The 48,362-nt window shown below is 63.6% G+C and carries 51 protein-coding genes, 1 tRNA gene and 1 pseudogene (1 of these 53 cut by a window edge); 15 read left to right on the forward strand and 38 right to left on the reverse strand.

Going from position 1 to position 48,362, the window contains the following annotated elements; translation table 11 throughout:
• The 13 genes and pseudogenes from N5D91_RS10630 to N5D91_RS10690 all read right to left on the reverse strand — a co-directional run.
• On the reverse strand, window positions 1–510 hold the 5' portion of the coding sequence (locus tag N5D91_RS10630) for a hypothetical protein (RefSeq protein ID WP_180854966.1). The gene continues 297 nt to the left of window position 1, outside the view; 510 of the gene's 807 nt are visible here — the first part of the coding sequence; the start codon lies at window positions 508–510; its stop codon lies beyond the left edge, outside the window.
• Window positions 511–559: 49 nt separating this feature from the next.
• The gene (locus tag N5D91_RS10635) at window positions 560–841 is read right to left on the reverse strand and encodes a hypothetical protein (RefSeq protein ID WP_180854965.1); all 282 of its coding nucleotides are present in this window, start codon (window positions 839–841) and stop codon (window positions 560–562) included.
• Window positions 842–902: 61 nt separating this feature from the next.
• Window positions 903–3,287, reverse strand: coding sequence for a DEAD/DEAH box helicase family protein (locus N5D91_RS10640; protein WP_180854964.1), 2,385 nt, complete (start codon window positions 3,285–3,287; stop codon window positions 903–905).
• The gene (locus N5D91_RS10645; RefSeq protein ID WP_180854963.1) at window positions 3,277–5,208 is read right to left on the reverse strand and encodes a site-specific DNA-methyltransferase; all 1,932 of its coding nucleotides are present in this window, start codon (window positions 5,206–5,208) and stop codon (window positions 3,277–3,279) included. The genes N5D91_RS10640 and N5D91_RS10645 overlap by 11 nt, the downstream gene beginning before the upstream one ends.
• Before the next feature lie 323 nt (window positions 5,209–5,531).
• Window positions 5,532–7,727: a fimbria/pilus outer membrane usher protein gene (locus N5D91_RS10650; protein WP_180854962.1), complete on the reverse strand. Its 2,196-nt coding sequence runs from the start codon at window positions 7,725–7,727 to the stop codon at window positions 5,532–5,534.
• A 3-nt stretch (window positions 7,728–7,730) separates the two neighbouring features.
• Window positions 7,731–8,390 carry a fimbria/pilus periplasmic chaperone gene (locus N5D91_RS10655; protein WP_088475685.1) on the reverse strand — a complete coding sequence of 220 codons (660 nt, stop codon included), beginning with the start codon at window positions 8,388–8,390 and terminating at the stop codon, window positions 7,731–7,733.
• A 138-nt stretch (window positions 8,391–8,528) separates the two neighbouring features.
• Window positions 8,529–9,029, reverse strand: coding sequence for a spore coat protein U domain-containing protein (locus N5D91_RS10660; RefSeq protein ID WP_164124387.1), 501 nt, complete (start codon window positions 9,027–9,029; stop codon window positions 8,529–8,531).
• A 116-nt stretch (window positions 9,030–9,145) separates the two neighbouring features.
• Entirely contained in the window at window positions 9,146–9,679 is a 534-nt protein-coding gene (locus N5D91_RS10665; protein ID WP_032971186.1) for a hypothetical protein, read from the reverse strand.
• Entirely contained in the window at window positions 9,628–9,966 is a 339-nt protein-coding gene (locus tag N5D91_RS10670) for a hypothetical protein (protein ID WP_141651028.1), read from the reverse strand. The genes N5D91_RS10665 and N5D91_RS10670 overlap by 52 nt, the downstream gene beginning before the upstream one ends.
• A 259-nt stretch (window positions 9,967–10,225) precedes the next feature.
• The gene (gene radC, locus N5D91_RS10675) at window positions 10,226–10,705 is read right to left on the reverse strand and encodes a DNA repair protein RadC (protein ID WP_006375809.1); all 480 of its coding nucleotides are present in this window, start codon (window positions 10,703–10,705) and stop codon (window positions 10,226–10,228) included.
• Between the two features lie 216 nt (window positions 10,706–10,921).
• Window positions 10,922–12,124: an ankyrin repeat domain-containing protein gene (locus N5D91_RS10680; RefSeq protein WP_075677511.1), complete on the reverse strand. Its 1,203-nt coding sequence runs from the start codon at window positions 12,122–12,124 to the stop codon at window positions 10,922–10,924.
• A 66-nt stretch (window positions 12,125–12,190) separates the two neighbouring features.
• Complete coding sequence (locus N5D91_RS10685; RefSeq protein WP_125892011.1) at window positions 12,191–12,622, reverse strand: hypothetical protein; 432 nt, start codon at window positions 12,620–12,622, stop codon at window positions 12,191–12,193.
• Window positions 12,623–12,850: 228 nt separating this feature from the next.
• Window positions 12,851–13,042: pseudogene (locus N5D91_RS10690) on the reverse strand (transposase); the annotation flags it as partial.
• A gap of 114 nt (window positions 13,043–13,156) precedes the next feature.
• On the opposite strand from N5D91_RS10690, the gene N5D91_RS10695 reads away from it, so the two are divergent.
• Window positions 13,157–14,131 carry a hypothetical protein gene (locus N5D91_RS10695; RefSeq protein WP_006375894.1) on the forward strand — a complete coding sequence of 325 codons (975 nt, stop codon included), beginning with the start codon at window positions 13,157–13,159 and terminating at the stop codon, window positions 14,129–14,131.
• Window positions 14,132–14,341: 210 nt separating this feature from the next.
• Here the strand turns inward: N5D91_RS10695 and N5D91_RS10700 are convergent, their stop codons facing one another.
• The 4 genes from N5D91_RS10700 to N5D91_RS10715 all read right to left on the reverse strand — a co-directional run bounded on the left by N5D91_RS10700 (window position 14,342) and on the right by N5D91_RS10715 (window position 16,584).
• Window positions 14,342–14,698, reverse strand: a complete 357-nt coding sequence (locus tag N5D91_RS10700; protein WP_006375896.1) for a hypothetical protein — start codon at window positions 14,696–14,698, stop codon at window positions 14,342–14,344.
• A gap of 119 nt (window positions 14,699–14,817) precedes the next feature.
• Window positions 14,818–15,297, reverse strand: coding sequence for a hypothetical protein (locus tag N5D91_RS10705; protein WP_049459047.1), 480 nt, complete (start codon window positions 15,295–15,297; stop codon window positions 14,818–14,820).
• On the reverse strand, window positions 15,294–15,632 hold the full coding sequence (locus tag N5D91_RS10710; protein WP_032971199.1) for a hypothetical protein: 339 nt from the start codon (window positions 15,630–15,632) through the stop codon (window positions 15,294–15,296). Before N5D91_RS10710 ends, N5D91_RS10705 begins: the two co-directional genes overlap by 4 nt.
• Before the next feature lie 379 nt (window positions 15,633–16,011).
• Window positions 16,012–16,584 (reverse strand): glycine zipper 2TM domain-containing protein, encoded by a 573-nt coding sequence (locus N5D91_RS10715; RefSeq protein WP_006375897.1) that lies wholly within the window; start codon window positions 16,582–16,584, stop codon window positions 16,012–16,014.
• Between the two features lie 203 nt (window positions 16,585–16,787).
• Between N5D91_RS10715 and N5D91_RS10720 the strand changes: the two genes are divergently transcribed.
• Together N5D91_RS10720 and N5D91_RS10725 are read left to right on the forward strand one after the other, a co-directional pair.
• Window positions 16,788–17,066, forward strand: coding sequence for a hypothetical protein (locus N5D91_RS10720; protein WP_006375898.1), 279 nt, complete (start codon window positions 16,788–16,790; stop codon window positions 17,064–17,066).
• Between the two features lie 419 nt (window positions 17,067–17,485).
• The gene (locus N5D91_RS10725) at window positions 17,486–18,205 is read left to right on the forward strand and encodes a hypothetical protein (protein WP_024956731.1); all 720 of its coding nucleotides are present in this window, start codon (window positions 17,486–17,488) and stop codon (window positions 18,203–18,205) included.
• A 77-nt stretch (window positions 18,206–18,282) separates the two neighbouring features.
• On the opposite strand, the gene N5D91_RS10730 is transcribed toward N5D91_RS10725, so the two are convergent.
• The 11 genes from N5D91_RS10730 to N5D91_RS10780 all read right to left on the reverse strand — a co-directional run bounded on the left by N5D91_RS10730 (window position 18,283) and on the right by N5D91_RS10780 (window position 26,552).
• Window positions 18,283–19,308: a zincin-like metallopeptidase domain-containing protein gene (locus N5D91_RS10730; protein WP_180854961.1), complete on the reverse strand. Its 1,026-nt coding sequence runs from the start codon at window positions 19,306–19,308 to the stop codon at window positions 18,283–18,285.
• A gap of 68 nt (window positions 19,309–19,376) precedes the next feature.
• Window positions 19,377–19,592, reverse strand: a complete 216-nt coding sequence (locus N5D91_RS10735) for a hypothetical protein (RefSeq protein ID WP_024956732.1) — start codon at window positions 19,590–19,592, stop codon at window positions 19,377–19,379.
• A gap of 118 nt (window positions 19,593–19,710) precedes the next feature.
• Complete coding sequence (locus N5D91_RS10740) at window positions 19,711–21,642, reverse strand: DUF5906 domain-containing protein (RefSeq protein ID WP_006375901.1); 1,932 nt, start codon at window positions 21,640–21,642, stop codon at window positions 19,711–19,713.
• A 69-nt stretch (window positions 21,643–21,711) separates the two neighbouring features.
• Complete coding sequence (locus tag N5D91_RS10745) at window positions 21,712–21,894, reverse strand: ribbon-helix-helix protein, CopG family (protein WP_141098938.1); 183 nt, start codon at window positions 21,892–21,894, stop codon at window positions 21,712–21,714.
• A gap of 490 nt (window positions 21,895–22,384) precedes the next feature.
• On the reverse strand, window positions 22,385–22,648 hold the full coding sequence (locus N5D91_RS10750; protein WP_006375902.1) for a hypothetical protein: 264 nt from the start codon (window positions 22,646–22,648) through the stop codon (window positions 22,385–22,387).
• Window positions 22,649–22,657: 9 nt separating this feature from the next.
• The gene (locus tag N5D91_RS10755; RefSeq protein WP_006375905.1) at window positions 22,658–22,909 is read right to left on the reverse strand and encodes a hypothetical protein; all 252 of its coding nucleotides are present in this window, start codon (window positions 22,907–22,909) and stop codon (window positions 22,658–22,660) included.
• The gene (locus N5D91_RS10760; protein ID WP_049400621.1) at window positions 22,902–23,558 is read right to left on the reverse strand and encodes a DNA N-6-adenine-methyltransferase; all 657 of its coding nucleotides are present in this window, start codon (window positions 23,556–23,558) and stop codon (window positions 22,902–22,904) included. Before N5D91_RS10760 ends, N5D91_RS10755 begins: the two co-directional genes overlap by 8 nt.
• A gap of 107 nt (window positions 23,559–23,665) precedes the next feature.
• Entirely contained in the window at window positions 23,666–24,019 is a 354-nt protein-coding gene (locus tag N5D91_RS10765; protein ID WP_012480712.1) for a hypothetical protein, read from the reverse strand.
• 105 nt (window positions 24,020–24,124) lie between these two features.
• Window positions 24,125–24,856, reverse strand: a complete 732-nt coding sequence (locus N5D91_RS10770) for a hypothetical protein (RefSeq protein WP_006375976.1) — start codon at window positions 24,854–24,856, stop codon at window positions 24,125–24,127.
• Window positions 24,856–26,379 carry a site-specific integrase gene (locus tag N5D91_RS10775; RefSeq protein WP_032971218.1) on the reverse strand — a complete coding sequence of 508 codons (1,524 nt, stop codon included), beginning with the start codon at window positions 26,377–26,379 and terminating at the stop codon, window positions 24,856–24,858. The genes N5D91_RS10770 and N5D91_RS10775 overlap by 1 nt, the downstream gene beginning before the upstream one ends.
• 83 nt (window positions 26,380–26,462) lie before the next feature.
• Window positions 26,463–26,552: transfer RNA gene (locus N5D91_RS10780), tRNA-Ser, on the reverse strand.
• 124 nt (window positions 26,553–26,676) lie between these two features.
• On the opposite strand from N5D91_RS10780, the gene N5D91_RS10785 reads away from it, so the two are divergent.
• Window positions 26,677–27,750 carry a DUF4241 domain-containing protein gene (locus N5D91_RS10785; protein ID WP_180855560.1) on the forward strand — a complete coding sequence of 358 codons (1,074 nt, stop codon included), beginning with the start codon at window positions 26,677–26,679 and terminating at the stop codon, window positions 27,748–27,750.
• Window positions 27,751–27,805: 55 nt separating this feature from the next.
• On the opposite strand, the gene N5D91_RS10790 is transcribed toward N5D91_RS10785, so the two are convergent.
• Complete coding sequence (locus N5D91_RS10790; RefSeq protein ID WP_005410175.1) at window positions 27,806–28,798, reverse strand: LysR family transcriptional regulator; 993 nt, start codon at window positions 28,796–28,798, stop codon at window positions 27,806–27,808.
• 127 nt (window positions 28,799–28,925) lie between these two features.
• On the opposite strand from N5D91_RS10790, the gene N5D91_RS10795 reads away from it, so the two are divergent.
• Window positions 28,926–29,513, forward strand: coding sequence for an NAD(P)H-dependent oxidoreductase (locus N5D91_RS10795; protein WP_014037684.1), 588 nt, complete (start codon window positions 28,926–28,928; stop codon window positions 29,511–29,513).
• A 136-nt stretch (window positions 29,514–29,649) separates the two neighbouring features.
• Window positions 29,650–30,000, forward strand: coding sequence for a ligand-binding protein SH3 (locus N5D91_RS10800; RefSeq protein ID WP_110712764.1), 351 nt, complete (start codon window positions 29,650–29,652; stop codon window positions 29,998–30,000).
• Window positions 30,001–30,141: 141 nt separating this feature from the next.
• On the opposite strand, the gene serS is transcribed toward N5D91_RS10800, so the two are convergent.
• Window positions 30,142–31,422: a serine--tRNA ligase gene (gene serS / locus N5D91_RS10805; RefSeq protein WP_032129791.1), complete on the reverse strand. Its 1,281-nt coding sequence runs from the start codon at window positions 31,420–31,422 to the stop codon at window positions 30,142–30,144.
• A 113-nt stretch (window positions 31,423–31,535) separates the two neighbouring features.
• Between serS and N5D91_RS10810 the strand changes: the two genes are divergently transcribed.
• The gene (locus N5D91_RS10810; RefSeq protein ID WP_180847862.1) at window positions 31,536–32,174 is read left to right on the forward strand and encodes an energy transducer TonB; all 639 of its coding nucleotides are present in this window, start codon (window positions 31,536–31,538) and stop codon (window positions 32,172–32,174) included.
• 119 nt (window positions 32,175–32,293) lie between these two features.
• On the forward strand, window positions 32,294–32,866 hold the full coding sequence (locus tag N5D91_RS10815) for an energy transducer TonB (RefSeq protein WP_153856023.1): 573 nt from the start codon (window positions 32,294–32,296) through the stop codon (window positions 32,864–32,866).
• Window positions 32,867–33,062: 196 nt separating this feature from the next.
• Here N5D91_RS10815 and aroA read toward each other — a convergent pair whose 3' ends face one another.
• From aroA to N5D91_RS10835, 4 genes are all read right to left on the reverse strand, one after another.
• On the reverse strand, window positions 33,063–34,370 hold the full coding sequence (aroA, locus tag N5D91_RS10820; RefSeq protein ID WP_180855559.1) for a 3-phosphoshikimate 1-carboxyvinyltransferase: 1,308 nt from the start codon (window positions 34,368–34,370) through the stop codon (window positions 33,063–33,065).
• A 76-nt stretch (window positions 34,371–34,446) separates the two neighbouring features.
• Window positions 34,447–35,646 (reverse strand): prephenate dehydratase, encoded by a 1,200-nt coding sequence (gene pheA, locus N5D91_RS10825; protein WP_180855558.1) that lies wholly within the window; start codon window positions 35,644–35,646, stop codon window positions 34,447–34,449.
• 51 nt (window positions 35,647–35,697) lie between these two features.
• Complete coding sequence (gene serC / locus N5D91_RS10830; RefSeq protein WP_110712768.1) at window positions 35,698–36,783, reverse strand: 3-phosphoserine/phosphohydroxythreonine transaminase; 1,086 nt, start codon at window positions 36,781–36,783, stop codon at window positions 35,698–35,700.
• Window positions 36,784–37,121: 338 nt separating this feature from the next.
• Window positions 37,122–37,928, reverse strand: coding sequence for an FHA domain-containing protein (locus N5D91_RS10835; RefSeq protein ID WP_132810424.1), 807 nt, complete (start codon window positions 37,926–37,928; stop codon window positions 37,122–37,124).
• Window positions 37,929–38,054: 126 nt separating this feature from the next.
• On the opposite strand from N5D91_RS10835, the gene N5D91_RS10840 reads away from it, so the two are divergent.
• From N5D91_RS10840 to N5D91_RS10850, 3 genes are all read left to right on the forward strand, one after another.
• Window positions 38,055–38,330: a polyhydroxyalkanoic acid system family protein gene (locus N5D91_RS10840; RefSeq protein WP_005417302.1), complete on the forward strand. Its 276-nt coding sequence runs from the start codon at window positions 38,055–38,057 to the stop codon at window positions 38,328–38,330.
• An 80-nt stretch (window positions 38,331–38,410) separates the two neighbouring features.
• Window positions 38,411–38,902: a phasin family protein gene (locus N5D91_RS10845; RefSeq protein WP_110712770.1), complete on the forward strand. Its 492-nt coding sequence runs from the start codon at window positions 38,411–38,413 to the stop codon at window positions 38,900–38,902.
• Between the two features lie 236 nt (window positions 38,903–39,138).
• Entirely contained in the window at window positions 39,139–40,146 is a 1,008-nt protein-coding gene (locus N5D91_RS10850; RefSeq protein WP_180855557.1) for a restriction endonuclease, read from the forward strand.
• Window positions 40,147–40,265: 119 nt separating this feature from the next.
• Here N5D91_RS10850 and N5D91_RS10855 read toward each other — a convergent pair whose 3' ends face one another.
• The 4 genes from N5D91_RS10855 to N5D91_RS10870 all read right to left on the reverse strand — a co-directional run bounded on the left by N5D91_RS10855 (window position 40,266) and on the right by N5D91_RS10870 (window position 43,052).
• Window positions 40,266–40,658, reverse strand: a complete 393-nt coding sequence (locus N5D91_RS10855; RefSeq protein WP_134951390.1) for a type II toxin-antitoxin system HicB family antitoxin — start codon at window positions 40,656–40,658, stop codon at window positions 40,266–40,268.
• A 13-nt stretch (window positions 40,659–40,671) separates the two neighbouring features.
• Window positions 40,672–40,851, reverse strand: coding sequence for a type II toxin-antitoxin system HicA family toxin (locus N5D91_RS10860; protein ID WP_258011666.1), 180 nt, complete (start codon window positions 40,849–40,851; stop codon window positions 40,672–40,674).
• Window positions 40,852–40,924: 73 nt separating this feature from the next.
• Window positions 40,925–41,653: a histidine utilization repressor gene (hutC, locus tag N5D91_RS10865; RefSeq protein ID WP_180855556.1), complete on the reverse strand. Its 729-nt coding sequence runs from the start codon at window positions 41,651–41,653 to the stop codon at window positions 40,925–40,927.
• A 28-nt stretch (window positions 41,654–41,681) separates the two neighbouring features.
• On the reverse strand, window positions 41,682–43,052 hold the full coding sequence (locus tag N5D91_RS10870) for a formimidoylglutamate deiminase (protein ID WP_180855555.1): 1,371 nt from the start codon (window positions 43,050–43,052) through the stop codon (window positions 41,682–41,684).
• Window positions 43,053–43,119: 67 nt separating this feature from the next.
• On the opposite strand from N5D91_RS10870, the gene hutI reads away from it, so the two are divergent.
• The 4 genes from hutI to hutU all read left to right on the forward strand — a co-directional run.
• On the forward strand, window positions 43,120–44,343 hold the full coding sequence (gene hutI, locus N5D91_RS10875) for an imidazolonepropionase (RefSeq protein WP_180855554.1): 1,224 nt from the start codon (window positions 43,120–43,122) through the stop codon (window positions 44,341–44,343).
• Complete coding sequence (gene hutH, locus N5D91_RS10880) at window positions 44,340–45,881, forward strand: histidine ammonia-lyase (protein ID WP_180855553.1); 1,542 nt, start codon at window positions 44,340–44,342, stop codon at window positions 45,879–45,881. The genes hutI and hutH overlap by 4 nt, the downstream gene beginning before the upstream one ends.
• Window positions 45,878–46,732: an N-formylglutamate deformylase gene (gene hutG / locus N5D91_RS10885; protein WP_153856019.1), complete on the forward strand. Its 855-nt coding sequence runs from the start codon at window positions 45,878–45,880 to the stop codon at window positions 46,730–46,732. The genes hutH and hutG overlap by 4 nt, the downstream gene beginning before the upstream one ends.
• The coding region (hutU, locus tag N5D91_RS10890) for a urocanate hydratase (RefSeq protein WP_279922681.1) at window positions 46,729–48,362 on the forward strand (1,634 nt) is incomplete at its 3' end. The genes hutG and hutU, both read left to right, overlap by 4 nt.

Consider the following 48,362-nt stretch of genomic DNA (forward strand, 5'->3'; position numbering starts at 1 on the left):
CCGCTCCGAGGACCGGGTCATCAGCAGGGCTTGATAGAACGCAGACAGCGCTGTTTCCAGATCTCCTGCCGATAGCTGCCGTTTGGGGGCCAAGAATGCCCAGAACGGCGCCCGATGCTCAGCACGAACAAAATTGGCGATGGCGCCCCCATGGCATGCGGCCACCACCGTGATGAGGTTCAAGCGCGTGGCCACGTTGAGGTTTACGAACGCCGGCTTCATGTCATCCCACGTCAACCAAGACCCGTCAGCGAACTCCAGCCCGCCCTCTCCACCGTGGCACTCGATGTGAAGCAACGGCACGTAGGGCTCCCTGGATGCTTGCTGAGCAAGCTGGGCCAACAGATCGAGAAAAGCCCCGCTGGAAGGAACACGAACGCTGGCGATGTGAGGAACGTCGCCGATCACCCGCGCCCAGTCTTGGGCATCCGCGAACAGGCGGGCTGCGGTGTTGAGTTGGCCTTCCGGGAGGGAATCCACGATGAGAATTTGGTTGAATTTGGCTGCCATCTTCATCTTTCAGATCGCCGGAGCAGGAAACAACGGCCGCATGCAGGGTCTACATTTTCCGACGAGGCTTCTTTTTTGGATTCGCTGCGGCACCGCCGATCACCTCCAAGATGCGCCGGCGCTGTCGTTCGGCAATGATCGGGCGCAGGAGCTTAAGAACGTATGCCCACTCCGTGTCAGACATGTCCGGGTCCCAGAGCTTGGCAATGGCCCACTCCCGCTCATTGGGGCACTTTAGCCACGGACGTTCCTTCTTTTGCTTACCCATGAGGTCACGCAGTTCGCACCTCACCCACTCGACGCTTTCGCATACGAGATCCGCTTCACTCATCCAGCATTCTCCAATGTGAGACAGCATTCCCTAGCCACGGGAGATGTCTAGAGTCAGTCTGTCAAGCCTTCAAACATTCCTTCACGGCTTGATCGAGATTAGACACATGGATCGGAGTGGGCGACCCGTTCTTCATCTTCCATACGGTGTAGCCATCCTTTGTTGCCTTGCCACCGATCGCGGTTTGCTTGCCCTCGGAAATAAAGCGGGTCAACAGTTTGGTCGCCCCCTCATCTTGGATATCGAACAGCTTGCGAGCCACGGCATCGGTGAGCAGGTGCGAGCCCTTGGTGTCCAGGCAGAACACATACTTGCCCTTCCAGACTAGGAAGTCCGGTGAGAAGGAGGCACTGTCCCCCTCCGACAACAGCGGAATACGGAAGCCCCCATTGCTCGGGTTCCGGTGCCATGTGTGTCCGGCCTTGTCCAAGGCGGCGGCGAACGGGGCTTCAAACTTGTTGAGGCCTGCGTATCGCGGATAGAGGCCGTTCTCGAAGGCCTGCGCCTTCTTCGGCACGCGCATGGTCGAGAACGTGAACTCCAGCTCAGATTCATACACCAGCGAGGTCAGCTGGTAGTAGGTGGACACGATCTCCCTAGCCAGGGTGTCAGCTGCAGCTGCGGCGTTGCTACCGGCTTCCACCCTCACGTCAAACTTGGAAGCCTTTAGGTCTACCACGGCCAATGCGGCCCTAGAGCGCCCACGGATGGCGTTGCTCACCAGCCAACGCAGGCGCACCCGGTTCGCGTGCCCACTGGCCGTCCAGTCGTGGCCGATCTCCTTGGCCAAGTCAGAGATGTCCACCGTCTCGGTCTTGCTGTGTGCGTCGCCCTGAGTATCGATCTCTCCTTCCTTAAAGGTGGGGAACTGCGCTACCAACTGGGCAATGGCACCCACTGCGTCGTCGGCGTCCGCATGGACCTGATGAAGGAGCACTGAAACCCCCTCTTTGGGGCCGAGATCTTCTGAACCGCCCTCCCCACCGCCATAGGTATGAACGATCTCAATGGCTGCTCCAGATTCTTGGAGCTTGGCCCGCACGGCCTCGATCGATTCGGTGAACACGTTCTTCTTGTCCACACGCAAGAAGAAATGGGCGCTGTTGAGCAACGGTGAATCGTAATGCTTGGCGTCGAATTGGCGCAGAACGCGGCCAATGATCTGCTCAACCTTGATCTGAGAACCCATCGACTTATCGATGTAGCCAAGGTAGCAAGCAGGATCGTCCCAACCTTCCTGCAAACCTTGGTTGAAAATGATGTGCTGAAAGTCGCCGGCCTGAAATTCGTCAAAATCGCTCTCGCCCTTCGAGAACAAATTCACTGCGTCGGGCTTGTTGCCATCGGCGAATTTCAGGTCGGCGTAAATGGCCACCTTGGCCGGGTCCACCTTCTTCTGCTCAACCAGATAGCGCCAGATGCGGATCGGCGGAGCATTGCGGTGTTCAAAGGGCTTGGTGTGATCGTCCTTATCACCGTCGTCGGTGATGTTGGTCTTGCACACATAGATGGCCTTCGGTGTGAACCCCAGCGCCCGACCCTGAATTTCCTGCTCAATCAGTTGGAGCCGATCATGGAGATCGTCCAAGCAACGTTCCATCGGCGCGGTGGTGCCGTCGAACTGAATGGAAGTCTTGATCAGCTCAGCCTTGATGACCGCGTTGCTGTCCACCGCGGTGATGGCAAATGCAGTGGCGTCGGCAGCGCCCTTCCCGTCAACCGCTGCCAACAGCGCAAAACGCTCAAGACTGGCTTCATCCTCGCCCGCCTCATCGACCCAGCTTTCCTGGGGAGCCAGCACGGTTTTAGCAAAGTTCAAGGGCAGCTTGAGCGTCGCGCTGGCCAAGAGGTAGGCCTCCGGCTCCAGTTCGGCCAAGATCTGGGTCTGCTGTTCGGACAGATTGTGACCTTCATCGTAGACGATGATCAACGGCCGCCGAACCCCACCGGCATCACGGGCGATCAATCGCTCCCAGGGCGATTGGTCACCGAACAGGTCTTGATCCTTCTTGTAGATGTTCAGCGCGCCATCGGCCTGCTCTTTGTTGTTGAACAGCCCGGTCGTGGCCATCACGATGAGGGGAGAACTCCCATCCGAGATCAGGTTGGGTTCCAGCTGTGCCGCCCGGATGACACGGAAATCGTCAACGATCTCGGCATACTTTCCGCCACCGGAAAAATTTGTATAGGTCTGCTGGACAACCGACTTGGCTTTGCTCATCCAGAACACGATGGGCTCAACGCCCATGTGCATGCGCATCAACGTGACGGCCTCGGCCAGCACCGGTGTCTTACCGGCGCCCGTGATGGCGGACAGCGCCTGATAAAACGGACGCGGGAGCTTGCCCTTGTAGGTCGGCCTGTAGGGGTGTCCAGCAAAAAAAGCGTATCGCCCAGCGATCTGCTGGGCTGCACGCACCTGGAAGGGTTTGAGCTCAATCTGCATCCATGCCACCATCGTTGTTGTAAGCGTCTGCACGGGCGTTGAAGCCAATGTGCTCCAACACCTTGTCCGGAATTTGATAGAACTCAATGTCGCTGCCGGTGTAAGGCGCCAGTGCAGCGTAGACGTGATAACGCCCCGCCAAGCCAGCTCCCTTTGCTTCCTGCGCGATTTCCTTGAATACGGCCCGCGTCAGCGCCGAAGGTTGGTCAGGAGCGCTCCACACCAAGAAGAAGCCCTCGTTGCGGCTGTTCACAGCAAACAGGTGCTTATGATCCCCGGCAGCCAATCTCCGAAGATAGGACTTGGCCTTGTCATTGCGATCCCAGTAGCTGACCAACAGCAGGTCCATCATCTCTTCGCGAGCGAGAGCATTCACTGCGTTGGCATCCACTTTCTCTCGTTTGAGAGAGAAGTATCGAAAGCCTCCGCCCAAGCCCTCCCGCTCACCTGACTTCCACTTCCCCGTGATGGCGCGCTTAATGCGGTCAGCCGTCAAGGTCTTGGCGTAGTGATCCCCTTTCTCGTCGTTCCCCTGCTCAATCATGATGAAGCGACGAGTGGCAGCCACCTCTTTATTCAGCTCCAAAACCGCGTGCCCCGTTGTCCCGGACCCAGCGAACGGATCCAATACGATTCCATCCTTTCGACACCAGATTTGAATAATTTTTTTGAACAGTTTGAGCGGCTTTACGGTCGTGAATCCGTGATCTTTCCCAACGACAGCACCGAGCTCCTTCAGCCCGCTCTGGCTATGCCCGCTCTGCTCATGGTCCCAAGACGTGCTACCCAGATCATCGATGGCGTCGAATGACTCATCTGCCCAGTAGGTCATTGGCACAACGCCCTTCTTGACCTCATTGAGGTAGACCTTCGCACGGAAATGGCCCTTTCCTTGGTCGCGCCAATATCCGCGGGGCCAGTTCCCAGCCTTGAGCACTTTTTCAGCGGCTTTCTTTGCTGCGCTCAAAGACCCCTTGATGACCAGAGCTGGAGCTCGGCCATCGTGTTGGTCCTCGTTCCGGTATTCACAACCCCATTGCTCAAGCAGCGCCTTAAGCTTCGACCTTTCGAGCGCCCAGCACCGCCCCTCCGATGGAGACATCAATTCGCCTGTAAAAGGCGATTGAACTGCATACACCTGCCCCCAGTGAGTGTCCGCTCCACGCCCCGTCAGGTCACCAGGTGTCCACAACTCGGGGTCCCCGTCGGGGGAACCATAGCGCGAGTTCATTGATTCGCTGCGCTCCATCAAGGTGGTCTTGGCGCGATCAATATCCTTGGCATACACCAACACATACTCTGTGGAAGTGGACACATGGGACTTCTTGCCAACATTATTCTTTGGAGAGTAGCTCTTCTGCCAATTGATGATGCCAATGCGATTCTCCTCGTGGAAAATCTCATCCATCAGCATCCCCAGCCTGTAGAGTTCTCGATGATCGATACAGATGGCGATGACGCCACCAGGCTTGAGCATTTCTCGCATCATCCAAAGACGAGGCGTCATGAATCGCAGCCACTTGCTGTGGCGCGAACCATCGTCTTTGGCCACCAAATCGCCCATATCCGGGTCGTTGGGATCTTTGTCCCACTTGTCGTTGTAACGGAAGTCCTCGCCGGTGTTGTATGGCGGGTCCGTCAGCACCAGATCTACTTGGCCACGATACTTGTAAAGCGTGACCATGGTGGCGAGATTCTCGCCATCCCAGAGTTCGTTAACGCACTCCTCCTCAGCGCTGCCCACGGAAGCGCGCTTGTTGAAGTCAAACATCCGAGGCTTGACCTGACGAACGATCTGCCAAGGAGCTGTGCGCCCACTGTAGTTCAAGACGATGCCATCTCTCCCTGCTTCAGCGCGTTCGGCATCGTGCTCTTGCAGCAGCTTGATGAGCGCTGCCCTGGACAGCTCTTCGTATTTCATCTGATTACCTTGTGTTCTTCGATCGCGGACCAGCCGCAAAAATGGCCTTAGGGCCATGGGAAGCCTATGCGCTGAAAAAGCCCTAGGACGACGCTTCGGAACATACCCGAACTCCGTCTCATGGGCTGCGCCGCCGCACAGCCGTTGCGCCTCCGAAAGGTCGCAACTCATCCCCTTCGCCATTTTCGCCTCGACCAATACAATCAGCAAGTTAGCCCCTCCGCGCATGGATGTAGGACCCGCAAACCGTTGAGCTGCAACGAAGGCGCTAGGGGACCATCTGTGCCATCCAACTCGCACTGCGCAGACAGCGCTTTTCCCACTCACCGGCAAGCCACCTCAGCCACCGTTTGCGCAGCCCCAAGGTCCGCAGGCAGCTGGGCCTTGCAGACCCCTTCCACCTCCACCGTCAGGCCGGAGCGCGGCTGCTCCAGGTAGAGCACGCCGTCGTAGCCCACCTGGGTGGTCTCGTTCGCTGTCTTGGCCACCGTGCCCGCTTCGATGGCCGAGCCCGTGAGGCGGAAGGTTCGTGCGGTCTCGGTCAGGACTGGGAAGGTGAGGTGCATGCCAGCTTGGCGGCCCGCGGTGGCGGTTTGCTCGATCTCGGCCAACTGGGTGCCCAGCGGCAAGGCCCGATCGTCCACTCGGACTTCGGTGGGGACCATCGGGGTCACCTCGCCCACCACCAGGCGGCCCTGGGCGTTGGTCTTCCCCACCAAGCGGCCACCCACCCTCACCGGCACCCCGGCTTGGCCGGGCACGTCCACCACGGCGAAGGATTCGGCCGGACCCAGGAACGTCACGCCCTGGCGATCCAGGTGGACGGCACCGGCCATCGAACCGGAAGTCCAAGTGCTGCTGGGCCCGTGCTCGGCGTTGATCTGAGCCCACCCTGCCCGGGTGGTCCAGTTGGCGTTGGCCCGGGCCGTCTGGCCAGCCGCTCCCTCGTCTACCGACAAGGACAAGCCCACCGGGGTTCCAAAGACCGTGGGGCGGGCGCGTCCTTGGACGGCCCAGGCCGTGGCATCCGGGGCTTGCCGGGCCCTAACGCTCACGCCCTTGCCCCGGCCGAAATCGTAGCTGTAGCCCACCTCCACCCGGGTTTCCTTGCGCTCCAGATCCCGCAAGGCGGAGACGGCCACGGTGTGCCCGTTGCCACGCCAGGTCAGTCCGGCGTCGGCGTAAGCGGTGCGAAAGCGCGGCGTGCGCACGTCCGAATAGCTGGCCCGAAGGGACCACTGGGGCGTGGGCCGCCAGAACACCGAACCCCGGGTGCGCTGCTCCACCTCCACCGCACCGGGGGCGCGCAGGCGCCAATAGTCCTGCTGGCGCTCGTGCTCCAGGCGCACGCCAAACCTCGGGCCGCGGTAGTCGTAGGCCACGGCCTGCCGTTGGCCGCCTCGCGTGGAAGTGCCCAATTCCAGATCCAACGTGCCGTAGGTGCCAAGCACCGTCGTGGCCCCCACCGCCACGTTGGCCTTCCCGTCCGATGAGGTTTGGGCGTTGCCGCGCAGGGTCCACCGGTCGTTGAGGCCCCAAGCCACCGACCCGGTCGCGCCCAACGTCCCGTAATCGCTCTCTCCTTGGCGCACCCGGCCTGCCGCGACCTCCCAGGTGGTGAGCCCTTTGCGGAGCAACGTGGGGGCGACGTAGAAGCGCTGATCGCTCACCACCGTTTCGCGGCCGTAAGGGTCTCGCACGACCACTTGGGTTTGCTGTGCTCCGGTGCCCAAGGCGCCGCCATCGGCGGTGAACGGCCCTTTCCCCACCCGGCCTTGCAGCACGCGGGCGCGGTTGGCCAGGACTTCGACCGTCGCCGGATCGAGCGCCACGCCGCCGAGCACCGGGACCGGATACGTGGGCGTCAACGGGTCCAACGCCCGCGGGTCCTTGGCCACGCGCACCCCGCCCAAGTTGACCAGCGAGGACGACGGACCAGCGAACACATCGCCTGCCTGGTAAGTCACCAAGCGGTTGGGATCATCTTTCTGCCAGCGCGTCACGCCGCGAACGTAGCCGGTGCCGGCCGTGTCGGTGTTGACCTGCCCGCTGGTGCTGATCACGCCCCAACGCCCCGCCTTGCGGACCTCGTGGCCCAGCGAGAGCGCCTGCTGTTGCTCGGACACCATGCCTGCCACGCTGTAGTTCACCAGCACCCCGGGAGCGGGCGGCGCGATGGGCCCGCGCTCGGTGCGATCACGGGCCACGCGTTGGGCCTTGAGCCGATCGGCCGGCAGATCCAGGGCGACCGTCGCGGTGGCCTCGTCCACAACAAAGCCCACACCCAACGCTTGGGCACTCATCGGCTCCGTTTGACCCGCGGGAAGTTGGAGCCCGACCTCACGCCACGTGGCCGGGTCGGCGAACCATTGGCCGTCTCGCTGCCAGAACGTGAGCGGATCCGCCTTGGCCTTGCCGCCGATGACCGGCACCAGGAACGCGGGCGCCACGCCGTCGGGCACCGCTGCGCTGGCCGACGATGCAGCCAGCAACACCAAGGCCAGGGCCCGGCCACGCATGGATCACCGCCCCACAGGGACGGTGACGGGCTGGCCGTTGACGGTGATTGAAAGGTTTTCAGCGCGCTGGCCGGGTTGGGTCTCGTAGGTCATCGAAGCCCCCGGCAGCGTCCAGCCCAATGCACCCTCGCGCCACGGCTTGCCACCGGCCGGGCCGATGGACGAAACGCGGGCGGCGGTCTGGCCGTGATTCGTCAAGCGGTATCCATTGGGCACCGCTTGGACGGTCACCTTGGGGACGGGCGCGTTGGCGGCTTCAAAGGCCACGGGCAAGTCCTGGTTGACCAGCAACTGGACGCCCTGGGCGTTGGGGTCTTTGAGCTGCATCAGCAGCACGCGGTAGTAGCGCCGCTCGCCCAGCGCGCCCACCCGCATCAACCGAACGGTGCGCTTGGATTGGGGCGGGACGTTCACAAAGGTGGGCGCCCCCACGATCTCCGTGGTGGGTGAAAACACGTTCTGCCCTGTGGCCTGATCCCACCCCACGGCTTTCACCTGGTAACGCACCGACGCGTCGCCGCTGTTGTGCAGCGTCACGGCGACGTGCTTGGCCGAGGTATCGGCCATCAGGGTGGTGGGGCCCACGGAGATGGAACCGGCGGACACCGAAAAGGACAGCAAGGACGCAGCGACCGCGGCCAGGGAGCGTTGGGAATGGGTCATGGGATCTCCTTTGGGGGTCTCCTTTCAAGCTAGATCAGAATGCTATTACGTCAACCCATACCTACTCATCTTTTCGACAACAAAAAGCCCCCAGCGCGAACCGGGGGCTTCGGGACAACCGATGGGGATCAGTTGTAATCAGTTGTAAGTGGCGGTAACGGTGACCGTATCGGTGTAGTTGCCACCCACGGCCTGCTTGAGGGCGAAGAACTTCAACGCGAATTCGTGGGTTTGCACAGCACCGTTACCCGTGCCCGCGAACGCATCGGCATCATCGCCCCATGCCTGGGTGCCGGGAATGTCCTTGAACAACCCATACGGAATGAAGGCACCCGAACCGTTGCTCACGGCGCGGTAGGTCTCGTAACCCGCCAACGCTCCGAAGTTCTGTCCCTGTCCTGGGGAAATGGAGTAAGTGGTTCCCTGGTTGCACACGATGCTCAACGCAGAGGTTCGGGTGGAGTTGTCAGAAGTGCCCGACCAATCCATGTCCGTGACCGGAGAAACGGACAGGTTGCAGGTGTTGGTCAGGGTGCCCTGAATCGTCAGGTCTGCGGTGGTGTCGGCGGCGAAGGCGGGCACCGCCAGCGAGGCCAGGGCGATGGGCAGCAGGGCGCGAAGGAAGGTCTTGCGTGTCATGGGTATCGTCTCCTTGAGAGGGATTGAATGGGGATGAGTAGCCCTTAATGGGCCATCCCCTTACCGATACCTCGAATCTGAAAACGCGCAAGGGGGGGGGGGCATTGAGCCAGCCGTCAGAGCCTGGGACGTTTGCCACCTGCGGTGGCTGACTGTTCCCATACCCGATCCAGCTCACGCGCCCGGTGCTGAGCCATTGCCTCCTGAATCATGCGCTGAAGGACGAACGCAAAAGCGCCAGTAACAAAAACGCCCACGCCGATCCCGCAATCATCCGGCAGGCTCGAAATCTCTCTTATCGATGGCTGGTAAATGACCTCGTCGAGCTCAGGGGGCAACGGATCAACGCACGTCTCAATATACGCGTTCACCTCGATTTCGGCTGCCTTGCAGAGCTCGGCGTCAGCGAGCAGCGCCCGCAAGTCGGCAAGCGTGGGAAGCCACACCGTATTGAACAGCGGGCCACCCACCGAGGGACTGATGAAATGGATGCCATGAAGCACGGTCGCCCTCTCACTCTTTCCGAGCTCTCCGTCTCCCCAATGTCCGTTCATCCGGAGGGACCCATTACCCATCCCGGTGGCCGCGTCCCCGCCAATCACTCTAAATATCCCAACGAGCGATATTTTTCCGCCCTTGCTGCTCTCCATTGAGCAATTTCGTTTCGCCTCCGCTGCTCTTCTTGCCAGCACTTGAGCAAATGCTTGTAACTAGGCTTGGCTCGCGTGACTTGGAAGGATCGGCCATTGACGTGGATCTTCCCGCCGTTGTGCAGCTTCACGGCATGAACTGCGCTCCACGTGGTCGCCCATCCGAGGCTGCCTTCTTCTTCAAAGCTCACGGGCTCCAGTGAAACCTCTGCATAGTCTTCCAACAAATCTGGGTTCATCCCTAGTTGGATCATCGTGAATTCGTTGGATGCGACGGTCGTGCTCATGTGACACCTCTTGTTTTGGTCGGCGGCATTGCCTACCCATGACTTCAAGGTAGATCGACATATGATTTTGTCCACTGGTGGCGTGGACAAATCTTTGACTAAAAGCAAAAAGTGCGAAGCGAAGGCCGCAATTTTTCACCTCACCCCTTTGCGCGCCAAAGGCGATTTTGCTTTCCATCCACGCTCCTGCTCTTTTGGATGCCGGCGCGCAGCGGTCGGCGGCGGCTTCCGCCGCAGGTCTTTGCTTTAAAGGGGGTGGTCACACCCACCCTCGTGAAGCCATCGACACGTGCGAGGTGCCCGCGATCACAAGGTGATCCAGCACTCGAATGTCGAAAAGGGCAAGGGCCTGCTTGAGGCGGTCGGTGATGGCGCGGTCGGCAACGCTGGGCTCGGGGTTTCCGCTGGGGTGGTTGTGAAAGAAGATGACCGCGGCGGCGTTGTGGTCCAACGCCTTCTTGGCGACGATGCGGGGATGGACTTCGCACCCATCGATGGTGCCTTGAAAGAGGTGCTCGGTGGCAAGGATGCGGTGGCGGGCGTCCAGGAACACCGTGCCAAACACTTCGTGATCCAGGTGCGCGCAGCGGGCAGTGAGGTAGTTGCTGGCACTGGAGGGGTCGGTGATGGCCTCGTGGCGCTGCAGGCGACGCTCCAAGATGTGCGAGGCGGCCAAGAGGATGCCCTCATCGTCCATGGCCAGCTGGTATTGGGCCCGAATGTCGTTGGCTCGCTTCACTTGCTTTCTCCACCGGCGCGGGATTAGCCACGGGCGGGCGTGGTGTCTGCGGCGGAGGCGGTCAGTGGGAGCAGGCCGACAAGGGCCAGAGAAAGAACCAAGACGCGCATGAGGCCTCCTTTCATGAATGGGTTGCACTACCCATAACAAAAGGTTTGGTTTGCGCAACGGGATCTAGAAAAGAAAAAGGCGGCTTTCGCCGCCTTTCCCTTGGGCTTAGAAGCGCGCTCGCAAGCGAGGGGCTTCCTGGGTTTGGCTGTCCTGCCCGTGGGCCTTCATGGCCGCACCAACCTGGCGTTTGGCATCGGCCCCAAACCCGCCTTCCGGTGGCTTCCAAGCGTTGGCGGGCGGGAGCAGGCTGACCAGGAGCTTGGCCCTCTCTTGAGCCCGCAAGTCGTTGAAAAATGGCTTGCCGCTGTTGATCGGCGCTTCGCCCTTTTGGTTTTGGATGTGGGGATCTGCGCCCGCCTCAATCAGCGCACTCCAGACAGTGGCATCGCGGCCCGCATGAAGAGAGGTATTCCCGTTGTTGTCTTGGGCGTTCATATCCGCCCCTGCCTTGGCGAGCGCTTCAATCGTCTCTGGAAAAATCGCACGGTGGATCGGCGCCTGGCCGTCCATTCGCCGTGCAATGACGTCTGCGCCTGCACGGGTGAGCAAGGCCACCGCCTCGGGGTCCCTGGCTATATGCAGCGGTTGATTCCCCTGGTCATCGCTCGCCGCGGGATCAAGGCCTGCTTTCAGAAGTTCCTTAAGCGCGCCCGTGTTCGCCTCGAAGAGAGGGGTTCGCCCTCGGTTATCCCGGGCTAGGATGTCTGCCCCGGCCGCAATCAAGGCGCGGGCCTCCGTCTGCCCGGTTGCTCGGAAGAGAGGGGTTTGCCCTTCATTATTCCTCGCGCTGACATCCGCTCCCGCCTTCAGCAACGCTTTGAGACTGTCGTTGTGTGCGCCAAACAACGGGGTGTTCCCTTGGGTGTCGCGAGCGTTGATGTCAGCGCCAGCCTTCACGAGCTCCCTTAAAGCCCCTTCGCTCGCTCCGAAAAGGGGCGTTTTCCCTCGGTTATCGCGCGCATGAATGTCTGCCCCGGCCGCAATCAACGCCCTGGCATCCCCTTGCCCTCTCGCGTTAAAAAGCGGTGTTTCCCCTTGGTTATTCTGCGCATTGATGTCTGCCCCGGCCTTGATCAGTTCAATCACGGCTCCCTCGCTTGTCACAGAATGAAGCGGCGTATTTCCAAGGCCATCCCTCGCTTCGATGTCAGCCCCAGCATCCAACAGCCTCCGAACTTCGCGCGGGTGATGCGCATCATGAAGTGGCGTTTGATCCAGCCAATCTTCATCCCTTGCGTTCACATCAGCGGGGATTTTGGTAAGCCCGATTTGCTTCAGAAGAACGTCTTTGAGATTCGAAATATTCAACCCACACCTCCACAATAGTATTTTGACCTCCCACCATTAGCAGAAAATCAGAACCTCGCAAGGGAATTAAATAGAAGAAGACGGCTCTTGCCGCCTTTCTTTTTCCATGTCAAAACCGTTGTCGGATTCGAGGCTTCTGGCTTCCCTTTCCTCACCCTGGGCTTTCATGGCCGCACCGACTTGACGTTTGGCGTCGGCCCCAAATCCGCCTTCCGGTGGCTTCCAAGCATTGGCAGCGGGAAGGAGCTCGTCAAAAAGCTTGGATCGGTTGTGGGCACGAATGACCTGATCGGATTGATCATTACCTGGCCGCCCCAGAAGATCCGTGGGCGTTGTTCCTTCTAAATCGGGATCCTGAGGCGTGCGTCCAGCCTTGAGCAGGTCACCGGCCCATTCTGCATCGCCGCATGCAACAGCGAAGTGGAGCGGATACTCGGTCGCGGCCGTCAGGAAGGCCTCGTAGTCTTGCCGCTGTCGATGCGGGCGTCCTCCTTCCACTCATCTTAATTTGTCTCGTCGTCCCAATGCTCGTCAAAAGCGGCCTGGCGGAGCTCGTCGGGTAATCCCCCCATTTTTAGCAGCGGCCAAAAGTAGAAATAGGGATGGTCTGATCAATTCACACTGAGTCGTGGGTTTTCAGCGCCGGAGTCATCCTGGGCCTTCAGACGCGGCGGACTGCCATGTTTTCCGCTCTCGAAGTGCCCTTGCGGGCACCTCAAGACGGAGTTACCCCTGTGCCGCCAACAGCTTCCGGCGCACCATCCACAGGTTGGACAGCGCGAACAGGGTGAGCACCTGTGCCGTGTTCTTGATCAAGCCGAGATAGCGCACCTTGGTGTAGCCGAACTGCCGCTTGATCACCCGGAACGGATGCTCGACCTTCGCGCGCAGACTAGCCTTGCAGCGCTCCCAGCGCTCAACCTGTTCGAGCTCACGCGCGTTGCCAATGGGGAATTCAACCGGAGGATTGAAGAACGGGCTTGAAGGCTTGAGGATGAGCTACCTGGACCCGCAAACCGTCACGAGACCCCGATGGACTACCCTGACCTTGCCCCCCTGGAGGAAATCTCCGGTCCGTTCGCCCTTCTTTCGAAGGGCCCAAAATTCATCGCCGCCTGGCTTGCCAAGCGCACTGAGGAGCGCTACCGGGAGTTCACCCGTGCCGCGCTTGAGGGTCAGGTGTTCCCCGAGAACGCGGAGGCCATGACCTCGGAAGATTTTCTGGCCATGCTGCGGGCATTGGAGATGGACATCGAGGCCGAGAAGGCCACCGTCTATGGCCGCCTTGCCTGTTCAATCGCTACCGGCAAAACCGCAGGCCATCTCAAGCGCCACTTCATTAAGGCGCTGAGCGACCTGTCGTTTGGCCAGGTCGATCTTCTGCGACGCGCTTTAATCACCGAGCGTCACCACGTGTTTCCTGGCACCGGCGGGGGTAACCTGGACCCAAAAGAATTCCTTGGACTGCAGTCGAAAAGCAGCATCAATCGCCAGACCTTTGAACGCTGGGGCCTGATCGAAGAGAAAGGACTGAGCCTCGCAGGCCGACGGTTCGTGGAGGCTTGTTTTACCAGCGATGAGTTGGCGCCCTCCTCAGTGGGCTTTCAGGAATGGGCCAAGGGTCGCATCCACATCGTTTGCAACGAGATGGGCGCGCCGAGCTGCCACAGCGTCCTGGTCCAACTGACCGAAGATGGGCACCGCCGGGCCATCCATGTCCACAACAGCGCAGCACTTCGGGGACGCTCCAACCGCCTGCTGACACCCGGCCCCGTCATGGTGGTCCTTCTCACCGATAAACCCCAGCGTCTCGCCGACGAATGGACCACGGTGGAAGACACCATCCGAGGAAGAGTCCTGGCCGTGGTGGCCACGACCGATCCGAATGCGCCGTTGCCCGTCGCCATGACGGGCTTGGAACGCATAGATGCGTCACCGGACCGTGCCGCAGAAGCCGTGACGGCGATACTGGAGCGCTTTGAAGCAAAAGGGTTACGGGGCACCTGAGACCGCGATGTTAAACCCGATTCGACCGGTCATTGGAAGTGGCCGCCAACTTTATGGCGGCCAACGAGCACTACTTACAGACCAAACGAGGCTTCACGGACAGCGACTTGCATGCCGGACAGAAGAGCCCCAAGTTGATCTTCCGCTGAAAGTGATGACTGCACTTCTCGCAAACAAAAAGGTAAGGCGCCCCTGGAACGAAGCCGGGCATCACTTTCCTTCCTTGCGCTTGAAAATGACCTTTCCGCCAGCCTCGTATTCCACATCGTAGCCTTTGTAGATTGCGAGGATCAAAGAGAGACCAAGGCTTGCGGCGGTGATGATGCCGATGATCTCGACTCCAGTGACTGTCGCGACCGCCCCCAGGCTGAGCGTGCTGAGCCCAGCCGTTACTGGAGCGAGCCCAACTGCAGCAACGATTGCTGCAACACCGACGGCACCAAGCTTGGCGAACTTGCGCGTCTTCTTCAGGTCGTCTGCCAACTTGCCCACAACCACAATCTGCTGCGCCTTTGCATTCTTGGCCGCTTCCAGCTCATCCCGCGTCCTTACTGTCACGCTTGCCATAACGCCCCCTGTTGTTAGCAATACCAGTGATGGATACCCTGGGCAGGATAGCCGAAGGGAACACCGTGTTCCTAGCAGCAATGATGGTGCCCAACTGTCTCTCCAGCTGAGACACGAACTCAACGCATCCGCTGCCACGGGTCGTCCTTGGGAGCCTCCACCGTAACCTCGGCAACGTCGTCTTCAGCGCGCCATGCCTTCCCTTCGAGCACCATGGTGGGACCCCTGGAACGTGCGATGGCGGCCTCTTTGGCGGTCGGCGGGTTCCATGACCGATGCTCCTCTAGGTAGCGCTCCGTGGACGGCCTCAACGGCAGGCCACCGCTCGGCAATGGCAACGTCCGATCATGGCGTTCGTCTTGCTGACGGGCATAGGCGACTTGCTCGGGCTCCCCAAACGCCTCCCGGTGGGCATCCAGCAAGCGATCGACAGCGTCCACGTCCCCGCGGGCATGGAGCGATTCGGTGTAAAGCGCTTGAAGCAACGGGTCACGCTCTTCGTGAATCTCTTCGCCTGTGTCTTCGCCTTGGAACAGCCCATCGTGGCGTGGGCGGGCGTCGACGGGGTCTGGGCGCAACCGACCGTGACTCGTTCTCATGCCCGCCTCCGCGCCAGCCCGCTGCCGTGAAGCAGCCCGCATGCGATCGAATAAACGACAAGAGCCAGCGTGGATGACAGGTATAGGTTGGAAGGATCCAACCAGACTTGGCTCACCACGTGCTGTAGCTGGTAAGCCAGCAGTGCCAAGCACGCGTAGAACACGGCCAAATGCCACATCAACGCAACCACGGATGGGGCGTCCTCTTGGCCGGCTTGGAACGCCTCCCAGCCCCTGCGTGCGCTGCGGGCTTTGGACGCGCACAGCCACGCGATTCCGAAGGTGATCGCAAACATGGCGAGCTCAAACAGCACGACCACCAGAATAACGGTCATGGGATCCTCCTCTGGGTTGGGAGCAGGCCATGGGCCTGCAGGTAAGCGTGGACTGCCTGTCGGGTCACGCCCAGGCGCTTGGCAATTGCAGGGCCGTTGTTCCCCTGCTCCAGGAGGCGCACCACCAGAGCGTGTTGGTCAGCCAGTGGGCGCCGGGGCTTTTGACGCAACCCCAGGTGGGCCAGATCGGCGCTCACCACGGGCGATGGAACGCCCAGGGCTTGGGCGATGGCGGCGCGGCCGTGTCCCTCTCGGACCATCCGGGCGACTTCGGAGCGGCGGTGGGCAACGGATGGCCGCTTCATGAGCTCAACCAGAAGCCCGCAAGCCGTGCCTTCGCAATACACGCCTCCACCAACGTGTTCGCTTTTGTGCATCCTTACGGCCCCACGCGCACGCGAGCGCTGTTGTTGTCCGACCGGGCATTGATGCCAATGGCACAAGGGCTTCCGCACGAATAATCGCCAATGCGCACCGGCGAAGCATCAAGCGGCACCACCCGGGTCTTCTTACCCTTCCCCACCAAGAAGACCCGATCACCTTCGCGCACATCCACATCGGCGTCTTGGACCACCGCGAGGACGCGCTGGCGGCGATCGGACAGATCGCGCACGTAGATCTCCACCGCACGCCGGCCGCTGAGGCCCTTTTGAACCGCGGTTCCGGCAGCCGCACCGATGACGCCACCGGTCACCCGGGCTGCATTGCGGTATTCCCGGTTCTTGACCTGGTTAGCAGCCCCATAACCAACGGCCGCCCCGATGGCGGAGCCGGCGTTCAGACGCTGGTCGGACGTCAGTTGAACCGTGCGAACCATCAGGACCTCGCCCAGTCGGGCGTCCTGGACGGATAGGGCCTCGGACGAACCGTAACGGCGAGCGGAGGTGGAATCGGCGGCAAAGGCGGCCGGAGCAGACAACGCCAATGCAAGGGCCAGAACGATGGGTTTCAAGGTGCACCTCCATTTCGTGAGTAGGTTCACCTATGCATAGATCGATTCTGGGAATGCGCAAGGGGGGGGGCTTCGGAGCGCGGTTACACAGACTGCAGTCCGCGTCATTAAATTGACGGAAAAGCGACAAAATGAAGCATATGGACAGAGATTGATGCTCAGGCGATGATTCTGCCCACAACTCAAAACCAACAGGGAAATGTATGGCAAGGAAGAAGAGTTCATCGGCCGCAGGTGCCGCGATTTCGACCGGCGGCGGAGCCGTCGCTGGCGCAACTTCTGCGATCCTCGGCGTAACCAGTGGTGCAGCGGCCGGGACCGCCGGTGCAGCCGCCGTGACCTCCGGCTTGGCAACCGTCGGGAGCGTTGTGGGCGGTGGCATGCTTGCTGGACTGGGGGTGGTCGCGGCTGCACCAATTGCGGGTGGTGCGGCGATGTTCGGCGTCTACAAGCTCTACCAGCGCATGGCATCCAAGAAGTAACCGCTCTGCCTGGCCCACTGCCACAAGCGGTTTCCCTCTACGTCGCGCAGGCTTCGTCAATGTCTGCAAGTGGCCATCCAAGCTAGCAACCTTGGTGGCCGCTCTTACCAACTTGTGGCTCAAGCCCTTGGACCAAAAGGCCACGTTGACCTCAATGCCCCGCTGGCGCAGCCAGAGTGCGGCGTGACGCTCAAACCCGAGCGCACTGAGGCCGTTCATGCAGGGCTAGCAGCCGGCGGAGTGCGGTGCAGTCCGCGCCTACACGTTGGGATGCACGATGGGTTCGCGCATGCTCGATAGCACACGGATCGGAATTTCTGTTACTGCACGTAGATCAGACTGGCCATTTCTTCCCCTTTCTCTCTCGCCCCTCCGCGTCTGGCAAGGAATCTGAAACCGGCAAGCTCTCCTGTCGTGCAATGTTCCTGATCGACATTCAACCTGTGATGATGTGGGAACGCTCTCCCTCAACCTGCCAAACCGTCTACGGAACTGGCAAAATTGCAGGATCACTCACAGGGGGAAATTGGATGTCCGACACAACCTACAGCCACCGCATCCTCAAGACTTATGGCCTGCTGGTGGACTTCGAAGGTAAACCACGCCTCAAGAACGTTCCGTCGCCTCTAACCGGTCAAAAGAAGGCAAAGGAGACGATGGAAAAGTGGACGCAGCGAGTGCTGGGGGATGAGGTCAGCAAGGTCCGCGTCTACCGACCGGCACGCGTTAAAAGTGACACACTCATTGCCAGCCTTACAGACACGCACGACGCCAAGCTGGTGCGTGACATTGTTCGCGGCGCCGTTCGCAAGAAGAGCAAATCAGCGAAAGCAAAGATTGAAGAGATCAAGGTGGAGCACGCCGCCGAGCTTAGAAAGCGCGGAGCCACCGCGAGAGAACTTCGGAAGGCACACGAAGAAGACCTGTCGGGAAAGCTCGATGATATCTTGGCTGCGACGGCCTATCTGCCGTTAGACGACCTTCAGGACTTGGTGGTGGAACTGGGAGAGGACTTGAGCCCATCGGTCCGCAACTGGGCACTTGCCCTGGCTCCGGCCAAGGATGCTGACGAGGTTTCCGTCATCGACGTTCTCAAGCAGATGCTCCTGCGCATGGACGTGCTGTCGAAGAATAAATAACCAGAATTTGTCAGCCACTGTCGCGCACCCTGCTGCCTCCCGACAGGCGGGTGCGCGTTCAGTCGCTTGTTCACGAATCAAACTGCCAAGTTCAGGCGCGCCCCTCTTGCCTTGAAGCGCGATCGAGACCGGTCGTTGGCGGCATGTTTTTCGATCTCATGCAGATTGGCCGCCACGGACTGCCGCTGCTGCTCAACCTTCTGGAGCGGCTCTCGAACCAACTCGGGCACCCTCAGGAACTCCACCACCCGCTCGGCCGCCGCCGCGGCTCGGAAGAGCTCCCGGGGATCGTCCCGGAGGATTTGGATCCACGACTTCACGTAAGCCGCGTGCTGGGTGGGATCGTGGCCAATGCCCAGGCGTTCGCCCATCAGCATGGATGACACCTCCGCGACCAGTTCTTCCTTGGCGTAGTCGATGCTCCCAAAAGCCCCTTTCTGATCGCGGTTGAGGCGGGTGGGAAAGCCGGTCCAGTGGCCCAGTTCGTGCAACGCGGTGGCGTAGTAGCCGCTGGCCGAGTGAAAGGTGTTGCGCTGGGGCAAGTGGATGCTGTCGGTCATCGGACGGTAGAACGCTTGGTTGCCCCCGTCGTGGTGGATCTCGGCTCCGCTGTCTCTCAGCACCGCTTCGCAGGCCTGGTGAATGTCGGGCTCTGGGCGCGCGGCTGGCAGGACCAGTGCCGGCAACCCATCGATCTGCATCGCGTTGAACACGCGTGGGAAGAAGACCTTGGGGTGGGCCTTGGCGATGAGGTCGGGGTCCCCGCTCTTCTTGGCCTCCTCCACCCGCGACCAATCCCAATACTCAATCACGCTGGCCTTCTCGCCCTTGCGCACCTGAGCGCCCACGGCCGCGGCTTGCTTGTAAGTCATCCACCGGTTGTCCTGGGTGTCCCAGGCGCTCTGAAGGGCCCACAGGTGGAGCAGGTTTCCGCCCCGGTAGCTCTTGCCAGTCGTGGGGTTCATGGGCAACCCGAGGTCCACGCGGGCGTCCCAGGGTTTGAGAAAGGGACCGGTGCCCTCCTCCATCTGGCGGATCAAGCGCTCGACGACGTCGCGGGAATGACGCTGAAGGAAGCTTTCGTTGGGGGTGGCATCGGACACGGGCAGGCTCTCCTGGAAGGCAAGGAAAGGCGCCTGTCGGCAACGCCAAGGGGGTTAGGCTGGAAACTTCAATCGTGAATGGTGACGGCGCGTCCCTGCTCCAACAGGTTCTCCAGCAAAGCCAAGGCCCGTTCGATGGTCAAAGCGGTGCCGGGGCCCCCGTCGCCCTCCTGGAGCTGCACGCGGATGCCCTCGGGGGTTCGTTGCACGGTGAAACGGGGGGACGCCGCCAGGGAGTCCTGGCGGTCCATGCTGTCGTCTACAAAGGCATCGGAAGGGGTCATGGTTTCAGCATGCGACAGGATACGGATTTGGCAAGTCCGGGCTGGACCGTTAGCGTCACCGACCAATCCATTGGCTAGAGCTGATACGGAAGATGGGAACACGGATTTGGCCCCGCCTTTACGACCGCCGTTGGCGCGCATCCCCATCTCCCACCTTTCCGCCACCTTGGGTTTCGCTGCTTTCTCGGCCCGCCAACGGCTCACCGAACAGCGCACGAATCTCCAGTTCATTGATACGTTCCTGCAGCTGGAGTTGGATTGCCTTGGCTCTGGTGCGCCCTGCCTCCTCCCTCAACGCATCGGCATGGAGAGCTCCCATCTCAGCCGCCTGCTGCTGAGCGCTCAAGCGGTCGAATCGACGCTCCATCTCTTCCTGCCGAGCCCCTTGCTGTTCGAGGGTGGGCGTCACATCGGTTTCCCAAGGCTCCAAAGACTGAGAGCGCTCCTGCGCCACGCGCAGTGCTGTCACGGTCGCCGATGATCTCAACGGCAGATCGCCACAGGCCTCGCCGACGGTGGCTGCTCCGTTGATTCGCAGGCGCACGCATTCTTCCTGTTTGCCATTGATGCGACGGTTCGAGCGGGCGCCGTCGTCCAGGCCCATCTCTTTCAAGCCTCGCCAGAACTGGCGACCGGTGAGGAGATCGATGTCCGCCAGCCCTTGTCGGTAGCCCCAGTTTTTGTAGTTCTCGTAGACCTGCCGCATGGAAAGCGTGCACTCATCCGTCTCAATGCGCACCACGCGCTCGGCTTGAGCCCAAGCCATGACCTGGTCGCTGCCATGGCGGGCGGCCAGCTTCGCTGCGCGCACGGCTTCGGGCATGTCGGCGTCGGTGTCGGACAACGCCCTACCACGGGCCACGATGCGTCGGGCGCCTTCGAGCATCCAGTCCAGCACAAGCTGGCCTTCCTCTGCCAGGATGTTCTTGACCAGATCAGGGTCGTGCTGGTTGACCGGTACCGCCTTCTTCCAGTGCACGACGGTGAGGCGGCGCCACACCCCGTTGCTCTTGTCGCGGATGAAGGGGGCCGAATTGGACGTGATGATCCACTTGGCCGTGGAATGGTAGCTCGCCAGCTGCTTCTGGTTCTTCCGGTCGATGCCAATGCCATTGCCAGAGACCATCGTCTTGAACCGACCTTCGGCCCACTTCTCGCACTCCACTTCGTCCACCAGGATCAGGCTGGCGCCAATCATGGGTTCCAGGCTGAAGCGGTCGCCCAAAGTTTCAAGGTTGCAGCGGGCCACCTGACGGTGCATCGCTTCCACGATTTCCGCCAGGGTGGATTTGCCAGAACCTGCGACGCCGTGCCACCAGGCGGCCTGGCTGTAGACACCCGGCAACAGGGTCATGCCGCACTGCTCCTGGAGCAGGTCGATGACGCGCGGGTCGTCGTGGGCTTGGCGGAGGAACTTGGCGAATCGCGAGTCAGCCGGCAAAGGCTGGGGCTTGTATGCATGGCCCTGCCTGCCACCACAGGCCACCCTGACCGCGTGGGTCATGCCCAAGGCGGGATCAGGAGCGAGCACATGGAAACCGCCGGGAAGGATTTCCACGTAGCCGTCTGCCACCGGCACGATGGCCCGCTTGGCTTGGGCTGGCATGGGGTTTTTCTGGCGCAGCCGAAGGGAAGCCATGTCCCAGCAGTCCTTGGCGAGCTTGGGGCTGCCCGCGAAATCGGCGTTGCGGTCGATCCAATCGGATGCCACACCCACACCTTCCGCGTCGCTGATCGCTTGCCAGTAGGTACCGTTCCAATGGTGTACGATCTCGCCGGTGCCGCTGGTGGCTTGGCACGCCCACAAGCGATCGACGCATTCGGTGGTGCGGCGGGCAAACAGGATGGGGAGCGACGGTGGCTTGCGCTGGCCCTCTCGATCAACCGAGTGGCGGTAGAGCTGCTTGTGCTCCTCTGCCTCCAGGTTGACCTTGCGGGCGGAGGCTTCCGCACCCAGGAAACGCGACGCTTCGAATGGCACGATGTTGCTTGGCTCTTCCGTCGTCGGGTTGACAGCCTTCCCTTTTGGGGACACATTGGTTGTAGACATTGTTGTTGGCTCCTCTCAAACCCTCGCCCTGGCCGGTGGGGGTTTGTCGTTGTGGGGGGACAGGCTTGCTCAGGCAGCGCGCGGGAGAGCGGTTTCCAAGGCGCGGCGAATGAACTCGCTCTCTGTCATCTCGTTTTCGGCCGCGGCGAGACGAAGGCGTTCGGCCAAGGGGCGTTTGATCCGAACGTGCTTTTTCACGCTGGCGCGGATGCTGTAAGTCGGCGGCGACGAGGGATGGGTGGCGGCGTTCACGGTGGCAACTCCGAAGGTGAAAGGTTTGGTGTGTCCCACATGGGGGACACTTCCACTCAACCACTCCAGGAGCTTTCCGCAACCCACGGTTTTTGACTAAACACGAAAACTGCGGAATCTCTCGCACTTTTTCCGGAAGCCCTGTTCTGCTGGCTTTCCCTTCCCTGCTGGTCTTCCATTAGCCAGCAGAAAGAGAAGACCAGCAGGAAGACCAGCAGCTACAAACCCTTGATTCCAAAAGCTTTGCATTCATAGAAAACCGTTCCGCTGGTCTGCTGGGTCAAAAAAGAATCGGTTTTGAAATTTGAGATACCAACACTTTCCATGCGATTTGGACGCATTTGCACAGGGGAGTTGAATCGAAAGCCAGCAAGCCAGCAGCGCACTTTTAGTCGCAGAAATCCCTTGGGATTCAACGACCTTGCACTACTGGTCTTCCTGCTGGCCTTCGATCGCTGCTGGCTAGTGGAAGACCAGCAGCCGGAAGTTCCTACTCATTTTCGGCCAAACACTCCAGTTGCTCGCGCTTGCGATCGGTCAAGAACGGATGCTGAAACTCCCTCCCGCTTTCCACCTCCGTCACCACCACGTGTTCTTCAATCGTAAGGGCGCCATGGTGCCAATCGATGGCATCCAACTCCGCCAAGGACAGTCGCGCGAATGCCTCCATTGCCTCGGACTGGGTCTGGGCAAAGACCTCAATCACCTTGCTCACCAAGTAGTCACCCCGGACGACGAATTCGTAAGTTCCCATCGGCTCCTCCTAATAGTTGAGGTGGTGGCGCATGGTTGGACAAGGCCAGTTGAGATCTTCGCGTTCGGAACCATCGGGGCTGATGACCTCCACAAAGCCGTAGATCTCCTCCAACTCGGTACGCCAGCCACCGGCATGAATGTCAGCCACTCCCATCGAGTTCAGAATCTCCAAGGCTGCCGCCTCTGAGTCCGCGTCGATTCGGATTTCCAATTCGGCCGTCGCGCGGCCCAAGACAACAACGTTCCAGCGATCAGCCATTGGAGCTCTCCTGGTTCGCCGTGGCCACCTGCCCTACCCGCTGGATGGCAAAGAACTTCCCGTGCAACGCACCGCTCGCCTGCGCTTGCTGAAGGTGATCGGCGGCGCGCTTGCCGTAAGTCACCACCAACGATCCCGACGGCGCTGCCGTGCCGGTGGTTCCGTCGGGACGCACAAACCTCAGCCTCCCACGGGTGAACAGGATCGCCGTCGCGTTGGGGTGGGAAAGCACGCAGTCGTGCATCCATCCCGTCTCCATGTTGACCGGCACCAGGGCGATACCGCCGCCGGGGTGGTTGGCCAGCTTGCTCAACCACTTCTCAATCCCTTTTCCGTAAGGCGGATTCATCCACACGAATGCCTGCTTGGGCCACGGCGTAGCCAAGCCGTCCTGGCTCGGCGGGATCATCCGGCTGGCCGTGGGTGCGGGCAGCCGCGACGGGTCTTCGGGCGTGCAAGGATCGAGGTCAAAGCCGCGCCTTCCCCCCAGCGCCCTGACGATGGCAGGCGGGGTATACCAATCGACGCTCGTGTGGGCCTTGTCGCTTGCCTTGTAGCAAACGGAGGTGAGCCGGGTGGGTTTAGCCGCTACGAGGCGCTTGGAGCGGGTTGCTGCGTTGAACGGCAGAACGTTGGACTTGGGCTGCATGAGGATTCTCCAGGCAAGGCTCCGTCAGCACGGCTGCGTTGCCGCGTTGAAGAATGGGTTTTGGGAGTTGGGCTTGAACCAGCCCGAGAGGCGCTGCTGGCGGCGGGTTACCACCAAGAGTTGTAGAACACGTCCCAACCGTCGTTGATCAATGCGCGGGCCTGCGCAATGAAGTCCAGATCTTCTTCAGCTCGATCGGGATCCGATTCACCGAAGAAGAAGCCTTGGGTATAAGGCAAATCATCGTTCAGCACAGCCTGTTCCAACGCATCAAGATCGTCCAATCCAAGGAATACGGGAACTTGGTTGAAATCGAAGGGATCAACCTGCCCCGTCCTAGCACTGTGCAACTTGAACATCCAACCATGAAGGTTCGGATGCTTTCGCCAGTAGAAAAATAGTTCTTGAGTGCGATCTCGCACATCAGTGCGGGTCTTGACCGCATACATATCGAGGCCCATCGGCTTGCTCCATCGCCCCGACCACCGAGGCGTTGGAGTAATCATCCGAACTGAGAGCCTCCATCGATACGGATATTGGAGGCCTCCAATATCCGTTAGCAGCCGTTACATTCGCCCATTGCGCTTGTCGGGCATCTTTGGAGGCGCCGGCTGCAGGCGTTCGTGCAGCGCTTGTTCGATCACCCCAGCTCGCGAGGCGTCGAGCTGCTGAGCCAGGTCCCGCAGACGGCTGGCCTGGGCTTGGGCTGCGTTGTTGAATGCGTCCACCCACTGGCGCTTGACGTCAGGGTTTTGCCAAGGCTGGGCGAAGGCCTCGGTCAGCGTGCAGACCCGAATCCCAAGCCCTATTTGCACGCCCAATGCTTGGAGCTGGCGAATTAACGCATCGCTGATGGGTTGGTCAGTCAGTGGCTCCAGGAAGAACTGCTTAGCCTTGGACCCTTTGGCCACCAGAAACGGCAGTTCTGCAGTTAGGAGGGTGTCGATCGCAACGCCCCGTTCGCTCAACGGCTTCCACAGGCCCTTAGCCTTGAGCTCGGCTGCCCAGGCCATCAACGGAACAAGGGTGGTCGAGCGCTTGCGAGTTCCCTTCACCGTGAACAGCGTCCCTTTTGGGGAGTGTTCCTTCAAGAGGTGTTGCAATTGGGCCGTGCTGATCGCCAACACCCCAGCGGCCTCATTGAAGCTCAACGCCACGTCCACCTTGGGCCGCTGTTTCGCTAGGCGCAAATGGTCTGCGATCTTCTTCTCCATCTGGCCCACGTTTTCGGTGCCAGAGAGCTTGCCGAGAAAGCGATCGATGGCGCGGCGGTAAGCATCAGCAGCAGTAAGGGCCATTAGTTCGGCTCGCTCCCCTTACGGCCGACCTTTGAAGAGCGCGCGGCAGCATTGCTGCTTCGCCGCCCGACCTTGCGCGCCGGCAGGGTGCGCAGCGCCTCCAGGTCGATTCCGTAATCTAGGACACCCAAAGCTGGCGTTCCTCCGGCACCGTTGAGCTTCTCACTCACCGTAAAGGGCCTGCTGTAAGTCGCGTGGTGTTCGTCGTCCAATTCGTGGCCGACGATTTGGGCTCGCATCTCAGAGGCCACACCGCTGCCCTGCATCTCCTGAATCACGGTCTTTCGGAGACTATGGAAACCACGTTTCGCTTTCGACCACCCACCACTGTGCTTTTGGAGGTAGTAGCTGAACGCCTTCGATATCCAGTTCCCCGCACCATTCTTCGCCTTACTGTCAGCCTGCGGAAACAATCGCCAGTCCCCGCTCTCCCTTCGTTCGGCGACGTAGTCCAAGAAACCAAGCTTGATCAGGTCGGGATGCAACGGGACGACCCGATTGGAAACATCGGTCTTCAATCGCTGATCCTCCCCCTCATCGGTAAACCGTATGCACGGGATTCCCTCCTCTTCCTTGACGTCCAGGGTAAACAGCTGCCCCACCTCACCTGCCCGGGCGCCCGTATACAGGCCCAACAAAGCCGCCCAGCGCGCTCCCGTTGAAAGCTGCTTGAAGCTATCAGGCGCGAAGAGTTGATGAACCTGATCCAAGGTAAAGGCCTGGAAGCCAAATTTTCTGCGCTTGCGCTTCTCCGCCATCGAAACGCTGACGTGACCTGCGGCGACATTGTCTCCCTTGAGCACGTAGCCTGAAGCCATTGCCCAAGTGAAGAATCCTCTCTTTCCTGCGAGGTAGCTCTGGCGATTGTTGAGCGTAGAACGCGTTAACCCGCGCTTGGCCAAATGGTCGTAGAAGCGGGCCATCTCAGGCCGCGTGATGGTGTGCAGCTCGCGCTCGGCGCCCAAGAACTCGATCAGCTCTGTCACGGGAAGCAGTTTGATGCCGACCGTTTTGACCTCGATGTCCTCGGCGGCGACTTTATCCTGCCAGATTCGCTTCGCATCGATCAGGCTGATGGTCTCAGATGGCAGGGGCTGCGCCGCCGCTGATTCCAACGGGTTTGGCCCAGCCGCCGCCGGAACTGCACCCGTATCACGGAAGTGGAACTTGCCGATTTCTTCCAGCGCCTCCATTGCTCGAGCATGGTCGGCCGCATCCGTGGTCCGAAGACGGAAGCCCGGCAAGTCAATTTCATAACGCCGGGAGCCGTTCTCCGCGACGCTGCGCAGAACATCCTCAACCGTGAGTCCCTTCTTGGTCATGCACCCATCCCTGATGGCATCGAATGCTTGAGCATAACGCTGCGCGATGGCCAAGGCAGCCACTCTTGCGCTATGCAGTTGGATGCCCAAGGGATGCTTGACGAAAGGTTTGCCGACGATACCGCGCATGTCCGTCGGAACGCGCATGCGAAACTGGTAACGACCTGTGGAAGAGCGAGTGAGATAGCTTGGTAATCGCATCGGAGTTGTGCCCCGATTTGTGCCCCAAGCCGCCCTTCAAGACCTTAAAAAATGTCGTTTAAAAACAAACACTTACTAAGGATTGGCGGAGAGAGTGGGATTCGAACCCACGGAAGGTTTAACCCTTCGCCGGTTTTCAAGACCGGTGCCTTAAACCGCTCGGCCATCTCTCCAATCGGGTCCCGGATGCCCGGGCAGCGGCGTATTCTCGCACGTGAACGGCATTTGCCCAAGACCACCCTTGCCCCTGCCCTCCGCATCCGGCACGGTGGGGCCTCCACTGCAATCGGAGCCGCCATGGCCCATCTCGATCTGGCCAACCTGCGCACCACCCTGCTGGATGACACCCAGTTGGCTGCGGTGGCCCTGCACCGCACCTTCGCCGGGCACCTGCCGGTCAGCAGCGGGCACCTGGTGGTCTGCGATCCGCTGGTCCAGGCCGAGGCACCCGCGCTGGCTGACTACACTGCCCCGCTGGGCCGGCACTCGGTCGAAGTCATCGTGCATAGCGGCCGCCCGGCGCTGGCCGTGGTCTGGTTCAAGCCGCGCCAGTTGCTCACCGCGTCTGCCCTGCACTGGCAGATGGCGCGCTGGACCACGCAGGACCTGACTGGACTCGATGAGGACAGCTTCATCGGCTACCCGGTCGACGCCGGCATCGGCTGCTTCATGGATACAGACACCCAGCGGGCGCTGCTGACCCTGATCGAACAGGCCGATGGCGACGAAGAGAGTGAATGGTCGGATGCACTGATCGACCACGAGGGCTTCGATGAAGGCGCCGAGTACCGTCCGTGGGGCGAAGACTCACCTCACGGCCTGGTCGTATTCACCAGTGGCTGGGGCGATGGCGTCTATCCCAGCTACTGGGCGCTGGATACGTCCGGCACTCCAGTCGCGCTGGTCACCGACTTCCTCTGCATCGAGGGCGGTGATGGGCGCGACGAGCGCGAGATCGCCGATCAGGCCTACCGGGACAACCTGCCACCTGCGGAAGCCGAGGCGCTGGCCAGGCTGGTAGCTGCCGTGGAACGGGACGACGTAGAGGCCCTGCACCCCCTGCTGAAGGACGCGCCGCAGCGCGCCAACCAGATCGAGCCGGGCTGTGGCGGCACCGCAATGTTCGAGGCGATCCGCCTGGATCGTCCGCAGGCATTGCGGGTGCTGCTGCAGGGAGGTGCATTGCCGGCGATGCCCGAGCGCCTGCACATGAGCAAGGTCACCAGCTACCTGGACTACGCGCGGTTCCTGAAGAAGCCACGCAGCGCAGAGTTGATGGCGGTGCTGGAAGCGCCCGTCGTTGCAGCCGAACCGCCACCGGCCGCGCCGCGACGCCGCAGCTTCTGGGACCGGCTGTTCGGCCGGACGTGATCGGCGCCGGAAAACAACAACGCCGGGCATGGCCCGGCGCTACCGTTCAGCGCTCTCAGCCGGCATCCACCGCCAGCGCACCCAGTGCACTGGCCTTGATCCGCTCCTTGGCCTTTTCACAGGCGCCACCGCAATCCAGGCGCGAGGCCTCCAGCTGCGGCGGCAGGTGCTCGGCCAGGAAGTCGATGAACACGCGTACCGCCGGCAGCAGGCCGCGGCGCGAGGCGAACACGGCATGGCACACGCCCTGCGGCAGCGACCAGTCCGGCAGCACCACTTCCAGCTCGCCGTTGCGCACGGCGTCGGCGCAGACGGTTTCCGGCAGCATGGTGATGCCGAAACCGTCCTTCACCATGCTCTGCAGCAGCGGGAAGTCGAAACCGGCCACGCGCGGCTGCAGGTCGACCCGGCGCACTTCGCCTTCCGGGCCATGCAGCTCCCAGCGCTGGCGCGCTTCGTCTTCGCTGATGCTCAGGGTGACATGCTGGGTCAGTTCTTCCGGGTCCTTCGGGCGGCCGGCGCGGTCCAGGTACTTCGGGCTGGCTACCAGCAGCTCCTGCACCTGGCCGAAGCTGCGCATCACCAGGCTGCCGTCGTCGTCCAGGCGCGAACGCACGCGCAGGGCCACGTCGTAGCCTTCATTGATGATGTCCACGCGGCGGTTGCTGATGTTCAACTGCAGGCGCACCTTCGGGTACTGCTCAAGGAACTTGGGCAGCAGCTTGGGCAGCTGCATCTGCGCCAGCGACACCGGTACGCTGGCGCGCACCACGCCGCGCGGTTCGGCGCTGAGGCGGTCCACCACTTCGCGGGCGGCCTGTGCTTCGGCCAGCATCGTCTGCGCATGGCGGTGCACGCTGGTGCCCACGTCGGTAACGGCAAAACGACGCGTGGAGCGCTGCAGCAGGCGCACGCCCAGGTCGGTTTCCAGCTGGCTGATGCGGCGGCTCAGTCGCGACTTGGGAATGCCCAGCGCGCGCTCGGCGGCGGCGAACCCGCCGTGGTCGACCACCATCGCGAAGTAGTACAGATCATTCAGGTCATGCATGCCCGAGTTCCATATCTAGAACAATACGTGGCATTCAATCACCTTTATTCCGTCTTTGCAACAACCTATCGTTCTCTCCGTCGGCGGGGCCACCCCGCCCCTTCCTCCCAGAACATAGGTGACTGCCATGAAGCTTCTGCATCTCGACGCCAGCGTGCTTGGCGACAACTCCGTCTCGCGCCAGCTGTCGGCCGCCGTGGTCGCCCGCTTCACGGGCCAGATCGACGGCCTGCAGGTCGATTATCGCGATCTTGACGCCAATCCGGTACCGCATCTGCGCAGCAGCTCGCTGGCCAAGACCGATGCCGCCGAGGCGACCGACGCTGAACAGGTGATGCAGCAGTTCCTGGAGGCCGACATCGTGGTGATCGGCGCGCCGATGTACAACTTCAGCATTCCGTCCACGCTGAAGGCCTGGATCGACCGCGTGGCCGTGGCCGGCCGCACCTTCAAGTACACCGAGAACGGCCCGGTGGGCCTGGCCGGTGGCAAGCGGGTGATCATCGCCAGCAGCCGCGGCGGCATCTACACCGACTCGCCGGCCGACTTCCAGGAGCCGTTCCTGCGCCAGGTGTTCGCCTTCATGGGCATCAACGAAGTCGAATTCGTGCGTGCCGAAGGCATCGCCTACTCGCCGCAGCACCGTGAAGACGCCATTGCCGGCGCGCTGGCAGCACTGCCGTCGCACGCAGCGGATGAAGCCGTCGCTGCGTAACGCGTTCCAACGGTCAGCGCCCCTCTCTCCTCGTCTGGGCGCTGAACGCGGGCCGGGATCCCCTCCCCCATCCCGGCCCACCCTGGCGGCCCCGCTTTGCGGGGCCGTTTTCTTTTGGACGCGCTAGGCTTGCGGCATGGACTACATCGTGACGACTGCGCACCGCAGCGAGTTTCCGCACCCGATCACCCTGCGCCGCGGGCAGGCGCTGGTGGTGGGCGAACGTTATGAAGGCCCCGAGGGCTGGGATGACTGGTTCCTGTGCGAAGCCGAGGGCCAGCAGCCCGGATTCGTGCCGGCGCCGGTGATCGGCCGCGATGCGCAGGGTGGCGCGTTTGCCACGGAAGATTACTGCGCGCGGGAACTGGATGTGGATCCCGGGCAGGTGCTGCGCGGGCAGCGCACGCTCAATGGCTGGGCGTGGTGCGTGCCGGAGACGGGCGAACCGGGCTGGGTGCCGTTGGAGAAGCTGCGGGTTGTGGGGTGATTGCGCGGTACATCCACGCATGGCGTGGATGTAGCCCGCATTGTAGATCCACGCCATGCGTGGATTCGGTGCCATGCAAGCATGGCACCCACCAGAGCCAGAGCAGTGCCAAGCAAGCATGGCACCCACCCCATCAGACTATCAGCCGATGGTTTCCAAGCCACCCATGTACGGGCGCAGCGCTTCCGGTACGGTGATGCTGCCGTCGGCGTTCTGGTAGTTCTCCATCACCGCGATCATCGCGCGGCCCACCGCCACGCCCGAACCGTTCAAGGTATGCGCCAGTTCCGGTTTGCCAGTGGCCGGGTTGCGCCAGCGGGCCTGCATGCGGCGGGCCTGGAAATCACCACAGTTCGAGCACGAGGAGATTTCGCGGTACGTCTCCTGCGACGGCAGCCAGACTTCCAGGTCGTAGGTCTTCACCGCCGAGAAGCCCATGTCGCCGGTGCACAGCAGCACCTTGCGGTACGGCAGGCCCAGCTTTTCCAGCACCACTTCGGCGCAACGGGTCATGCGCTGGTGTTCGGCGTCGCTGTCCTCCGGGCGGCTGATCGAGACCAGCTCGACCTTCTCGAACTGATGCTGGCGGATCATGCCGCGCACGTCGCGGCCACCGCTGCCGGCCTCGGCACGGAAGCACATCGAGTGGGCGGTCATGCGCAGCGGCAGGCGTTCGGCATCGACGATCTCATCGCGCACGATGTTGGTCAGCGGTACTTCCGAGGTCGGGATCAGGTAGCGCGTGGAGTCGCCCACGGCGGTCTTGAACAGGTCGTCCTCGAACTTCGGCAGCTGGCTGGTGCCGCGCAGCGAATCGGCGTTGACCAGCAGCGGCACGTTGGTTTCCTCGTAGCCGTGCTCACCGGTGTGCAGGTCGACCATGAACTGCGCCAGCGCACGGTGCAGGCGCGCGATCGGGCCGCGCAGCACGGTGAAGCGCGAACCGGACAGCTTGGCGGCGGTTTCGCCGTCCAGCCAGCCATTGCGGGCGCCCAGTTCGACGTGATCGAGCACCTTGAAGTCGAACTGGCGCGGGGTTCCCCAGCGCGCCTGCTCGACGTTGTCGTTCTCGTCGGCACCGGCCGGCACGTCATCGGCCGGCAGGTTCGGAATGCCCATCGAAATGGCATCGATCTTCTCGCGCAGCTCGTCCAACGCCACTTCCGAAGCCTTCAGCTCGTCGGCGAAGGCGGCGACCTCGGCCATGATGGCCGAGACGTCCTCGCCCTTCGCCTTGGCCTGGCCGATGGCCTTGGAACGGCTGTTACGCAGGCTCTGCAGCTCCTGGGTCCGCACCTGGATGCGCTTGCGATCGGCCTCCAGGGACTCCAGGGCAGACACGTCGAGCTCGAAGCCGCGGCTGGTGCGCAGGCGTTCGGCGAGGTCGGCGGGCTGGTGGCGGAGCAGGGCTGGATCAAGCATGGCAGGTGTCGTGGTGGGTATCAGGGATGGGATTATCGCTTGTTATACTGATTTCTGCCGCCCGGTTCATTCCCGGCGTGGCAGAATCGGGCTATTCCGTACTGGTCCGGTCCATGTCTGCACCCCGCTCGTCGTCCGCCAAGTCGTTCACTGTGCATATCCCGCGCAACGCCCTGAAGATCGCCGGCATCGCCTTCGGCGTGGGCGTGCTGCTGTTCGTGCTGGTCTGGCTGACCGGCCGTGACAAGGAGTTCTTCCGCGCCGACCCGGCCGCACAGACCCCGCAGGAAACCGCCCAGGTCGAGCCCCTGCCGGAACCCTTGGCCGCTGCAGCCGGTTCCAGCGACATGCCTGACGCCAAGCCGGCACCGGTGGAGGAGGAAGCGCCGAAGCTGGTCGAAACCGCTCCGCCGCCACCCGCCCCGATCGCCGAGCCGGCCCCGGCCGCCCCGGGCGCGGCGCCGGCCGCGACCGGCAACAGCCAGCCGATGCCGATTGCTGGCCAGTCACCGCCGCCGTCATACCCCGCCGCCGCCCTGCGCGCCGGTGAAACCGGCACGGTGGTGGTACGCGTGGATGTGGATGCCACCGGCTACCCGAACAACGCCACGGTGATCCAGCGCAGCGGCTCACGCGAGCTCGACCGTGCCGCCACCGATGCCGTGCGCCGCTGGCGCTTCACCCCGGCCCAGAGCAATGGCCAGGCCGTGCCCGGCAGCATTGAAGTACCGTTCGACTTCAAGACGCAGTAACTGAACGCTTCCCGGCAGGCAAACTGAACCCTGCCGGTGGCGTTGACGCAACGCTGACACTTCTCGTCCATGGCTCGGGCAACACTTCCCACGTCGTCAGTTGACGGAAGGAGTTTGCGATGACTGCCACCACCCACGAAGACCTTCATTCGCCGCAGCTGCAGCAGGATTCGAGCGTGCAGCACAAGCCCACGTCGCCCTGGATGTGGATCGCGCTGATCGTGGCGATGTTTGCAGCCGCCCTGCTGTGGCTGCGCCATTCCAACCAGGAGGATGTGGCGCCGGCACCGGTCGGTGAGCGCATGTTGCCCGCCCCTGAGCAGGCTGCGGCGACCGATGCAGCAGCACCTGCAACGCGCCAGGCTGCACCAGCCTCCCGCCAGCACAAGGCCGCACCGGCGATACGCAATCGCGAAGCGCGCCCGCTGGCCAGCAACCGCATGCCCACCTACCCCGCTGCCGCACTGCGCAGTGGCGTGCAGGGCAGCGTGATCGCCAGCCTGAATGTCGATACCCGTGGCAATGTCGCCAACGCTGCGATCGTTTCGCGCAGCGGCGAGCGCAGCCGCGACCTGGATCGTGCGGTGCTCAGCACCGTGCAGAACTGGAAGTTCCAGCCGGCGATGCAGGAAGGCCGTGCAGTAGCAAGCGTGGTGCGGGTCCCGGTGGATTTCCGCACCGAGCAGCGTTGATCGCGGACGAGGGGTTCGTGATGTTTCGACGGAGGCTTCGGCCTCCGTCCTTTTATGCGGAGAAGCGTGCCGACCAAGGTCGGCACCTACCGGGTGATGTGAGCGTGCCAACCCAGGTTGGCACCTACCGGGCGATATGAGCGTGCCAACCGAGGTTGGCACCCACCGGGTTGCGTCATCCGCCGGGCGTGGCCTTTCAGGCCAGATTGAACCCGGCGCTGCGCGCCAGGCCATCGAAGTCCGGGAAGGACGTAGCGACGTTGGCGATATCGTTGATGCGCACTTCGCCGTCACTGATCTGGCCGGCGATGGCGAAGGCCATGGCGATGCGATGGTCACCGTGGCTTTCGATGGTGCCGCTGCCCAGACGCACACCGCCGTGCAGGGTGGCACCGTCTTCGGTTTCGTCCACCTGCACGCCCAGCGCGCGCAGGCCGGTGGCCATCGCGGCAAGGCGGTCGGATTCCTTCACCCGCAGCTCGGCCGCACCGCTCACCACGGTCTGGCCTTCGGCGGCGGCGGCGGCCACGAACAGCGCCGGGAACTCGTCGATCATGTCCGGCACCAGTGCTTCCGGAATGCGTGCCCCCTTCAGCGGAGCGTAGCGCACCACCAGATCCGCCACCGGTTCACCGCCCTGCTCGGCCGGATTCTCTTCGGTGATGTCCGCACCCATCAAGCGCAGCGCGTGCAGCAGGCCGGTGCGGCGCGGGTTCAGGCCGACCTGCTTCAGGCGCAGCTCGGAGCCGGGAATGATGCTGGCCGCAACCAGATAGAACGCGGCCGAGGAGAAGTCGGCCGGCACCACGATGTCAGTAGCGCGAAGGCGCTGACCACCACGCAGGCGTGCCTTGCCGGGCGAGAATTCGATGTCCACGCCGAACGCGGACAGCATGCGCTCGGTGTAGTCGCGGGTCGGGTGCGGTTCGGTCACCTGGGTTTCGCCCTGCGCGTACAGGCCGGCCAGCAGTACCGCCGACTTGATCTGCGCACTGGCCACCGGCGAGGCGAAGTCGATGCCGTGCAGCGATTGCCCGCCATGCACGTGCAGCGGCGGCGTCCCGTCGTCCTGGGTGTCGATCTTCGCGCCCATCTGCGACAGCGGGCCGGTGACACGGCGCATCGGGCGGCCGGACAGCGACTCATCGCCGATCAGCGTGCAGTCGAACGCCTGGCCCGCCAGCAGGCCGGCCAACAGGCGCATGCCGGTACCGGCGTTGCCGCAGTCCAGCGGCGCATCCGGCGCCTTCAGGCCGTCGATGCCGACGCCGTGCACGATGCGCTGCGACGGGCTGGGGGTTTCGATGCGCACGCCCAGCTGGCCGAAGATGCGCGCAGTGGCGCGGGTGTCTTCGCCTTCCAGGAAACCTTCGATATGCGAGGTGCCATCGGCCAGCGCGGCGAACATCACCGAGCGGTGCGAGACCGACTTGTCGCCGGGAATGGTCAGGCTGCCCTGCAGCGGCTGGCCCTTGCGGGCGATCCAGTGTTGCGCGTTGCTCATCGTTCGATCATTCCGTAAACGCCAGCAGCGCCGGCGATGCATCAGGGAGCGGCGGCCGTGGCCGCCGCGGCAGCACTCAGGGCACGGCCACCGGGTAGGAGCCCAGCACCTTGATCTGCGCCGAGTGCGCTTCCAGTTCGGCCAGCGCCGCCTGCATCGGCGCATCGTCGATGTGGCCGGCCAGGTCGATGAAGAAGCCGTATTCCCACTTGCCGTGGTGCGACGGCCGCGACTCGATGCGGTTCATGCTGATGCCGTGGCGGGCGAACGGGCTGAGCACGTCGAACAGCGCACCGGGCTTGTCATGGATGAACACCAGCACCGACGTGCGGTCGTGGCCGGAGGTCGGGAAGATGTTGCGGCCCACCACCAGGAAGCGGGTGGTGTTGTCGGCATCGTTCTGGATCGGCTTGGTGACCACCTTCTTCAGGCCGTACACGTGGCCGGCGCTCTCGCCACCAATGGCCGCCGCGTCGTCGGCGTTGCGCGCACGGCGCGCACCTTCGGCGTTGCTGGATACCGGAATCTTCTCGGCCTTCGGCAGGTTGGCGCGCAGCCACGCCGAGGTCTGCATGAACGACTGCGGGTGCGCATAGATGCGCTCGATGTCCTCGATCCGGCCACTGCGCGACATCAGGTACTGCTGCACGCGCAGTTCCACTTCGCCACAGATCTTCAGGTTGGAGGTCAGGAACATGTCCAGGGTGATCTGGATGGTGCCCTGCCCCGAATTCTCCACCGGCACCACGCCGAAATCGGCGTTGCCCGCTTCCACTTCCTGGAACACTTCTTCGATGCTGGCCATCGGCAGGCCCAGCGCGGAGCGGCCGAAGTGCTTGAGCACGGCCTGCTGGCTGAAGGTGCCTTCCGGGCCGAGGTAGCCGATCTTCAGCGGCTCCTGCTGGGCCAGGCAGGCCGACATGATCTCGCGGTAGACGTGCACCAGCAGCTCATCGCTGAGCGGGCCTTCGTTGCGGTCCACCACCATGCGCAGCACCTGCGCTTCGCGCTCGGGGCGGTAGTAGTCGACGGCGGCGGCGAGCTTGCCCTTGGCCTTGCCGACCTGGTGGGCGAAACGCGCGCGCTCGGCGATCAGGCTCTGGATGTCGCGGTCGATCTGGTCGATCTTCGAGCGCACATCGGCCAGCGCCAGCGGCGCCAGGGTGGGTGCCGGGTTCGACGCGGCCTTGGACTTGCCCTTCGCCCTGGTGGACGCGCTGTCCTTGGCCGGTTCGGCCTTCTTCGGCGCCTTCTTGCTGGATTTGCTGCTTGCCATCGGAATTCCTTGTTGCGGGGCACGCACCCGACGGTGCGCGCCGTTCATTGCTCAGCCGTGACGCTGCTGGAAATCGGCCATGAAGGCGACCAGCGCCTCGGCCCCGGCCAGCGGCATGGCGTTGTACAGCGAGGCGCGGATGCCACCCACCACCTTGTGGCCCTTCAGCGCCAGCAGGCCGGCGGCCTTGGCTTCGGCGACGAAACGCGCATCGAGCTCGGCACTGGGCAGGAAGAACGGGATGTTCATCCGCGAACGTGCCGCGTGCGCCACTTCATTGCGATAGAAACCGCCGGAGCCGTCAATGGCGCCGTACACCAGCGCGGCCTTGGCGGCATTGCGCTTGGCAAACTCGGCCACGCCGCCTTCGGCCAGCATCCACTTGAACACCAGGCCAGCCAGATACCAGTTCCAGGTCGGCGGGGTGTTGAGCATCGAATCGCGGGCAACGTGCGAGCGGTAATCAAAGATGTCCGCACGCGGCTGGCCGCTGCGCTCGAGCAGGTCGCGGCGGATGATCATCACCGCGATGCCGACCGGGCCCAGGTTCTTCTGCGCGCCGGCGTAGATCACGCCATAGCGGCGCACATCCAGCGGTTCACTGGCGATGGACGAGCTGAAGTCGGCGATCAGCGGGACGCTGCCGGTGTCGGGCACATCACGGAACTCGACGCCGTGGATGGTCTCGTTGGCGGTGATGTGCACGTAGGCGGCATCGGGTGAGAGCTGCCAGTCGGCACGCGGCGGCAGCGTGCGGTAGCCATCGGCCTCGCTGCTGGCGGCAATGTTGACGTCGACGTAGACACCGGCCTGCTTGACCGCGGTCTTGCCCCAGTGGCCACTGACCACATAGTCGGCACGCTGGCCGGGGGCGGCGAAGTTGAGCGGGATCAGCGCCTGCTGGGTGGTGGCACCACCGGACAGGAACAGCACCGCATAGTCTTCGGGGATATCGAGCAGGCGACGCAGGTCGGCCTCGGCCTCGGCGGCCACGGACATGAACTCCGCACCGCGATGGCTCATTTCCACGATCGAGGCACCGGTACCGTGCCAGTCCAGCATTTCCGCCTGCGCCTGGCGCAGGACCGATTCCGGCAAGGTCGCAGGGCCGGCACTGAAGTTGAACGCGCGCGTCATGTCACACCTGTGGGGCAAGACCCCTAGTATGCCGCAGTGCACCAGCCTTGCGGCCTAGTGCGGCAAGGGAAATTTGGTTTCATTGGAATCCATTGGCCGCCAGCACGGCGCCGGTAGTCGCCGACCTTGCTCGGCGTACGCCGTCAGGCGTCAAACCCGGCGAAGAAGCGTGCCGACCAAGGTCGGCACCTACCAGAGCGGATCCAGCGGATTCAGACCAGGAGCAATGCCCCGGTAGTCGCCGACCTTGGTCGGCATACGCCGCCAGGCGTCATCCCCGCCGAAGGAGCGTGCCGACCAAGGTCGGCACCTACCAGAGCGGATCCGGCCGGTTCAGATCAGCGCGCGCCGAACCAGAGCAGCAGGCTGAGCAGTGCGGCCAGCAGCAGCGCACTCACCAGCAGCCACGGCCAGCGCCGGACCTTGCGCGGCGCGGCCGGCAGCACCGGGGTCTGTTCGGCCTCCTGGCTGGACTCGTCTTCCGCAGGCAGCGGACGCCGGCGCGGGTCGTGCGGCACTTCCAGCACGAACCGGTGCTGCCCATCGAACACCACCTGGTCGCCCGCCTGCAGCCAGCAGTGGCGCACGGCCACGCCATTGACCCGGGTGCCGTCGGCACTGCCCAGGTCACGCAGCAGCACGCGCTCGCCGTGCACTTCCACGCGGGCATGCTGTTCGGCGAACGCAGGATCGTCGATGGCGATGTCGGCGTCGTTGCCGCGGCCGATCAGGCGGGCCCGCGACAGGGTATAGCTGCGCCCATGGTGCAGCCCGCCGACGCCGCGCAGCAGCCGCTGCTGCTCATCGGAGCCATCGTCGTTTTTCGGTGCGGGCGCCTGCAGCAGGCTCTCGACTTCGCCCTGCAGGACCATTTCCACGCCATCCACGTACACCGCATCGCCTGCACGCAGCAGGGCCATCCGGCGAACCGGGCGACCATTCACGTGGATGCCGCGGATACCGTTACCGACCTGCAGCCAGAGGCCGCGATCATCCATGCAGAACTGCGCCAGCAGAAGGGCACCGTTGCCGGCATCGCCGAGCCGCACACTACCGTTGGCCTGGCGCACGATGCGTTGCACCCCGGGCCGCAGCGGCTGGTCGGGCTGTTGTTGTTGACTGAAGTGAACAAGCAGGTTCTGCACGCGGCGCAGCCTAGCAGGTTGGTCGCCAACGAAGAAGAACCCACGATGAGTGCTTGGCGCGAAGGCCCTCGATGCGCACAATGCTCGCCCTCTATTGATCATCCCCGCCCTGCGCCAGGAGCCCGTATGTCCACCATCGATGTCCGCCACGCCCACGCCCTGCCCGACGCACAGGCGCGTGCCGCGATCGAACAGGTTGCCGCCAAGTTGTCCGAGCGCTTCGGCCTGAAGTCGTCCTGGACCGCCGATGTGCTGAACTTCTCCGGCAGCGGCGTGGACGGTGCGATCGAACTGCAGCCGGGCGCCGTGCGCGTCACCGCCAAGCTGGGCTTCCTGCTGTCGGCGATGAAGGGCATGGTCGAAGGCGAGATCCAGCGCGTGCTGAAGGAAAAGCTGGGCTGAACCCCGGCGGCGGCCGTCACGGCCGTGCAACGCCATCGCGCGCTACTCTCGGGACAGGCCCAACTCCCACGGGAAGTGCGATGAACCACTACGAAAACGACGACCGCCGCAACGACGACGCCTCTTTCGGTGACCAGGCCGAGCGCTTCTCGCGCAAGCTCAGCGATTCGGCCCAGCAGGTCTGGCTGGCAGGCCTGGGCGCCCTGGGCCGTGCACAGGCTGAAGGCAGCCGCTTCTTCGATGGCCTGGTGAAGGAAGGCGAAGCCTGGGAGGCCCGCCGCCGTGAACGCCACGGCGAACAGGGCCCGGGTTGGCGCGACAACGTCGAAACCTCGCTGGACGAGGCCCGGGAGAAGGCCTCCGGCACCTGGAACAAGGTTGAAAAGGCCTTTGATGACCAGGTGCAGGGCGTGCTCAAGCGCCTGCATGTCCCCACTGCGGACGAGGTGACCGCGCTGGAAGCCCGCATCGACGCCCTGCATGCGCGCCTGGCCAAGCTGGAGAACCGTGCCGCTTCGGGCGCCGATGCTCCCGCCCCGGGCAGCCATCAGTCGCCCGACAGCGTGCCCTGAATGCCATTGTTGCAATGCAATAAATTTTGATTGACAATCGCGAGCAACCCGCCAATCGCTTCGGCTGCCGTTTGTTCCCTCCCCTCACGGCTTCAGGATTGGCGGGTTTTTCGTGTCCGCCATATACCGATCTGCGCGCGCCATCACGTTTCCTGTCAGGAACCTCCTGACCCAGCGATGCGGCACGACCTTTACACTGTCGTCCTCCGCATTCGCCCCTTCCGCGCACCTCCTGCATGCTCCCTTGGATCCTGGCCCTGCTGTCGGCCCTGCTTACCTGTTCCCTGGCCGTTGTCTATCTGTGGTGGATCAAGCGGCGGCAGAAGGAGATGCAACTCGGCCTGCAGGCCTTGGCTGGCATGCACTGGCGCGAATTCTCCGTGCTGGTCAAACGCATGCTGCGCGAACAGCGCGGCCTGCGTGAACTGAACGACCCGGCCGAGGAGTCCCGCGAGCCGAGCAGCGACTTCCTGCTCAGCGATGGTCCCAACCAGTGGCTGGTGTCCTGCAAGCACGGCCTGGCCTACCGCATCGGTACCGCCGCAGTGAACGAACTGGGGGCGGCCGCGCGCCTGGCCGGCGCCAAGGGCGGCGTGCTGCTGACCGAGGGCCGGATCGAACGCGACGGCCGCAGCGCCGCCGAGAAGCAGGCCGTCGAGGTGCTGGACGGCCCGCGCCTGTGGCCGTTGCTGCAGCCCTATCTACCGGCAGAAATCGAAACCCGTGTGCGCGCCAGTGCCCGCCATGAAGCCCTGCGCCGCATTGCCATAGCCGCGCTCGCCGCGGTGACGCTGGGCCTGCTGGTGGGACTGAGCCTGCAAGGGCTGCATGTGCAGGACGCTCCGCCCGTTGCCGAGGAGACGGGCGCCCCCGCGCCGGTTGCGCCTGCGGTTGAAGCGGCGCCCGAACTGGCGCCGGCCCCCGCCACCACACCGCCGACCACGGCGCCTGCGCCGACGCCCTCAACCGATGCGCGCAGCATTCCCAACCCGGATGCCGCCACGCTCGAGCGCTTCCAGGCCGATCTGTCCCGTGCCTTGGCTGGCAAGCCCGGCATCGCCAGCGGTGTCTGGCTGACCCGGCAGACGCTGGCGATCAACCGCACCGGCGAGCTGGACGCGGTGTGGCCGCAGGTCTGCGAGGAAGTGCTGCACTACCCCGCCCTGCGTAACGTGCGCATCCAGCTCAACGCCCGCCCTGGCGTGGATGAGCCCGTACGCTGGCGGCAGTGCGCTACGTATTGATTGGGGTGTCTGTAGATCCACGCCATGTGTGGATGCCTCTGTAGCGTCGAGCCACGCTCGACTCATCGCGCATCGCGCGAACAGCAGCCGAGCATGGCTCGGCTCTACAGGGCGCCTGCTCAGCCCAATGCCGCGAGATGGGCGATGTAACTGGAGCGCGATTCACCCGCCGCTCTGGCCTGCGCATCCAGCCTCGCCAGGATCCGGCGTGGCAGGCTGATATTGACCCGCTCGATAGTGTCGTCCAGTAGAGCCGGATCAATGCAGATGTACGCAAGAATCCAACGGATGTCCTTGGATGCCTCGGCGGCGATTTTCTGCGGTGCCGAAGGTGTCGGAATCGAGCGTCCCTCATCCAGGGCCGCATCAATCCAGGCGAGCGCGGCCTCTTCCGCCGCAGTGAGCGCATCATCAAGCGTGTCGGCCGCCGAGAAGCACCCCGGCAGATCCGGAACGACCACACCCCACGCGGTGCGCTCATCACCTGCCTCGATCAAGACTGGATATCGCATGGGCCCTCCTACGTCAGTCCTGCGAGCTTCCGCAACGCCTGCACCAGCCCCCTTTGCCCAGATCCTTCCTTGGGTGAGGCACGGTGATGATGTGAGGGTGCTGCGGGTGCACGAATACATGATGGGATCCGCGAATCCGGCGACAGGTCCAATCTGCTGCCTCCAGATCCCGGATGAGGTCCCTGCTCTTCATGCGGGGACGATACACATCGTACACACGCCCCGACAGAGTTCAAGGCGACAGCGTGTCCCGAGCGGGGTCGACCCTACCTTGCCCCAGGCGCGAAGCGCGCCACCAGGTCCCAGGCGTCGCCGAGGAACACCTGACGCACACGGGTGATCGGCTGCTCACCGCGCCAGGTCAGGCGCTCGATCACCAGACAGGCGGTGCCCGGCTTCACCTCCAGCAGCTTGGCGGTGGCGGTGTCCGCGCCCCAGGCACTGATGCGGTGCTGGGCACGGGTCCACGAGACGTTCTGCAGCAGCCAGCTGCCCGGTGCAGTGGTGCTGAAATCGACCTCCAGTACCTCGGGCACGCCCACCGGGCTGATCAGGCGGTGCTCCAGCGCCAACGGACGGCCATCGGCCAGGTGCAGGCAGCGCATCGCCAGCAGCGTCTTCTGGCCGGCCAGCTCCACTTCACCGGCATTGCCAGCGTCGGCCAGGCGCAGGTCGCGCTGCAGCAGACGATAGGCGTACTGATGGCCGCGCGAGCCGACCTCCATCGCGATATCGGGAATCTCCAGCGCCACCTGCTCCAGGTGCGGGGGCTGCCGCGCCACGAACGAACCGGCGCGGCGGCGCCGCTCGATCATGCCGCTCTCGGCCAGCGCGGTCAGCACCTTGTTCACCGTCATCCGCGAGCAGTCGTACTGCTCCATCAGCTCGTGCTCGTACGGAATACGGAAGCCCGGCGCCCACTCTCCGCTGAGGATGCGGCTTTCCAGATCGCTGCGGATACGCTGGTTGAGCGTGGCGGACTTGCTGGCCTTCACGTGATGGGATCTCGGTAGCGGGATGCGATCAGCCCAGCACGCCGCGCAGGGCGGCAGCGAAGGCGCTGGTGATCGCCTCGCGCTGCAGGTGGCGGCCGTCGGCCACGCACTGGCGGCCATGGCGCCAGACCGATCGCAGCGCGCCATTACGTGCGGCGAACACCCAGCTGTCAAGCCATGCGTCGTCCTGTCGCGCCTGCAACGCGGGGTGCGAAGCATCCAGCTCGACCAGGTCGGCACTGGCGCCGACCTGCAGGCCGGCGGCCACACCCAGGGCCTGTGCACCGCCGTGCAGTGCGCCCTCGAACAGGAAGCGGCCGGTGCTGCGGGTGGCATCCGGTGCCAGCACATTGCGCCCGCGCAGGGTCAGGCGTTGGCCGTATTCAAGCAGGCGCAGTTCTTCGGCCGCATCAATCAGCACATTGGAATCGGAACCGACACCGAAGCGACCGCCCTCGCGTGCGAACGCCTGCATCGGGAACAGGCCATCGCCCAGATTGGCCTCGGTGATCGGGCACAGGCCGGCCACGGCCTGGCTGGCCACAATGGACGCACGCTCGTCGTCGGTGATGTGAGTGGCATGCACCAGGCACCAGCGCGCATCCACCGGCGCATGGTTATACAGCCACTGCACCGGGCGCTGGCCGCTCCAGGCCAGGCAGGCCTCCACTTCGCGTACCTGTTCGGCGATGTGGATGTGCACCGGGCCGTCGGTAAGCGGCAGCAACGCACTCAATTCCTCGCCGGTGACTGCACGCAGGCTGTGCGGGGCAATGCCGAGCACCGCATCGGGCAGCGCGGCCAAAGACGGCTTGGCGGCGTCCAGCAGCTGCGCAAATCCCTCTACGTCATGGATCAGGCGTCGCTGCGCGGGGTTCGGTGCCGCCCCGCCGAAATCGGCATGCGCATAGAACACCGGCAGCAGGGTCAGGCCGATGCCGGTCTGGTCGGCCGCCGCCGCAATCCGCGCGCTCATCTCGGCACGGTTGGCATACGGCCGGCCGTCAGCATCGTGGTGCAGGTAGTGGAATTCACCGACGCGAGTGAAGCCGCTTTCCAGCATTTCCATGTAGGCCTGGGCGGCGATGGCCTGCACCGCGTCCGGGCGCAGATGGGCCAGGAAGCGATACATCAGCTCGCGCCAGCTCCAGAAGCTGTCACCGTCGCCGCCGCCGATCTCGGTCAGCCCAGCCATGCCGCGCTGGAAGGCGTGGCTGTGCAGGTTGGGCAGGCCCGGCACCAGGATGCCGACGCGGGTGTCGCCGTGCTGGGCGCCCTGCCCCGTGTGGATCGCCGTGATGCGACCGTCCTGCACCTGCAGGCGGACATCACGGGCCCAACCCTCGACCAGCAGGGCGTGGGCGGCATGGAAACTGTGCGGGGAACGCGAATCGGACATGGCTGGACAACCCGAAATGGACACCTATATTGTATAGACATATAAGCACAGCCGCGTTGTGGATGCCATGCACGTCGATACCCTCTGGTCCAACGTTCACCTGATCACCCTCGATGGCGAGGGGCTGGGTGTCATCCGCGATGGCGTACTGGCCTGCGCCGACGGTCGCATCGTCCATGTGGGTACCACCGGCAGCGATGCCCAGCTGCAGCCGACCACCCGCATCGACGGTGAAGGCCGCTGGATCTCGCCGGGCCTGATCGACTGCCACACCCATCTGGTCTACGCCGGCAACCGCGCCAACGAATTCGAGCAGCGCCTGCAGGGCGTCAGCTATGCCGACATCGCCCGTGCCGGCGGCGGCATCGTCTCCACCGTGCGCGCCACCCGCGCCGCCACGCCGGAACAGCTGGCCAGCGAAAGCCGGCCACGCCTGCTGGCGATGCGCGCCGAAGGCGTGACCACCCTCGAGATCAAGTCCGGCTACGGCCTGACCCTGCCCGACGAACGCAAGCAGCTGCAGGTCGCGCGCGCGCTGGGCGAGGAATGCCGGGTCAACGTGGTGACCACCTTCCTCGGCGCGCACGCGATTCCGCCGGGCCGCGAAGCACAGGAGTACACCGACGAGGTGTGCAACGTGATGATCCCGGCCATCGCCGCCGAAGGCCTGGCCGAAGCGGTGGATGTGTTCTGCGAGAACATCGCCTTCTCGCCGGCGCAGGCGCGGCAGGTCTTCGAAGCAGCGCGCGCCAACGGGCTGGCGGTGAAGATCCACGCCGAGCAGCTGAGCAACCAGCATGGCGCCGAACTGGCCGCCAGCTTCGGCGCACTCTCGGCCGACCATATCGAACACCTGGACGATGCCGGCATCGCCGCGATGGCGGCGGCCGGCACCGTCGCCGTGCTGCTGCCCGGCGCCTTCTATTTCACCCGCGATACCACCCTGCCGCCGATCGCGGCGCTGCGTGCGGCCGGCGTGCCGCTGGCGCTGGCCACCGACAGCAACCCGGGCACCTCGCCGCTGACCAGTCCGCTGCTGGCGATGAACATGGGCGCCACCCTGTTCCGCCTGACCGTGGACGAGTGCATCGCCGGCTTCACCCGTGAAGCGGCGCGCGCGCTGGGCCATGGCAACCGCATCGGCCGCCTGGCCGTGGGCCTGGACTGCGACCTGGCGATCTGGGACATCGACGCCCCCGCCGACCTGGTCTATCGCATTGGATTCAACCCGCTGCACGCGCGCGTGGTGCGCGGACAGCCCGACCTGCCTGCCTCCTGGAGCAACACATGAGCAACACCCTGGTTCTTCGCCCCGGCCATGTCACTCTCGCCCAGTGGCGGCAGGTCTATCGCGGTGCGCCGCTTGCACTGGACCCGGCCGCGCTGCCGGTGGTGCGCGCCAGTGCGGCGGCCGTCGCCGCCATCGTCGCCAAGGGCGCGCCGGTGTATGGCATCAACACCGGCTTCGGCAAGCTGGCCAGCGTGCGCATCGAGCGCGAAGACCTGGCTACCCTGCAGCGGAACATCGTGCTTTCGCATGCGGCCGGTGTGGGCGAGCCGATGCCGGCCAGCGTGGTGCGTCTGATGATGGCGCTGAAGCTGGTAAGTCTTGCCCAGGGCGCTTCGGGCGTGCGCGAGGAAACCCTGCTGCTGCTGGAAGCGATGCTGGTCAAGGGCGTGCTGCCGGTGGTGCCCGCACAGGGCTCGGTGGGTGCCTCGGGTGACCTGGCACCGCTCTCGCACCTGGCCAGCGTGATGCTGGGCGTGGGTGAAGCCTTCGTCGGTGACGAACGCCTGCCGTCGGTCGATGCACTGGCACGCGCCGGTTTGCAGCCGATCGAACTGGGCGCGAAGGAAGGCCTGGCCCTGCTCAACGGCACCCAGTTCTCCACCGCCTATGCGCTGGCCGGCCTGTTCGAGATCGAGACCGTGTTCCAGGCCGCGCTGGTCACCGGCGCGCTGTCGGTGGAAGCGGCCAAGGGTTCCGACACGCCGTTCGACCCGCGCATCCATGCCATCCGCGGCCAGCGCGGACAGATCGCCACTGCGGCCACGCTGCGCACGCTGATGCAGGGCTCGGACATCCGCGAATCGCACCGCGACAACGACGTGCGCGTGCAGGACCCGTACTGCCTGCGCTGCCAGCCGCAGGTGATGGGCGCAGCGCTGGACATCCTGCGCCAGGCCGCAACCACGCTGGAAATCGAAGCCAACGGCGTGTCCGACAATCCGCTGGTGTTCACCGACACCGGCGAAGCACTGTCCGGCGGCAACTTCCACGCCGAGCCGGTCGCCTTCGCCGCCGACATGCTGGCGATGGCGGTGTGCGAGATCGGTTCGATCAGCGAGCGCCGCCTGGCGATGCTGGTCGACCCGGCGCTGTCCGGCCTGCCGGCGTTCCTGACCCCGCGCCCGGGCCTGAATTCCGGCTTCATGATTCCGCAGGTGACCGCCGCCGCGCTGGTATCGGAAAACAAGCAGCGCGCCTACCCGGCCAGCGTCGATTCGATCCCGACCTCCGCCAACCAGGAAGACCATGTGTCGATGGCCGCGCACGGTGCGCGCCGCCTGATGCAGATGGCCGAGAACGCCGCCAACGTGATCGGCATCGAGCTGCTGGCCGCTGCGCAGGGCTGCGACTTCCACGCGCCGCTGCGCTCCAGTGCCGCGCTGGAAAGCGTGCGTGCCACCCTGCGTGCGCAGGTGCCGACGCTGGAAGAAGACCGCTACTTCCACCCGGACATGGTGACCGCCACGAACCTGGTGCGCAGCGGCGCGCTGGCACAGGGCTTGGCGGAGCTGCTGCCGACCGTGGAACCGCAGGCATGAATGTCCATCCCGAATGGCTGACGGTGCACGAAGGCGATGCCCCGCTGATCGTCAGCTTCCCGCATACCGGCAGCGAGCTGCCGCACGACCTGATCGGCGACTACCACTCGCCGTGGCTGGCCCGTCGCGACGCCGACTGGTGGGTGCACGAACTGTACGACTTCGTGCGCGGCATGGGCGCAACCACGGTGCGCTCGGCGATCTCGCGTTCGGTGATCGACCTCAACCGCGATCCCAGCGGTGCGTCGCTGTACCCGGGTCAGAACACCACCGGCCTGTGTCCGCTGACCACCTTCGACAACCAGCCGCTGTACCACGCCGGGCGCGAACCGGATGACGCGGAAATCGCCCGTCGCCGCGACACGTATTTCCTGCCTTACCACGATGCGCTGGCCGCACAGATCACGCGCCTGCGTGCGAGGTTCGGCACTGTCGTGGTGTATGACGCACACTCGATCCGCTCACATATCCCGCACCTGTTCGAAGGCGAGCTGCCGCAGTTCAACCTCGGCACCGCCGGCCCGTCCGGCGCACCGGACACGTCCTGCGACAACGCCTTGAGCGATGTGGTGGAGAACCTGCTGAAGATCAGCGGCATGAGCCAGGTACGCAACGGCCGCTTCAAGGGCGGCTGGATCACCCGCCACTACAGCAACATCGCCGGTGGCGTGCACAGCCTGCAGATGGAACTTGCCTGCCGCGGCTACATGCACGAACCCCTGCCGGACCAGGTGGACGAACACAGCTGGCCCACCCCGCTCGACCCCGATCACGCCGCACCGCTGCGCCACACCTTGGCGCAGGTGCTCAACGCCTGCCTTGAATTCGCTACGAACCGGAGCGCCGCATGACCCGCAACGACCCGACCCGCACCATTGCCGCGCCGACCGGCACCACGCTCAACGCCAAGAGCTGGCTGACCGAAGCGCCGCTGCGCATGCTGATGAACAACCTGCACCCGGACGTGGCCGAACGGCCACAGGAGCTGGTGGTGTACGGCGGCATCGGCCGCGCCGCGCGCGACTGGGAGAGCTTCGATGCGATCGTCGAGACGCTCAAGCGTTTGGACGATGACCAGACCCTGCTGGTGCAGTCGGGCAAGCCGGTGGGCGTGTTCCGCACCCACGCCGATGCACCGCGCGTGCTGATCGCCAATTCCAACCTGGTGCCGCGCTGGGCCAACTGGGACCACTTCAACGAGCTGGATAAGAAAGGCCTGGCCATGTACGGCCAGATGACCGCCGGCAGCTGGATCTACATCGGCGCGCAGGGCATCGTGCAGGGCACCTACGAGACCTTCGTGGAAATGGGACGCCAGCACTTCGGTGGCGACCTGACCGGGAAGTGGCTGTTCACCGGCGGCCTGGGCGGCATGGGTGGCGCGCAGCCGTTGGCTGCCGTAATGGCCGGCGCCTCCTGCCTGGCCGTCGAGTGCCGCAAGAGCAGCATCGACATGCGCCTGCGCACCGGCTACCTGGATACCTGGACCGACAACCTGGACGAAGCGCTGCGCCTGATCGATGAATCGTGCAAGGCCGGTACGCCGAAGTCGGTGGGCCTGCTCGGCAATGTGGCCGACGTGCTGGCCGAACTGCTCAAGCGCGGCGTGAAGCCGGACCTGCTGACCGACCAGACCTCCGCGCACGACCCGGTGAACGGCTACCTGCCGCAGGGCTGGACGGTCGAGCAGTGGGATGAGAAGCGCGTTTCCGCCCCCAAGGAAGTGGAGAAGGCCGCGCGCGCGTCGATGGCCAACCACATCCGCGCCATGCTCGGCTTCCACGCGCTGGGCGTGCCGACCGTGGACTACGGCAACAACCTGCGGCAGATGGCACTGGAAGAAGGTGTGGCCAATGCCTTCGACTTCCCGGGTTTCGTGCCGGCCTACATCCGCCCGCTGTTCTGCCGCGGCATCGGCCCGTTCCGCTGGGCCGCACTGAGCGGCGACCCGGAAGACATCGCCAAGACCGATGCCAAGGTGAAGGAACTGATTCCGGACAACCCGCACCTGCACCGCTGGCTGGACATGGCTGCCGAGAAGATCAAGTTCCAGGGCCTGCCGGCACGCATCTGCTGGGTGGGCCTGGGTGACCGCGATCGCCTCGGTCTGGCCTTCAACGAAATGGTCGCCAACGGTGAACTGAAGGCACCGGTGGTGATTGGTCGTGACCACCTGGACAGCGGCAGCGTGGCGTCGCCAAACCGCGAAACCGAAGCGATGGCCGACGGCTCCGATGCGGTGTCCGACTGGCCGCTGCTGAACGCCCTGCTCAACACCGCCAGCGGCGCGACCTGGGTGTCGCTGCACCACGGCGGTGGCGTCGGCATGGGCTTCTCGCAGCACGCCGGCATGGTGATCGTCTGCGACGGCACCGAGGCCGCGGCCAAGCGGATTGGCCGCGTGCTGTGGAACGACCCGGCCACAGGCGTGATGCGCCATGCCGATGCAGGCTATGAGATCGCGATTGATTGCGCGAAGGA

It is taken from the genome of Stenotrophomonas sp. GD03794 (assembly GCF_029842145.1).
Classification (GTDB): domain Bacteria; phylum Pseudomonadota; class Gammaproteobacteria; order Xanthomonadales; family Xanthomonadaceae; genus Stenotrophomonas; species Stenotrophomonas riyadhensis.

Bases quoted from the DNA above. Each gene is read 5' to 3' on its own strand.
- N5D91_RS10795 (WP_014037684.1), top strand. From the start codon at position 28,926: ATGAAGCTTCTGCATCTCGACGCCAGCGTGCTTGGCGACAACTCCGTC.
- N5D91_RS10785 (WP_180855560.1), top strand. From the start codon at position 26,677: ATGGCCCATCTCGATCTGGCCAACCTGCGCACCACCCTGCTGGATGAC.
- N5D91_RS10845 (WP_110712770.1), top strand. From the start codon at position 38,411: ATGAACCACTACGAAAACGACGACCGCCGCAACGACGACGCCTCTTTC.
- N5D91_RS10640 (WP_180854964.1), bottom strand. From the start codon at position 3,287: ATGCAGATTGAGCTCAAACCCTTCCAGGTGCGTGCAGCCCAGCAGATC.
- N5D91_RS10750 (WP_006375902.1), bottom strand. From the start codon at position 22,648: ATGGGAACTTACGAATTCGTCGTCCGGGGTGACTACTTGGTGAGCAAG.
- N5D91_RS10660 (WP_164124387.1), bottom strand. From the start codon at position 9,029: ATGACACGCAAGACCTTCCTTCGCGCCCTGCTGCCCATCGCCCTGGCC.
- pheA (WP_180855558.1), bottom strand. From the start codon at position 35,646: ATGGCAAGCAGCAAATCCAGCAAGAAGGCGCCGAAGAAGGCCGAACCG.
- N5D91_RS10665 (WP_032971186.1), bottom strand. From the start codon at position 9,679: ATGGAGAGCAGCAAGGGCGGAAAAATATCGCTCGTTGGGATATTTAGA.
- serC (WP_110712768.1), bottom strand. From the start codon at position 36,783: ATGACGCGCGCGTTCAACTTCAGTGCCGGCCCTGCGACCTTGCCGGAA.
- N5D91_RS10810 (WP_180847862.1), top strand. From the start codon at position 31,536: ATGTCTGCACCCCGCTCGTCGTCCGCCAAGTCGTTCACTGTGCATATC.
- serS (WP_032129791.1), bottom strand. From the start codon at position 31,422: ATGCTTGATCCAGCCCTGCTCCGCCACCAGCCCGCCGACCTCGCCGAA.
- N5D91_RS10765 (WP_012480712.1), bottom strand. From the start codon at position 24,019: ATGGGCCTCGATATGTATGCGGTCAAGACCCGCACTGATGTGCGAGAT.
- N5D91_RS10710 (WP_032971199.1), bottom strand. From the start codon at position 15,632: ATGACCGTTATTCTGGTGGTCGTGCTGTTTGAGCTCGCCATGTTTGCG.
- N5D91_RS10815 (WP_153856023.1), top strand. From the start codon at position 32,294: ATGACTGCCACCACCCACGAAGACCTTCATTCGCCGCAGCTGCAGCAG.
- N5D91_RS10760 (WP_049400621.1), bottom strand. From the start codon at position 23,558: ATGCAGCCCAAGTCCAACGTTCTGCCGTTCAACGCAGCAACCCGCTCC.
- N5D91_RS10725 (WP_024956731.1), top strand. From the start codon at position 17,486: ATGTTCCTGATCGACATTCAACCTGTGATGATGTGGGAACGCTCTCCC.
- N5D91_RS10850 (WP_180855557.1), top strand. From the start codon at position 39,139: ATGCTCCCTTGGATCCTGGCCCTGCTGTCGGCCCTGCTTACCTGTTCC.
- hutG (WP_153856019.1), top strand. From the start codon at position 45,878: ATGAATGTCCATCCCGAATGGCTGACGGTGCACGAAGGCGATGCCCCG.
- N5D91_RS10720 (WP_006375898.1), top strand. From the start codon at position 16,788: ATGGCAAGGAAGAAGAGTTCATCGGCCGCAGGTGCCGCGATTTCGACC.
- N5D91_RS10635 (WP_180854965.1), bottom strand. From the start codon at position 841: ATGAGTGAAGCGGATCTCGTATGCGAAAGCGTCGAGTGGGTGAGGTGC.
- N5D91_RS10705 (WP_049459047.1), bottom strand. From the start codon at position 15,297: ATGAGAACGAGTCACGGTCGGTTGCGCCCAGACCCCGTCGACGCCCGC.
- N5D91_RS10735 (WP_024956732.1), bottom strand. From the start codon at position 19,592: ATGACCCCTTCCGATGCCTTTGTAGACGACAGCATGGACCGCCAGGAC.
- N5D91_RS10840 (WP_005417302.1), top strand. From the start codon at position 38,055: ATGTCCACCATCGATGTCCGCCACGCCCACGCCCTGCCCGACGCACAG.
- N5D91_RS10655 (WP_088475685.1), bottom strand. From the start codon at position 8,390: ATGACCCATTCCCAACGCTCCCTGGCCGCGGTCGCTGCGTCCTTGCTG.
- N5D91_RS10770 (WP_006375976.1), bottom strand. From the start codon at position 24,856: ATGGCCCTTACTGCTGCTGATGCTTACCGCCGCGCCATCGATCGCTTT.
- N5D91_RS10860 (WP_258011666.1), bottom strand. From the start codon at position 40,851: ATGAAGAGCAGGGACCTCATCCGGGATCTGGAGGCAGCAGATTGGACC.
- N5D91_RS10775 (WP_032971218.1), bottom strand. From the start codon at position 26,379: ATGCGATTACCAAGCTATCTCACTCGCTCTTCCACAGGTCGTTACCAG.
- N5D91_RS10870 (WP_180855555.1), bottom strand. From the start codon at position 43,052: ATGTCCGATTCGCGTTCCCCGCACAGTTTCCATGCCGCCCACGCCCTG.
- hutI (WP_180855554.1), top strand. From the start codon at position 43,120: ATGCACGTCGATACCCTCTGGTCCAACGTTCACCTGATCACCCTCGAT.
- N5D91_RS10645 (WP_180854963.1), bottom strand. From the start codon at position 5,208: ATGAAATACGAAGAGCTGTCCAGGGCAGCGCTCATCAAGCTGCTGCAA.
- N5D91_RS10670 (WP_141651028.1), bottom strand. From the start codon at position 9,966: ATGAGCACGACCGTCGCATCCAACGAATTCACGATGATCCAACTAGGG.
- N5D91_RS10855 (WP_134951390.1), bottom strand. From the start codon at position 40,658: ATGCGATATCCAGTCTTGATCGAGGCAGGTGATGAGCGCACCGCGTGG.
- N5D91_RS10790 (WP_005410175.1), bottom strand. From the start codon at position 28,798: ATGCATGACCTGAATGATCTGTACTACTTCGCGATGGTGGTCGACCAC.
- N5D91_RS10700 (WP_006375896.1), bottom strand. From the start codon at position 14,698: ATGGCAAGCGTGACAGTAAGGACGCGGGATGAGCTGGAAGCGGCCAAG.
- N5D91_RS10755 (WP_006375905.1), bottom strand. From the start codon at position 22,909: ATGGCTGATCGCTGGAACGTTGTTGTCTTGGGCCGCGCGACGGCCGAA.
- N5D91_RS10800 (WP_110712764.1), top strand. From the start codon at position 29,650: ATGGACTACATCGTGACGACTGCGCACCGCAGCGAGTTTCCGCACCCG.
- aroA (WP_180855559.1), bottom strand. From the start codon at position 34,370: ATGAGCAACGCGCAACACTGGATCGCCCGCAAGGGCCAGCCGCTGCAG.
- N5D91_RS10695 (WP_006375894.1), top strand. From the start codon at position 13,157: ATGGACTACCCTGACCTTGCCCCCCTGGAGGAAATCTCCGGTCCGTTC.
- hutH (WP_180855553.1), top strand. From the start codon at position 44,340: ATGAGCAACACCCTGGTTCTTCGCCCCGGCCATGTCACTCTCGCCCAG.
- N5D91_RS10650 (WP_180854962.1), bottom strand. From the start codon at position 7,727: ATGCGTGGCCGGGCCCTGGCCTTGGTGTTGCTGGCTGCATCGTCGGCC.
- N5D91_RS10740 (WP_006375901.1), bottom strand. From the start codon at position 21,642: ATGTCTACAACCAATGTGTCCCCAAAAGGGAAGGCTGTCAACCCGACG.